Here is a 57204-nt window from a genome sequence, read left to right on the forward strand (position 1 = left end):
AGCAGCTGTTCGTGTTGCGCCTGCTGGTGGTGTAACTGCGCCAGCTGGTTATTCTGCCGGCGGATCTGTTGGGTCTGCGAGCTGATAAACCAGCTGACGATCAGCGCCGAAACGGTAAAACCCCACCACATCTGCTGTAAATGCTGGGCCATGGCTTCGCTCTGGTGGTGCATCGCGTGCGGGTTGCTGCTGAGCTGCCACTGGGTCAGCAGGCTGTAACAGCAAATAGCCAGCGCGGCAAACAACTGGCTGGACAGAGGCGGCAATAACATAGCGCTGACCGCCACCGGCAGCAGTAACACTGCTGTCAGGCCATTGCTGGCACCACCGCTTTGTGCCAGCTGCAAGGTCATCACGGCAATATCCAGCAGCAGCGCTAAAGCCGCCAGTCGCAGCGGGTAGCTGGCGTGTCGGCTCAGCCGGTCAAGCACAGGGTTGGAGAGCAGATGCAAGACTGCCAGGCTCAGCAATAAGGGCCAGGACCAGACGGGCTGGTCAATCAGCCAGGCAAACAGCAAGGCTGCTGCTTCCAGTGCCAGCAGGCCCCAACGAAAACGGATGAGTTGCATCAGCGGATGATCAGGGGTTGGCATGCCAAAAGCCGGGCTCCGGGAAAGCAGGTCAGAACTGACAGCAGTCTAACGGATACGGCGCTGTTGGGGAATGCGGCAAAAAGTCGCAGAGGCAACCGAAACCTTGCTGGTCATACGGCTGTCATTTAGCTTGGTTAGAGTGCCGCGCAACAAAACTGGAGGCGAAAGCGCGATGAAATCTGTGTTGTATCTGATGCGGCATGCAACGGCCGATGTACGTTCGGGCCTGGTGGATGATATGGATAGGTGCCTGAATGAAAAAGGCCGGTTGCAGGCGCGGCGTGTGGCGGCCTTTATGCAAAAACACCAGCTGATCCCGGATAAAATTTTGTGCAGCCCTTATGCCAGAGCGGTGCAGACCGCGGCGCTGATGCGCAAAGATTTAGAGCTGACCGAAGCCGTCGCTGAGCAGGACTGGTTAGCGCCCGGTACTGCTGCAGAGCTGATGGCACAACAGATTAAAGCCCAGTTGACCGATGGGCAGGCGCTGCTGGTGGTGGGGCATGAGCCCGAGCTAGCTATGCTGATCCAGCAGTTGCTGGGGTTGTCGGCGGCTTTTGTTGAACTGAAAAAGGCCTCGTTAAGCTGCCTGGAGTTTGACCACGACCCCGGCCTGCCGGTGCGTCTCGCCTGGAGTATTCCAGCGCGTTTAATGGGTTAAACCACCAAAATGAATGGGGTCAGAGTACTACTCTGACCCCATTCATTTTTAGCTGTATTCCGGTGCGCTTCATGGGCTGATTGGCTGTCGCTGTGACGGAGTCTTGTGCTAAGTTACGCGCTGTTAACATTTTACCTCTGATAAGGATATCCAGATGCAAAAGCTGTATGCGTTTTGTCTTGTATTGTTTCTGCTGGCGGGCTGTAGCAGTACGCCGCAATCCAACCCACACTTTAGCCAGTTACACAGAGCCCGCATGGGCCACGCCGCTGTGCCCATTGGCGACCAGATTTATGTGCTGGGTGGCAGCAACGACAGTGGTTTTCTTGGCGATGTGGAAGTAATAGACACCCAGAGCGGCCAGGTGCGCCAGCTCAGCAGTAAACTATTGCCCCGGCGTTATTTCTCAGCGGTGTGGGATGGCAAAGAATCCATTTATATTCTGGGCGGCGAGGTTGCACTGAAGAACGTGGTGTCGTTGGAGCGGCGGGTGGAAGTGCTGAATATCCGCAGTGGTGAAGTGAGCTTTGCGCCGAATTTGCCGGAACCCACCCGGATGAATGCCGCAGTGCGGCTGAACCATGAAATTTGGGTGTTGGGCGGTTCTGATGCACACAAAGGCACCCTGACAGCCCGCGATTTAGTGGCGGTTTACAATTTAAAGCGCGGCAGCTGGCGGCGCGGCCCAGTGATGGCAACTGGCAAAGATGTGGAACTGGCCGAACTCAATGGTCAGCTCTATCTGGTGGGCGGTTATAACGGTAAGACTGGGTTAAATACGGTGGAACGGCTGGACAGCTCCAACCATAGCTGGCACGCCGAGCCTGACCTGCCGCAGGCTACCAGTGCCAATGCGGTGGCGAGTTGTGACAACACCTTGGTGAGTTTTGGTGATTACCAGCAAATGGACAGAGTGATGCTGTGGCAGCCGGGCCGTGCCGGCTGGCAGCAACTGCAGCTTCCGATGGTACCGGCGCGTCATGCTTCAGCGGTGCGGGTCAACAACAGCCTGTATCTGATTGGTGGCAATACAGGTAGCAGTGGGCCTTATGTGGGCGCAGTGCAGCGGTTTGACTGTGCTGAGTTACTGGCCGCCGCCGGGCTGTGATATCGGTCTGAGCGCCAATAAAAAAGGGCAGAGTTTAACTCTGCCCTTCGTTTTTACGTCAGGATTAGTGACGGAAGTGGCGCACGCCGGTAAATACCATCGCCATGCCGTGTTCGTCGGCAGCGGCAATGACTTCAGCGTCGCGCATGGAACCACCTGGCTGGATCACGGCGGTGATGCCAGCGGCGGCTGCGGCGTCGATACCATCGCGGAACGGGAAGAAAGCGTCAGACGCCATCACAGAACCTTTCACTTCCAGGTTTTCGTCAGCCGCTTTAATACCGGCAATTTTCGCACTGTAAACGCGGCTCATCTGGCCGGCACCGACGCCAATGGTCATGCTGTCTTTCACGTAGACAATGGCGTTGGATTTGACGTACTTGGCCACTTTCCAGCAGAACATTAAATCACGCAGCTCGTCCGCCGTTGGCTGACGTTTGGTCACAACTGTTAAATCGCTTGCGCTGACCATCTTCTGGTCACGGTCTTGCACCAGTACACCACCGTTCACGCGTTTGATATCAAAACCCGTGGTTTTGCTATTCCACTCGCCACAAACCAACAGGCGCACATTGGGTTTTTTCGCCACTACGGCGGCCGCTTCGGCAGTGGCTGTGGGGGCAATAATCACTTCAACAAACTGACGGCTGACAATGGCTTCGGCAGTGGTCGCGTCCAGCTCACGGTTAAAGGCAATAATGCCGCCGAAAGCGGAAGTCGGGTCGGTTTTGTAAGCGCGCTCATAGGCCGCCAGAATGCTGTCGCCAATGGCCACACCACAAGGGTTGGCGTGTTTGACAATCACGCAGGCCGGTTCGGCGAATTCTTTGACACATTCCAGCGCTGCGTCGGTGTCGGCAATGTTGTTGTACGACAGCTCTTTGCCTTGCAACTGAGTGGCGCTGGCTACTGACGCTTCCTGAATGTTGCTTTCTACATAAAAGGCTGCGGCCTGGTGGCTGTTTTCGCCGTAACGCAGGTCTTGTTTTTTCACAAACTGCGCGTTAAAGGTGCGTGGGAACTGGCTTGGCTGGGCGTCGGCCACATTATAGGCTGGCAGCATGGTGCCGAAGTAATTGGCAATCATGCCGTCGTACTGGGCTGTGTGTTCAAAAGCGCTGATGGCCAGGCTGAAGCGCAGGGCGTGCGTGGTGGCGCCGTTGTTGGCTTCCAGCTCGGCCAGTACTTTGGCGTAGTCGCTGGCGTTCACCACAATGGTCACGTCTTTGTGGTTTTTCGCGGCAGCGCGCACCATGGTCGGGCCGCCGATGTCGATATTCTCTACCGCGTCTTCCAGGGTGCAGCCTGGTTTAGCCACAGTCTGAGCAAAGGGATACAGGTTCACCACCACCAGGTCGATAGGCGCGATCTGGTGTTGTGCCATCACGGCTTCGTCGGTACCACGACGGCCTAAAATGCCGCCATGCACTTTCGGATGCAGGGTTTTCACCCGGCCATCCATAATTTCCGGGTGGCCTGTGTAGTCAGATACTTCAATCACTGGAATGCCCTGGTCGGCCAGCAGTTTGGCGGTGCCGCCGGTGGACAGTAATTCCACGCCGCGCTGGTGCAGCGCTTTGGCAAACTCAACAATACCGGTTTTGTCAGACACACTTAATAAAGCGCGACGGATTGGACGAGCTGCGTTCATTGGATCATTCTCCGCTGTAATGGTTAATTCGGACCAGCGCTACTGTGTTTCACAGCTTTGGGACAACAAAACAGCCTGGACATAAGCATAGAGAAAAAGGCTTTGCTGTGTCGCTGGGATCGCTGGTGACATCCCTTATTTATTCAACGTATTCTTTAAAGTGATTCCGCTAAGTATTTGGCGTTGCAGCAAGGCGGCAAGGATTCGAGTCCTCCACTATGTGACTGGGCGAGAATCCGCAGCCAACGACGCTGCAGCGTCAAGTACAACGGGAAAAAACAAAAAAGCACCCGAAGGTGCTTTTTGGCGGGACTTCTCCCGCAGGGGCATTAACTCATGCCGTACTGTTTCAGCTTCTTACGCAGCGTACCGCGGTTGATGCCCATCAGGTTGGCGGCGCGGGTCTGGTTGCCGCGGGTGTACTTCATCACTTCTTCTAACAATGGCTTTTCTAATTCAGATAACACCAGCTCATACAGGTCATTGACGTCCTGACCATTTAATTGCTGTAAGTAGTTCGCCACTGCCTTCTGAACCGCGTTGCTCAGAGGCTGCGGTTTTTCCTGAGTCTGTACATGGGCATTGGTGATAAATGGCGAAGTCACGTTTTGATTAAACATTGCCTATTCTCTTTTACGTTAGGTTGCTGCTAGTTGTTCGAAATACACATTAAGTGCATCCAGCTGGACATGGCCCAGCTCGATGCCATTAAACTCACTGCGGAACACGCCTTCGCTGTCATGTTCTGCCAGGTACCAACCCACATGCTTGCGGGCTATACGCGGGCCTAACACCTCTCCATACAACTGGTGTAAACCGCGGACATGCTCCAGCATGATATCCCGCACTTCGCTGATGGCCGGAGCCGCCAACGTCTGGCCTGTGGCCAGATAGTGCACCACTTCACGGAAAATCCAGGGACGCCCCTGAGCCGCACGACCAATCATGATGGCGTCGGCTCCAGTGTAATCCAGCACAAACCTGGCTTTTTCCGCTGTGGTGATGTCGCCATTGGCGATCACCGGAATGGACACATTTTGTTTGATCGTGCGGATCGTGTCGTACTCCGCCTCTCCTTTATACATACAGGCTTTGGTGCGGCCATGCACAGCCAGCGCCTGTATGCCATTGTCTTGGGCAATCCGGGCTATGTGCACCCCGTTGCGGTGCTCCGGATCCCAGCCGGTACGGATCTTTAAGGTGACTGGTACTTTGACCGCATTCACCACAGCGCGGACGATTTGTTCAACCAGCTCCGGGTATTGCAGCAGGGCAGAGCCCGCCAGTTTTTTATTCACCTTTTTGGCCGGACATCCCATATTGATGTCGATGATCTGGGCGCCGTGTTCCACATTAAACACGGCCGCTTCGGCCATCTGCTCCGGGTCCGCACCTGCGATCTGAATCGAGCGAATGCCACTTTCATCCTGATGTGTCATCCGATTTAGCGATTTTTCGCTTTGCCAGACCAAAGGATTGCTCGACATCATTTCTGACACAGCTAAAGCTGCGCCAAAACGTCGGCAAAGCTCGCGAAAAGTGTAATCTGTCACTCCGGCCATCGGAGCACAAATCACATTGTTCTCAAGTTGGTATGGACCTATGCGCACCGCTAAAACCAAGGCTCGACCCTGAAGGGGCGCCAAGTTTACGGATTTTTGCCAACAATGCAAAGGTTATTATTTAAACAAAATTTCAAATTTATAGCGGTTTGCCGGGTTGACAATCGCTAAAGGGCTGAAATTTCGACTTTCAAAAAGCAAGACCTCAGGAAAATCAGCCAGTGCTTTGACAGATAATTGTGTGGTTGTTGTTTTTTGCAGCAGGGGCCTGCTGGAAAAAGGCGTTGACGGCGCCGCTGCGGCTTCCGTTAGAATGTTCTGCATCCCCACTGATGGAGTCTGTGATGAACAAATTAAGCCTGATGGCGCTGCTTTCGTTGTTTTCTGCCGCTGCGTTCTCAGCCAGTGTTCAGCTGAGCGAGGTCAAAGTACGCGAGCTGTTGCCTGGCCGCAGTATGACGGCCGGTTATCTGACGTTGGAAAACACCGGAAAAACAGCGGTAGTGCTGACCGGTGTGACCAGCCCGGCTTTTGCCGAGATTGAGCTGCACGAGCATGTGCACCAGGACGGCATGATGAAAATGCAGCAACTGCAGCAGGTGGAGGTGCCAGCGGGCGGGACTGTAACCTTTCAGCCCGGCGGCCTGCATTTAATGCTGTTTAACGCCAAAACTGCACTGAAGGCCGGTGACAAAGTGGCACTGAGTTTTCAGTTCAGTGATGGCAGCAGCACGGAACACCAGGCGGATGTGGTTGCGCTGGCGCAATAACTCCCTGACGAATTGAATAAAAGAACAAGGATCTCACAATGAAATTTCCAATAAAGGCCTGGCTTTGCACTGCGGCGCTGATGTCTCCGTTGGTTTGGGCCGATACGGTGGCAGGTGTCTATTTGGGTGCAGATTATATGCAGGCGGATGTCAAAGGTGGCTTTGGTCAGCCAGGCGCTCAGCAGGATTTCAATTTTGCTGACAAGGATCTGGGCAGTTTTATGCTGAAAATTGAGCACCCGGTGCCACTGATGCCCAATATCCGTTTGCAATACAACAACCTGAAGTCGGGCGGCAGCACAGTGCTGAACCGCACTTTTGTGTTTGACGGCCAGCAGTTTGATGTGGCCAGCACTGTGATGCAGGACGCCGACCTGAGCAATATAGACGCCACCTTTTATTACGAGTTGCTCGACAACGAGCTGTTTGCTTTTGATCTGGGTGTGACCGCCAAGTACATCGACGGCGAACTGAGTGTGGTCAGCCTTCAAAATGGTCAGAGTGCCCGTCAGACTGTGTCGGCTGTAGTGCCTATGCTATACAGCTACGGCAGCTTTGGTTTGCTCGGCACAGGCGTGACTTTGTTTGCCGAAGCCAATTACGCCAGCTATGACGGCAGCTCGCTGTCGGATATCAAATACGGTTTGTCCTATGAGCTGGTGGATGTGCCGGCGTTCGATCTGCAGTTTCAGGCAGGCTTTAAACGCAGCAAGTTGCAGTTGGATGATGTGGATGACCTGGACGCCGACCTGACGTTTGACGGGGCTTTTGCCGGCGTTCAGCTGCATTTTTAAGCCTGGCTCTGGCTGAATGCAGAATTCCTGTTGTTCTGCATTCAGGTCCGCCCTATAGTGGCTGCTGAATTGATTCGGGCAGAATTTATTGATGAAACTCCGTGCTTTACTGCTGACCCTTTTATTTGCGCTGTTGCTGATTGGCCTGGCTGGGTTATTGAGCTGGCATAGCCAATGGCAGCAGCAGGAACGCAGCCGCAGTGAAGCCGAACAGCAATTGCTGACCAGCCTGGCCCTGATGGTGGAGCCTTTGCTGGTGAAAGGCGCGGCCGAACAAATCAAAGCCAACCTGCTGGCGTCCAGCTTTGCCAGTACCTTACCACTTAAATCCATTCTGGTGTTTGATGCCTCCGGCCAGTTGTTTGCTGCCAGTCAGGGCTACAGTGCGACTGTAGACTGGGCGATTTCAAAGAATATGACAGGGCGCCAGGCGCTGCCGGATGGCTCTGATTTGTTGTGGTCTGCAGTGCTGGTCAGTCCGGCCAGCATGGTGTTTTTTGCGCCTGATACCGCCAAAGCCGAAGGGGACGTTTTAGGGTATGTAGCACTGCAGATTGCACCTTTGCAGCTGCATGCCAGTTGGTATCATCAAAGCGCCTACTGGCTGGTGGCATTATTGCTGACTGCTGCCGCACTGGCGTTATGGGTTCGCAAATACCGGGTTGAACAGCACCGTATGATGATGGATCTGAACAGAGAACTGCACCTGTTGCTGCAGCGCCCTGCTCCGGCTGTGTCAGGGGACGCGCTGTGGACTGAACTGCAGAATGCGCTGACTGAACTGAACTGGACCCATCACAGCCTGAAAGGTCAGGTGGCTGAACGCCTGCTGCTGGCCGAACCGAGCAAAGAACAATTTGACCAACTGCAACAGCGCTGTGCCGCATTGTCGGCGCAGCTGACCCAATGTCAGCAGCAACAATTGCAGGCGCAGACTGTGCAGCAGCAATGGCAGCAGCAGCTGCGTCTGCTGTGGCCGCTGACGGAAACAGAGTTAAAAAAACAACTGGAATTCTGGCAAATGCAGTGGCAGCTGCGTTGCACCGACGCCGCGCCTGAACACTGGCAACCCGGGGTCTGGCTGCAGCAGGAAAACACTGAATGGCAGCAGTACCTTGGCCCGGCCGGTGTTGAGCTGGTGCTGGTGGAAGACCCGGCTTTGCATCAGAACGGATTTGAACTGGACCTGCAGGCGCTGACCTGGACCTGCCGCGCCATTATTCAACTGATTTGCAGCGGTATGCGTGACCAACCCCTGACCTGGCACTGTTATCTGCAGAATTTCCAGGACAGCAGTCTGTTGTTGCAATGGGACTTTGCCGGACGCAGCACAGCGTTGCAGTTTCTGTCGGCGCCGGACAATCAACAGGATTTGTTGCCAGCACAGTATCTGGTGCAGCAGCTGATCCGACAGGCTGGCTATAAGGTGCGTTTATCGTGCCTGGAGGAATTGGGCTGTTCGCTGGTGTTGGAAATTCCACTGCATAAAGTGTGGAGTCAGCCGTCTGCGGTGAAACAGGCGCTCGCTTATCTGGATGCACAACCTGCCCGCAGCGCCTTAATCAAACCTGCCTTGTCTGCGGTGGCTGAACAGGTGTTTCAGGTGCAGGGGCCGGCAGAATTGCTGCTGGAACGTAAGCTGCGTTTGCTGGACCTGGTGGTGCTGCAATTGCCTGACCAGCTGCAGAGCGACGAGTATCAGCAACTGTTGCAACAGCTGGATTGCCCTGTCATTGCTTTTGCCTCGCCGGAACAGCACAGCTGGTGGCGCTCGCAGTTAAGTTGCCCCGTGCTGAGCCGGCCTTTGCAGATCCTGCCAGTACTGCAGTTACCCAAACAACCCCAGCAACAACCCCGTATTTTGCTGGTGGATGATAATGAGACCAATCTGGCTTTTGTACAGGCCTTGCTGGCGCGCCAGGCGCTGAAGCTGGATACCGCGACTACAGGGCAACAAGCAGTGCAGCTGGCAAAAACCAATCATTATCAGATGATCCTGCTGGATATTCAGTTACCGGATATGCAGGGCACTGCCGTCGCCCAACAAATCCGGCAGCTCCCTCATCACCAGCACAGCCTGATCCTGGCGTTTACCGCCCATGCGCTGCCAGCGGAACGCGAAAGTTTTCTGGCCGCTGGCATGGACGATGTGGTGATAAAACCCCTGGACCTGCCGAAAATTGTTGACTTGCTGCAGCGCTGCAAAGCCGCAGCTCAGCTGGCCTGACTCAACCGCACTTTCATTCAATCAGCAGGACAGGGCTCAGCAGTTGTTTGAGTGTCTGCAGGTAAGCGCTGTTAGGCTGACTGCTCAGCAAGGGCAGCAGTTCAGTCCCCATCGGCGTAAACTTGTAGTACTGCAGCACCAGACCCGGCACTTTGGCTTTGACCTGCAGCTGTTGCTGGTGATACCAGAGGTTCAGTGGGGTGGCCGGGTCCAGAGCGCCACTTTCAATTTCACTGGGGTGTAATAAATTCAGTTCGGTCAGGCTCAGAATTTGCGGGTAGGTCAGGCCAAACTGGCTCAGGTTCAGCACAGCTTTGCTACGCCCTGTTAAAAATTGCCAGACCGAGGGGCTGCGCAGATAACCAAAATAAATATGGCCGCTGTCCTGCTGCCGCACCCTGCAGGTCAGGCTGGCGGCTCTTTGTAAGGCCAGTGCTTCTTTGTAACTCATCTGATGCAATAAAAATAAGGTGCGCAGCGAAAAACTGCCGGGCTGGGCTATTTCACCGGCCAGGATTTTGGCCCACAGCTGCTGCATCGTGGGGTTCGATATATTCAGCACCAGTTCGCAGTATTGCTGAAACCAGTCCGGGTCTACCTCTAAGCTGGCCACATGCTCAGGGCAATAATCCTGCGTCAGTCGCATCACCTGTTCCAGATTGGCCTGTTGCCGCTCTTTGTGCATACGTTCCCGCCGCTGTGCCCGTTGCAGCAGACTTAACTGCTGGTACCCGGTCTGGATGTCCAGTTCAGCGCCGGAGCGGCTGGCCAGCTGCTGGTGGCGCTGGCTGAATTCTGCAGGAGTGTTGGCGGCTGTTACCTGGCTCTGAGGTTTGCTCTGATCGGTCGCCAGCTCATGCCCCAGTTGCTGGCGGACCAGCCGTTGCAAACGCTCAAAACCCCGACCTGACTGAATGCGCTGCATCCGGTTTGACTCCACTGCGTTGCCGCTTGTTAGGGACCTTATCCGCGTTACCATAACACGCTCTTTTTGTCGTCATGATATTGAAATGTTAACTGCATGATTTAAGTGAACTTTAACAAAATGAATTGCTTTTTTTGCCTGAGGGTATAGTGTAAGCTGATTGGGTAAAAAAACTGCAAAGGATGCTGGGCGGGGCGGAATAAGCTAAGGTTTATCAGAGAAACCAACGCGTTTTCATAGCAGACCGGATTTCCCCCTGGACAGAGTAGTAAAAGGTCGGAACATGGTGTCAAAAGCGTCAGAGGAAGAGTTCCTGTTTCTGGCAGAAGAAGAGCAGGAAGCAGCGCCAGAGTCATTACACAGCGGAGAGTGGCACCTGCTGATTGTCGATGATGATGAAGAAATTCATACCGTTACCAAACTGGCTTTATCTGATTTGCTGGTTTTGGACCGCAAGCTGGTTTTTCATCACGTGTATTCCGGCAAAGAAGCGCTGGCCTTTCTTAAAAGCAATCCCAATATTGCCGTGATTCTGCTGGACGTTGTGATGGAGTCCGACAACGCCGGCCTGCAGGTGGTCCAGCAAATCCGTGAACAGTTGAAGCTGGATGAAGTGCGTATTGTGCTGCGCACCGGGCAGCCTGGTTATGCACCTGAAGAAAGTGTGATCAAAGAATACGATATCAATGATTACAAAACCAAAACTGAGCTGACCCGCAACAAGCTGGTGACCACCATCATTGCTTCTATCCGTTCTTACCAGCAAATCCGCACCATCAACCAAAACCGGCTTGGGTTACAGAAAATTATCAATGCCGGTGCCAACCTGTTGGAGCAACATTCGCTGCACGAGTTTTCCGAAGGGGTGGTCACCCAGATTTCATCGCTGATTGGCCTGCATGCGGAAGGTGTACTTTGCGCGCAGATTGAAGACGACGGCAGCGCCAGCGACACTATTTATGTGCTGGGTGCAGCAGGCAACTACGCGCCTTTTATCAAATGCCGGCTGGAGCGGCTGAATAACGAACGTATTATTCAGCAAATCACCCAGTGTCTGGAGCAGCGCCGGCATATTTTCACCGACAGGGACACAGTGCTGTATCTGGGAAATTCTGAACATGCGGCCGCTGTGTATCTGGAAACCAACAGACCGGTCGAGGATTTTGACCGTCAGCTGATTGAAGTGTTTTTAAGTAATATTTCCATTGGCTATGAAAATGTCACCCTGTTTCAACAGCTCAAGCACGCGGCTTATATCGACCCTCTGACGAAAACACCGAATCGCAATGAGTTTACTGTGTTGTTGCAGGACACCCGGCGGCTGGATCCTGAGCAGACAGTGGCGGTGCTGGTGGATATTGATCACTTCTCCGACGTCAACGATGGGCTGGGCCAGGAAATTGGCAATGAGCTGCTGGTGGCCGTGACTCACCGTCTGGTGGCGCAATTTGGCGAAATCGCCCAGATAGGCCGTATTGGTGCGGATGTGTTTGGTTTAATTGGTCCGCAGTCGGCACTGAATCCGGAAAGCCTGAACGGTATTTTTGAAATGCCGTTTCAGTGCTCTGAACATGCGTTGCAGGTGAATGCGACTTTTGGTTTTTGCCGTCTGAAAGACAGCGCCAAACAAGGCATCAGTATTCTGAAGCAGGTGTATATAGCGCTGAACAGAGCGAAGAAACATCTGGCGCAGAATTTCGAGTATTACGACGCGCAGATGGAAACCATGATGATGGAGCGGCTGGTGATGCTGCGCAGCCTGCGTTCTGATTTTCAGCGCAACAAACTGCAGCTGTGGTATCAGCCGCAGGTCTGTCTGAAAAGCAATGAAGTGATAGGTCTGGAAGCCCTGCTGCGCTGGCCTCAGGCTGAAGGTGGTTTTGTTTCTCCGGCCACTTTTATTCCATTGGCTGAGTACTCGGGCCTGATTATCGAAATCGGCGACTGGGTGCTGCAGCAAGCCTGTCAGATGTTGCAACAACTGACCCATGCCGGTCATACCGGGGTTCGTATTGCGGTCAATGTGTCGATGCCACAGTTCCGCCATCACCGTTTTGTGCAGTCGGTGATTGACTGCATTGAGCACTATCAGGTGGACCCGGCCCGGCTGGAACTGGAAATTACGGAGTCTGTGGTAATGGACGATCCGAAAGCTGTGATAGCGGCGCTGGAGCAGTTGAAAGCCTTTGGCGTGAAAGTGGCGATTGATGATTTTGGTATCGGCTTTTCGTCACTGAGTTACCTGCAGCAACTGCCGCTGGATCGGATTAAAATTGACCGGGCTTTTATTAAAGACTTTAAAGGCACCAATGGGTCTCTGATTGCCGAAACCATAGTGCATCTGGGACAAAAGCTGGGGCTGGCCACTATTGCTGAAGGCATTGAAACGGCAGAGCAACAGCAACTGATGGCTGCTATGGGTTGTGAAGAAGGGCAGGGCTTTTTGTATGCCCAGGCCATGCCCGCGACAGAATTGTTTCAATACCTGAAAACCACCCGCCACTAAAGCATTGCCGCAGACAGTCGGTTTCATCGGCTATCTGCGGCAGATCGTGGAACTCTGCTGTGCTTTTGCTCTCTTATCCGGCATGGTGCCCTATCAGAACGAACCTGTTTCTGCCCTTGCCGGTTCGACGCAGTGAAGAGGATTCTCTATGACAACATCAAGTGCCGTCAGTCTGCTGCGCAGTCTGGCCGGACAAACGGACGGCCAGTTGGTGGCAGGCCAGCTGGTGCATTGGCTGAGCGCACAGCATTTTGGTTTTGAACAGAAAAGCCGGGCCCACAAGTTCGCTGAGGCGATGACCGCTAACCCCAAACATGCGGCTTCCTTGGCTGCATTATTGTTTCAATGGATAGGCCAGATGCACCTGTACCCGGCGCTGGTCAGTCTGGGGATCTTTTCCCGTCGGGGGTTTTTCCGCGAAATGGCGGCGCGTTTCTATGAAAAAATCAACCCGGCACCGAAAGATTACGCCGATTTGAAAGATGTGCTGGTGCAGCTGTTTAAGTCGAGTGACCACGAAGACTGGCTGGAGCGGGGGGGAGCCGACGAGCTGATGCAGGTCCTGCTGGATCTCGCCTCCTATTGCCCGCCTGAGGTGATGCGCGCTCTGGAACTGCATTGCCGCGAAGAAACGCTGTACGCTCTGGAAATGCTGGGGATTTGGGTGGCGGCTGAAGAAATTGAACCGGATCTGATGCGGATGGACAAACGTCTGATCAGTATCGATTCTCCTTTTATTGCCTTGCACCGTGAAATGACACTGTTTGTCGAACAAGGCAAACGTCAGTTGGATGACCCGGAGCAGCCCTGTTATGACCTGGCGCATTTTGATGTGATGTTGCGCCAATGCCGCGATCAGGTGGAGCGGTTGCGCCGGCGGGGTGCTGGTGTCGGCAGTTCCGTGTCTGTGGCACATTTGTTGGAGCGGCTGGAACAGACCCTGGACCGGATTGAACTGCTGGTGGCGGTCTGGCGGGAGCCCGAGCCTGAACTTTGGCAGCAAAAGCTGTTTCTGGTCCTGCGAACTTTGGTGACAGCCGGCATTGAAAAAAACTCGGTGTCGGCCTTGTGGCGCAGCAGCAGTCAGATGTTATCCAAAAGCATCACGGTCAATAAAAGTAGCCATGGCGAGCATTACATTGCCCGCAGCAAGGCGCAGTTTTTTCATCTTGTCCGATCGGCTGCCGGGGCTGGTGTCATTATCGCGTTGATGGCGCTGCATAAGATCCTTATTGAAAGCCAGGGGTTGGCTCCTTTTGCCAATGCGCTGCTGGTCAGCCTGAATTACGCTTTGGGGTTTGTGCTTATTCATATGCTGGGTTTTACCGTGGCCACCAAACAACCGGCCATGACGGCGGCCAGTTTTGCCTCGCAGGTGGAACGGGGTGAAAACGGCCGGGCAGCACACAAGAAACTGGCAGGCTTGCTGATTGATGTGAACCGCTCACAGTGGGCGGCAGTCTGGGGCAATGTCACCATAGCTGTGTTGACGGCCAGCAGCATAGCAGCGCTGGTCTGGTGGTGGCAGGATGCTCCGTTACTGAGCGCCGGGCAGGTTGCTTATCAGCTCAAGGCGCTGTCCCCTTTGGCGGGGTCGTTGTTTTTTGCGGCCATTGCCGGGGTCTGGTTGTTTTGTTCGGGCCTGATTGCCGGTTTTTTTGAAAACAGGGCCAATTACCTGGATTTACGGGTCCGTTTGTATCAGCATCCGGGCCTGAAACAAATTTTGCCTGAGCGCTCACGTAAACGATTTGCTGCTTATATGCACCAGCATTATGGCGCTTTGGCGGGTAATTTCTTTTTCGGTATTTTGTTGGGTATGACAGGGTACCTGGGGTATCTGACCGGTTTGCCGCTGGATATCCGTCATGTGGCTTTTGCGTCGGCGAATCTGGGATACAGTGCCGTCAGTGGCGATTTATCGGTGCTGAGTTTTGTGTTTCATCTGTTGCTGGTATTGTTGATTGGTTTTGTCAATTTATGGGTCAGCTTTACGCTGGCGCTGGCGGTGGCGCTGCGGGCACGCGGCAGCCGTCTGAGCCGCATTCCCGCCTTGCTGAAGTCCGTGCTGGAACAGGCCAGGCAAAACCCACTGCAGCTGTTTTTCCCTGTGGTGCTGGCACAAAAAGCTGCACAGGACGCGGTGAAACCCCCTGCGGCAAACGCTGTGCAGCCGACAGCCGGCAGCACAGAAAATACCACAGAGTCAGGTCAGGTTCAGTAACAGGGGCTTATGCTCTCCTCTGAATCTGCACAGACGAGAAACTGCATGAATCACAGAATCAAACTCTGGACTCTGCTGATAGTCCCGATGCTGGGCGGTACTGCCGTCGCGGATCCGGCGTTGCCCGCTGGCCAGAGTAAAACCAAGGGACCAGCAGGTTCGCCGCATCAGGGGTACAGCCCGACTCTGGTTGGGGCAGGAATATCCGTCAATGAAGCCCGCCAGCTGGCGCTTGAATACCAGTTAACGGGTGAAAAACCTTTAGCTCCGGGGAGCCGCAACAAACTGCGTAAAGGCAAACCCTTACCGTCCGGCCTGCAACAGCGGGCGGCCCCAGTGGGGTTTCTGGACCGGTTGCCTGTTCACCCTGGCTATGAATGGCAATTGCTGGGCACGGATCTGGTGTTGGTTTCGGTGGCAACCCTGATTGTCGCTGACGTACTGACGGATGTATTCCGTTAGCTCAGACTGCCGATGCAGAGGTATTTGAGTTCGCAATAATCGTCAAGCCCATAGACGGAACCCTCCCGGCCCAGGCCTGATTCTTTGACACCGCCAAAAGGAGCGGCGGCGTTGGAGATCAGGCCTTCATTCACGCCTACCATACCCAGCTGCAAGGCTTTGGCTACCCGAAACACCCGGGCGACGGACTGGCTGTAAAAGTATCCGGCTAATCCGGTCGGGCTGGCATTGGCCAGTTCTATCGCTTCCTCTTCCTTATCAAACACCGTCAGTGCCAGCACAGGGCCAAAAATTTCGCTGTGGCTGATCGCCATTTCTGGCGTGACATCCGTCAGGATAGTCGGCTGAAAAAACAAAGGCCCTAAATCGGCGTCTATGGTACCGCCCAATAACAGCTCGGCACCATGCTCCAGCGCATCGTCCAGCAGGCGGTGAATTTTATCGACAGCGGCCTGGTTGATCAGCGGGCCCAACTGGCAGTTGGGGTCCAGCCCTGGCGCCAGCACCAGAGCTGCCGTGGCTTTGACCAGTTTAGCCAGAAAGTTTTCGTACACAGCGCTGTGCACCAACACCCGGTTGACACAGACACAGGTCTGGCCGGCGTTGCGGAATTTAGCCGCCATCAGGCCTGTCACTGCTGCATCCAGATCGGCATCGTCAAACACGATAAAAGGGGCATTGCCGCCCAGTTCCATCGAGACTTTTTTGACGGTGCCGGCGCATTGCGCCAGCAGCAATTTGCCCACTGCGGTGGAACCGGTAAAGCTGAATTTGGCAATGCGGTGATCCTCTGTCAGGTGCTGTCCTATCATGGCGGCTTCTGTGCCAGTCAGCACCTGAAACACCCCTGGCGGCAACCCTGCCCGTTGCGCCAGTTCGGCCAGTGCCAATGCAGACAAAGGGGTCAGCTCAGAAGGTTTGACGATAAAACTGCAGCCCGCAGCTAAGGCCGCTGCGGCTTTGCGCAAAATCATGGCATTCGGGAAGTTCCAGGGGGTGATGGCACCGACGACGCCAACAGGCTCTTTTAAGACCAGAATTTGTTGGCCTGGCTGCAGGGCAGGCAAAACAGCACCATTCATCCGCAGGGCCTCGTCGGCAAACCAGCTGACATAGGAGGCCCCATAAGCAATTTCCGCTTTGGCTTCGGCCAGAGCCTTGCCTTGTTCCAACGTCAGCAGCAGGGCCAGGTCCTGTTGATGTTGCAGCATCAGTGCCTGCCAGCGGCGCAGTACACCGGCGCGTTGAATAGCCGGGCTTTGGCTCCAGAGCGCAAAGGCCTGGGTTGCTGCACCAATGGCCTGCTGCACCTGAATGCTGCTGACCTGGGCCACCAAAGCCACCAGGCTGCCGTCGGCCGGGTTATGCACGGCAAAGTGGCCCGAGCTGGCCTGGGCAAACTGGCCTTGAATAAAGCTACTGTGTTTCAGCAGTGTCGGATCCTGCAGTTCGTGGGTCATCAGTGTCTGCCTGTGTTCTCTTAGTATGCAGAGTGTACTGTGCCGCGACTGCTTTGTCAGTGCGGTGACATCTGCTGCAACTGGCGTTGCAACAGACGGCGTTCCGGTTCCAGCTGACAAAGTTGCAGCGCCTGCTGCAAGGCGTCAGTCGCCAAAGACCACTGCTGCTGCTTTTTGTAGCAGTCTGCCAACGCAACATAATACAAATGGTACGCCGCCAGTTCCTGCTGCAGAGGGAGCAACAGAGTCAGTGCGGCGGCAGCACCATGCAGTTGGCCGAATGCCACAGCCCGGTTTAACGCGACGACGGCGCTGGGTTGCAAACGCAACAGCAGATCATAGAGACCAATGATCTGAGCCCAGTCGGTGTCTGCCGCTGTCGGGCTTTCGGCATGCACAGCCGCTATGGCCGCCTGCAGCGCATAAGGACCAACTCGGCCGGACTGCAACGCCTGTTCGGTCAACCGGATGCCTTGGGTGATCAGCCGTTGGTCCCACAGAGCCCGGTCTTGTTCAGCCAGCAGCACCACCTCGCCCTCTGGGTCCAGCCTGGCTTTGCTACGGCTCTGCTGCAGCCACATCAGCGCCAGCAAACCTTTGACTTCCGCATCAGGAAACAGCGGCAGCAGTTGCTCCGCCAGCCGGATCGCCTGCACTGTCAGCTCGCACGACAGCAGCTGTTCACCGCTGCTTTGGTGATAACCTTCGTTAAACAGCAGGTAGATCACTTTGAGCACTGCGTCCAGCCGTTCCGGCAGTTGCTGATCCGATGGCACCTGATAAGGAATAGCGGCATTTCGGATCTTTTGTTTGGCGCGCACTATGCGCTGGGCAATGGTAACCGGGCTTTGCAAAAAAGCCCGTGCCACCTGTTCAGTGGTTAAACCACAGATCTCCCGCAGTGTCAGTGCCAGCCTGGCTTCAATGGCCAGCGCCGGGTGGCAGCAGGTAAACACCAGCCGAAGCTCGTCGTCGGTCAGCCACGAACTGTCCGTGTCCTGGGGCTCGCTGGCCAGCTGTGGTAATTCGGCCATGCTCTGTTCATGCTGCTGGTGCCGCCATTTGTCGATGGCTTTAAAACGTCCGGCACTGACCAGCCAGGCGCGTGGATTGGTGGGCAAGCCATGTTCCGGCCACTGAGCCAGTGCGGCGATAAAGGCTTCGTGGCAGGCGTCTTCAGCCTGATCAAAATCACCCAACAGACGGATCAGCGTGGCCAGCACGGCCCGCTGATGCTGTTGATACAGTCGGGCTATTTCAGCGTGGGCCGGGGTCATTGTGCCTGCAGATCCGGGAAGTCGGCGGCAATTTGCTGAATGTCAGGCGGAAAATCTTCCAGTTCCTGCACCTGACGGATCTCAATGATCTCATTGGCTGACGCCGGGCAGCGGCAGGCCCAGTCAATGGCTTCCTGCCGGCTCCTGACGTTCAGCATCCAGTAACCGCCCAGCACTTCTTTGGTTTCGGTAAATGGGCCGTCTGTAACCACAGGGGTGCCGCTGGCAAAGCTGACGCGGGCGCCAACAGCGGGCGGATGCAGGCCGTTTAAATCCAGCAGTACGCCGGCTTCAGACAGCTGGCGGTTAAAGGCCATCATGGCGTCCACCTGCGCTGCGGTGGGCATGGCACCGGCTTCGGCGCTTTCATAACCTTTGGGGATCATCAGTAACATAAAACGCATGTTAAACCTCCAGTTGCCGGACAGGCCGGACTTCGACTGACCCCACCCGGGCGGCAGGAATACCAGCAGCCAGTGTGATGGCTTCATTGAGATCCCGCGCTTCGACCAGATAAAAACCGGCCAGCTGCTCTTTGGTTTCGGCAAAAGGACCGTCGGTCAGCAGCAGCTGGCCTTGCCGTACCCGCACCGTGGTGGCTGTGGTCACGCTTTGCAGTGCTTCGGCTGCCAGCATACGGCCACTGTGCTGCACCGACTGGGCATACGCCATGCATTCACTGTCCTTCGGGCTTTCCGGCAGGCTGTGCAGCAACTCTTCATTGCTGTAGACCAGACAGAGGTATTTCATACAGGCTCTCCTTGTTCGGGGCTCAGTTGGAACAGCACCTGAGTGGTTACCATATCAAATGGCACTGAAAAATGGTCGTGAATAATACGCCAGTTGTTCTGCTGCAGTTGCCAGCCCTGGCTCAGTCGCATCCAGCAGCCCTGGCTGTTGCCCTGCTCGTCGCTGCCGGCGCAATACACCAGTGCTGTCACCAGAGCCAGTTCGCCGCTGCTGTGCAGTTGTACCTGATGCAGGTCAAAGTGGCTGTGGCCGGGGCAAAATTCCATGCATTGCTGCCAGTGCACAAAGTAGTCACTGGCATTGAATTGCAACTGCTTTATTGCGTCAAACGCGCGGAACTCTGCAGGGTAAAAACTCTGTATTTGTGGCAAGTCCTGGCGTTTGACCGCTAAAGCCCAGGCTTGTTGTAACGCATAAACCGGATGGGTGGCCGACATCTTGGTGCTCCTGTTTCAGTGATGATTCAGAGCTTAGTCGGTTGGGGCTGATGAAAATCGACAGCAGAACGAAAATTTTTTTACAGGAAAAAGAGCCAGCCACTGAAAGCTGGCTCAGGGACCCGTGCTTAGGACTGAGGTAACGAAAAATCCCAGCTGGCAATATGCTGCTGGCCTTGCCAGTCTTCTATCAGCAACCACAGCTTTTGATTGCTGGCGGTGGGGGACTGCACTAAAGCATGCACATGCTGCATATGGTTATCGCCATGCAAAATGCCAAGGTGCGCGTCGGCAAACTGGTCCAGGCTTGGCTGCTCTGTGGCAATGGTCATATAGGCCTGACGGATCTTCGGCACACAACCGTCACAAAACTGCAGCATAAAATCTTTCACCCAGTCGCCGTCGTGCTGATACGGCGCGTCATTGCTCAGAGGTGACGGGGTGACGGTAAAAGGGCCCACCTGCTGCTGGGGCAAAGCCGCCGGAAAGGTCATGTTCATGGATTCATACAAAAACCAGAATGGCAGAATAAGCACCAGACCATTGAGTTTAAACTTATGGCGTTGCCACCAGCTGTTGTCACGTTGAGCCATCAGGACAATACCTCTTCAGTTGTGGCTTGTGCTTCGTTGCTACGGCGGGCGGCCCGCACGGTACGGCTGCCCCAAATCATAAAACCGGTGATCGACATGCCGGATAAAATCAGCCCAAACAGAAACCAAATGGCTTTGGTCCAGATGCCGCCCAGGGTGCCATAGTGCAGCGGGTCGGCGATATGCATCACTGTCTGCAAGCCGGTCATCTGCTCCGGACTGTATTTGTCCAGCACTTCACCTGTCCAGGGGCTGACATACACGGACCAGGAATACTGATCAAAAAACACAGAATCCCCGGAGCCGGAGATTTTATAGACGTCCCGATGATGTTCCGGCATGCCAATATAAGCCGGTTTCAGTTGCGGAAATTCTTTCTGCGCGCTTTGTAAGGCGTCTTCCAGGCTGATGCGTGACTGTTGTTGTCCGGCAGCAGGCAGCTGCTGCTGTGTCAGCATGGGGGCTTCTTTGTAAAAGGCGACGCCGTTGTGCCACAAAATGGCCTGCACCAGGTACCACAAACCGGTCAGGCTCATCAGCAGTAAAAACCAGACAGACCAGACACCGGCCAGCCGGTGCAAATCAGTCAGCAGGGTTTTGCGGCCCTGATCAAGGCGGATTTTTGGTGCAGTAAAAGCGCGCCAGAAATTTTTATAAATCACCAGACCAGTGATTAAAGCACCCAACATCACCACTGCCATAGCACAGACCAGGTAATAACCCACACTGTAACTGGCCTGCCAGGGAAACAATAACCAGCCGTGCAGGGCGCGCATAAAGCTGATGAAGTTCAGACCATAGTTCAGCTCCTGCACTTCACCGCTGTATTGGTTTACATAAGCCACTCCAGGCGGCATGCCTTTGCTGGAAAACAGCACGGCGTTGACCAGGTAAGGCTCCATCACCATCACGGTGCTGACTTCGGCGTCCGGCACTTTCTGTTGGACGGCGCTGATCAGTTCAGGCGCCGCTTTGGCTGGCAAGTGCTGCGGGTTTTCCGCTCTGGCGTTTGGGTTGGTCAGCCAGGTCAGTTCATGGCTGAACACAGCAATGGTTCCGGTCAGACACACAGCACAGAAGATCAGCCAGACAGGCAATGACAACCAGCCATGTAATAAAAACCAGAAACGTTGCTTCAGCTTGAACATCACCACAGACCATATGCAGAAAAAAGGCGTTAGATAGTAGTGCGGATACGAATAGTTATCAATGGTTTCTCTGGGTTTTTGCGACCAGAGACCTATGGTTGCTGACAGTTTTTTTGTTGCTACAGTTAAGTCTGGGATCAAGTGGATACCTAAGAGTGATGAACTGGAGGGAGTTTTGAGTCGTCAGGTTCATGGGTTTAGTTTGCTTGAACTGATGGTGGCAGTGACAGTGGCATTGGTGTTGCTGGCTCTGGTGGTGCCGGCTTTTAATGATTTGCTGGCGCGTAATCGTGTCAGCAGTGATACCAATTTGTTGCTTTCTGCGGTGCAGCTTGGACGCTCAGAAGCCATTAAACAGAATCAGACACTGGTGTTGTGCAATGCCAACGCCGAGCTGACCGCCTGCTCAGGCCAGGCCGGGCAATGGCAAGGCTTTGTGGTGGTTGATTTGGCCGACCCGCCTGCTGTGCTGAGGGCTGGGCACTTCAGTGACAACGCAACCGTTTCTTTTGCCCAGCCGCAGTTGAGGTTTAACCCGCAGGGGTTTTTTCGCACTTCGGCCAATCAGCCATTAAATGACCAGTTTGAATTGTGTCCTGAGCAGGACGGCCCGGGCCGTTTGTTACGTCTGTGGTCGGCTGGCCGGACCGAAATCAGCCTGACCCAGTGCGGAGGCTCCTGATGCAGAACCGGAGCTGTGCAGGGGTGGCCCTGGTGGAGGTGTTGGTGGCGATGCTGGTGCTGGCGGCTGGGGTACTTGGGGTGGTGGCGCTGCAAAGCAGCTCAGTGCGACTGAACCAGAGTGCGCAGCAGAAAACCCATGTGCTGCTTGCGGTCAATTCGTTGGCTGAACTGCTCCGGGCCGACGCAACACGGGCCAGAACCGGCGCTTATGCCGGTGATTGCGAGCAGGACTTGTTGGCGGATTGGACAGCGCAGCTGCAACAGGCGTCGGCTTCTGCCTTATGCCCTGAGTTGAGTTGGGATGCGGCAACGGGCTTTTATACCATTGCGTTGGCCTGGTCCGATGAACGGCTGACTGCGGAGCAGGCCGTCGTTGTGCAGGTGCGGCCATGAACAGAAAAGCTTCAGGTTTTACCCTGACTGAACTGATGGTCGCCCTGGTGCTGGGGTTGTTTGTCACCGGAGTCACCCTCAATGTCTATTTGTCAGCCGATAAAACCGCCAGGTTAAATCAGCAACTGACAGTGCTGAATGAAGCGACCCGTTCTGGCTACAGTTTGTTGGCGCAGGACATCCGGCGTGCGGGGTATTCGGGGTGTGGCAATTCAGTAAGGCTAGTGAATGTGGCACAGGACGCTGTTGCCGGGCAGAACTGGGCCGTCTGGAATGACGGTATTGAAGGCTTTGAACAGCCGGCTCCGGCTTTTAACGGTGTAACGCCAAACGAAGCCATGGATGCCATCCGGCTGATGTTTGCAGCGGGTCGCAGTTATGCCGTGTTAAACCACGACACCGCAGCAACTTCGGTGCAGCTCAATACCAGCGTTGGTTTTGCAGCGGGCGATTTGCTGCTGCTCTGTGACGAGACCCTGAGCAGTATTTTTGTCGCCAGCGCTGTGGCCGACGACACAGTACTGCATCAGCTGGGCGCGGCCAATTGCACTTCGGGTTTGGGGTTTCCCCTGCTTTGTGACGGTGCAACCGGCACTGTGCGGCAGTTCTCCACCAATGCAGTGCTGATGCGGCTGGATTCGGTCAGCTGGTATGTCGCCGACAGCGCCGACGGCCAGGCCTTGTCTTTGTACCGGGTGCTGAACAACGCGGAGGCAGAAGAGGTGGTGTATGGCGTTGAGGATTTTCAACTGGCGTTTATCAGCGGGCCGAATCAGATCTGGCAGGATGCTGATTCGGTAGCAGACTGGGCCGACGTGCTGGCGGTGCGGGTCAGTCTGGTGTTGCAGTCTCCGCCGGGCATGGAAAGCGAGCTGGCAGCGGCCAGCCGGACCTTGTCTTACAGCGTTCATTTGCGCAACAGAGGCTAAACCGATGAACAGGAGCATTCAGCAGCGGGGAGTGGCATTGGTGGTGGTGTTGTTACTGCTGCTGGCGATCACTCTGGTGGCGACCTCCAGCATGCAAAGTGGCATCATTCAGGAAAAAATTACGGCCAACCTGTACGACCAGATCAGTACCAGCCAGCAGGTGGAAGCGGCTTTGCTGGAAGCTGAACAACGTCTTACAGTGCCTGACCCTGTGGCCTTGATTGATAACGCCGGTATTTATGATTTGGCGGTGCCCGGGGCCACAGAGCGCTGGCTGGATGCGGAATCGGTGTGGATAGATGCCACGCTGCCAGCTGCCGGGGTTGGTGAGCCGGCACAGTACCTGATTGAGTATCTGGGTGACTGGCCGCATCCTCCGGATTGCGCCAATGTGGCCAGCAAAGACCGGATTTCGGTTGGCTGTCTGTCGCCAACCTTTCGCATCACGGCGCGTTCCGTCAGCAGTGCAGGGCGTTCGGCCGTCACCTTGCAAAGTCTGTTCAGGCGCTAAGAGGGGGAACCATGTCTGCAGGCTCAAACCGGGGTTCAAAGCTAAACATGGCGCTGCTGAGCCTGTGCGCTCAGGTGTTGCCGGTCTGGGCGGCGCTGGATTTAACCTCGCCACCCTTGCAGACCGGCAGTTCAGTGGAACCCAATATTCTGTTTCTGATCGATGATTCGGGTTCGATGCACTGGGAAATCACACCAGATTTGTATACAGATAACCCTTATTACCTGTATCCCAGAGCGGACGGTATCTATGGGGCGGACGACACCAGCAATGTGGTGGTGTCGTTCCGGGATGAAAGTGACAATGGGACTTACAATGCCGCCAATAATAACGAAGCCTTATACGCGCGGGCGATGCGCTCGTTCAGCCTGAACAAGTCCTACTACAATCCGGCCATCACCTACAGACCATGGATTAAAGCCGATGGCAGCTCTTACCCTCAGTCCAGCCCGACGGCGGCTTATCATCACCCGGTGCGCACCTCGTTGGGCAGTCGCAATTTAACGGTAACCCAAAGTCAAAATGTGACCTGGCGTTACTGCACTATCAGTGCAACCAGTAAAACCAATTGCCAGAATAGCAGTGGCAGCCGCAGCTTTTATCCTGCGGTTTATTACCGCCATACCGGAGGCAGTTTATTCACTTACACCAACTATACGCGGGTGGATATCACAGCTGGCACCGCCAGTTATTCCGGCGAAGGGCGGGAAAACCGCACAGATTGCAGTGCAGGTGTGTGTTCTTATGCGGAAGAAATTCAGAACTTTGCCAACTGGTACACCTACTACCGCTCTCGTTTGCTGGCGGCTCAGGCCGGCATAGGCCGGGCTTTTTCTACCCAGACGGCCGCTTTGCGGGTTGGCTTTGGCGCCATCAACAAAGGCAGTTCCACTGTGGATGGGGTCAGTATGGGCACGCTGGTCTCCGGGGTCCGTAACTTTACCGGTGCAGATCGCAGCGCTTTTTATCAGCAATTGTACGAGCGGGTTTATGATTATCAGGGCACGCCGCTGCGTAAAGCGCTGAACAATGCCGGTCAGTATTTTTCCCGCACTGACAATGCCGGGCCCTGGGGCAAAACGCCGGGCAGTAATGACAGTGCCGACCATATTATGTGCCGGCAAAGCTACAGCATTCTGATGACAGATGGTTATTGGAGTGAAGACTCGGCCTCACAGGCGGAGACCTCGGCGGCGCGCAGCAACAATGACGGCAGTACCAGCAATAACCAGACCATCACCAAGCCAGGAGGTCAGTCTTATACCTACAGCGTGGCCGGGCCTTTTTCCGACAGTTACAGCAATACGCTGGCGGATGTGGCGATGTATTACTGGAAACGGGATTTGCGTACCGATCTGGATAACCTGGTGCCAACCAGCCCGGTAAATCCGGCCTTTTGGCAGCATATGGTGACATTCGGCGTTGGGTTGGGCGTCGAAGGCACCATCAGCAGTGCCACTGCCTTTAATGCGATAGGGGCTGCCAGCAGCATTGCCTGGCCAAACCCGCTGAATTCTCAGCCAGCCAAAATTGATGACTTACTGCATGCGGCTGTGAACAGCAGGGGTGGTTTTTTCAGTGCGGCCGACCCGGACACTTTTGCCGCCGGTTTGTCCAACACCTTGTCAGCCATTATCGCCAGAGTGGCGTCCGGCTCCAACCTGGCGGGCACCACCACCTCGTTGCAGGCCGAACAGCATGTCTATCAGGGCCGCTTTAACAGCGGTGACTGGAGTGGTGATTTAGTCAACTTTAATATCGACGACACCACCTCTTATGTCTGGAGCGCGGCTGAGCAACTGCCGGACTGGACAGAACGGCACATTTATTTCGGGCAGACCGAAACCACAGCGGCTGAATTTACCTGGGGCAATCTGAGCTCAGGTGCCGGCGGTCAGCAAACGGCACTTGGCAGCAGTCTGGTGCTGGATTATCTGAAAGGTGACCGCAGCAATGAGCAACAAAACGGCGGCAACTTCCGCAACCGCAGTACGCCCCTGGGTGACATCGCCAACTCGTCCCCCGTGTATGTCGGGGCTGCCGTCAACTACAACTACCATCAGTACAGCTGGCCCGAAGCCAGCAGTTACCGGGCCTTTGTGACAGCACAGCGCAACCGCAGCCCGGTGATTTATGTTGGCGCTAACGATGGTATGTTGCATGCCTTTTCGGCCGACAGCGGTACTGAACTTTTTGCCTATGTACCACGTGCAATGCTGACAGCTGACGCCAGCCTGAAGCAGCTGAGTGAACCCAATGTCAGCGGTGTGGTACGCAAAGATTATTATGTCGATGGCACATCGGTCACCGCGGATGTCTATATCAACGGCCAGTGGCGCACCCTACTGATTGGGTCTACCGGCCGCGGTGGGGCGCATTTGTTTGCTCTGGATGTGACAGATCCGGACGATTTTGACGGTTCAAAATTGCTTTGGGATAAGAGCTTTCCTCAGTTGGGTATCAGTACCAGCAAGGCGGTGATCACCCGGTTAAACAACGGCAGCTGGGCTTTGGTGGCGGGCTATGGCTACAACAGCAGCAGCGGTAAAGTCGGGCTGCTGGTACTGGACCTTGCAACAGGCGAGCCCCTGGTGAATGCGCTGGAAGCCAACACCACGGGAGATAACGGCTTAGGGGCAGTGGAAGGCTGGGACTATGATCGCAATGGCAATACCGACTGGTTTTTTGCCGGTGATTTGCAGGGGAATCTGTGGAAATTTGATTTGTCAGCCGCGAACCCGGCGCAGTGGTCAGTGGCCTACAGTGGCCAGCCGCTGTTCAGAGCACGCGACAGTCAGAACAATGCCCAGCCAATTACTGGTGGGGTGGTGCTGGCGACAGAACCTGAAACCGGCCAGCTGTGGGCTTTTTTTGGCACGGGACGTTATCTGGAAGAACAGGACCCGCAACTGGACAGCGAACAAAGCTGGTACGGCATTATGGACGCTGTGGTCGTGTCGGGCCGCAATCAGCTGAAAGAGCGCAGCCTGACGAATGTGATGCATTCGTCCGGTGCTGCCGCCCGGCTGGTGTCCGCGGCCGGAGCCAATGACATGGCCGGGTTGCGTGGCTGGTATATGGATTTACCTGAGGACAGGGAACGTATTGTGGCGTCGCCCAGGCTGATTGGGGATGCGTTGGTGGTTACCAGCATTATTCCGGACAACAATTTGTGCAATCCACAAGGTGATGGGTATGTCATGACCGTGGACCCTTTCAGTGGCAGCCGGCTGAAGATTCATTTTTTTGATTTTACCGACGACGCTGAATTTACCGATGAGGACGGTGTGGAGCAGGGGGAAGAGGTCTGGGTGCTGTCTGGTTTACGTTTTGACAGCATGCCAACCGAGCCGTTATTTTTTGAAAACCAGATGGCAGTTGGGTTGGCCGACACCAATGTGGTGAATCTGGACGTCAATACACAACTGCGAAGGGGCCGCATGTCATGGCGCGAAGTAGAACAATAACGGGGTTTTCCCTGATCGAACTGCTGGTGGCTATCACTATAGTGGGCATGCTGGCCGCCATTGCTTACCCCAGCTACACCGACTATGTGTTACGGGGCGGGCGGGCGGCGGTGACGGCCTGCCTGCTGGAACAGGCGCAGTTTATGGAGCAGGTGTACAGCGCCAACCTGACCTATGCCAGCAATAATGGCGAAGACACCACCTTGCCAGACTTGCAGTGCAGCCGCGACCTTGCAGCCAAATTCAGCTTTGAACTGAGCAACCTGGACAGCCGCACCTTTACCCTCACCGCCTCTGCCCAGGGCCAGCAGGCCAATGACAGCTGCACCTCTTTTAGTTACAACCAGGCCGGCGTAAAAACCGCCAATGGATCTGGCAGTGCCGATGCCGTGAATGCCTGCTGGTAAGATCCGAGGTGTGACCATCGGATCCGGCGTTGATCTTTCACTGTACCGAATTAGTCTTAACAGAGTGGATCTTGAACAGGGGCAAAGGATATGCCGTACAGTTCTGGTTTTACTCTGATTGAACTTCTGATCAGCCTGATGCTGGCCGCCGTGCTGGCTTTGGGCTCCTTACTCGCCTTGTTATCTGCCCGCCAGCAGGTGTTGCTGGCGGCACAATACACTCAGGCCAGTGCCGCTTTGGCCGATTTCGCCACTGTGTATGCAGACAGCGTCGGGCCCAGCCGTGACTGGTTGCCGCTGTCTGCCGGGCCAGCCAGCTGCGCCGACGCGGATTGCAACACGCCTGTTCCGGTGCAGCAGGCCGTGCAGCAGCGTTTTAACCGCACTGCTTTGCCTTTATTACCAGAGCCCCAGCTCTGTATCCGCACTGGTGGTCTGCAACTCAGCTGGCGCAGTCGTTTGCCACTGCTGCGGCAACGCAGCTTGTGTCCCTTGGCACCTATGCGGCTCAGCACCAGCCTGCACAGCACATCATGAACGACCGGCAACGCGGGTATAGCCTGGTGGAGCTGTGCATTAGCATGGGGTTGGCGCTGGTGCTGCTGAGTTTTTTAATTGGAGCCGTGGTGACGGGGCGTAAATCGGCCTTGCAAACAGAGCAACTGGTGCAGTTACAACATCAGGCTCAGCTGGCCCATCGTCTGTTGCAGACCGAGCTGCAAAATCTCTGGTTTGTGGCAGGAAAAAGCTGGGCTGAATTGCAGGGAGCCCAGTCCCCGCCTGAACAACCGGCCGCTGATTGTGCTTTTGCCGGACAAGCGGGCAGTTTTCCGCAGGCCACACTGGGGTTTTCACCTTTGTATACGGCCTTGATTGGTCAGGTCGCACCAGCCTGTTTATCCGGGGCCAGTCCAGGCTCAGAGCTGCTCCAAATCCGCCGTTTGTTGGGTGGACCGCAAGGGCCTGCTGAATTGCTGGCAAATAAAGTGTATTTCGATCCGGCTGGCGTGGGGCGTTTTGTGGCGGGCACTGGCGGTGGCAGTGCCCTGCAGCTGTGGCCTTACCATCATGTGGTGTATTACATCCAGCAACAAAGTTGGGATGGCGGCAAGATCCCAGTGCTGATGCGCAAGCGCCTGCTGCGCAGCAGCTCTGGTCAGTTGGTGATGTCTGCCGAATCTGTGCTGGATGGGGTTGAACGGTTGCATCTGGAGATGGGGCTGGATTTGAACGCGGATGGCCAGGCCGACCAATGGTTCAGTACTTCTCAAATGACCACAGAGCTGTGGCAGCAGCCAGTCATTAGTGTGCGCTATTACCTGTTGCTGCGAAGCCTGCAAGCCGATCCGGGTTATCGCAACACAGTGTCGTACCAGTTAGGGGCGGTGCGTTTTCAGGCACCGGGCGATCCATATCGACGGCTGCAGCTGAGCAGCGCGGTATTGATTCACAACAGCAGGTTATGACAGGACTAGTGTGATGAAACAACAGGGTTTTGTATTGATTTGTACTTTGATATTGGGTGCAGTGCTGATCATGATGGCTGGGGCCGTGTTGTATCAGTCAAGATTAAGTCTGGCAATGGCCAGCGCAGGCATCAGTGCTCAGCAGCAGCTATTCCGTCTGCATCAGCAGCGTGGCGACATGGCAGCAGCGCCACAGGCACTGGTGTTCGGCGATTGTCCGGCCGATTATGCCGCGTGGTCGGAACCGCTGTTGCGTTGTGCCACTACCAGTCTGGTGCAACAACAACAGCAGTTTGCTGTGGTCAGTCTGGTTCAGGTGCAGCAACTGGCGGAGGCTGGTGATGAACGCCTTTAGTTTGGCACTGTTGCTGCTGAGCTGGCCGCTGTGGAGTCTGTCGCTGTATACCCACTGGCCGGATACTGGCTGGCAGGATCTGTTTCTGCTGTCTGAACCCCAGCATCAGCAACTGGCTGAGAAGTTACAGCTGACTCCGGGTGAAACACAACTGTGGCTGCAGGAATTGCAGCAGGCATTGGCCTCCGTGCCTTGTGAGCACAAAGCGGAGGCCATTGAGGTGACGTTCAATGCCGAATCTGTTCTGGTCAGCAACCGACAAGGTTTGTTGCATGTTGCCCCCGCTTCGGGACATGGCTGGTGGTATCTGCCCTGGCCTTTGTTTGACCGGTTGCCCAACCCGCATCAGGCAACAGCTTCGACCTTGATGCATACAGGGCAGACGCTGTTTGCTGAACATGCTGCCGGGCTTTATGCGGTGAACCTCAGTCAGCCGCAGCAGGGGCCGGCTTGGCACTATGACCTGACTGAGCTGCGGTTGCTGATGGTGTCGCCTGAGGCCGTGCTGGTGGCACGGCAGCAGCAATTGCAGTGGCTGGACCCAGTGACCGGGGGGCTGATGGCTCAGTGGCAGTTTCAGCAGCAGGTACAATGGGCAGGTATGGCCGGGCAATCGGTGCTGTTGTCCACGGCCGACCAGCAGATCTGGCGGTTGAATGCGTTGACGGAAAAGGCTACCCCGGCCGAGCTGGTTGTTAACCTGAGTCAACTGGGACCTTTTGTGGTGCGGCAGCTGCAGCTGATTGACGCCATGGTGCCACTGCAACCTGCTGCAGGCATGCATTGGCGACGACCGGCACAAGTGTTATTGCTTAGTGCGGAGAAAGAAGGTGGGGCTATGTTGCTGATGTTGCGGTTAAATCATGGCCGCAGACACCAGCCCAAACTGATTGGACAGCAGCAGGACAGCCTGATGACTGAGGCTGAATTTCAGCAATTGTTGGATGCCGATGGCTGGTACAGCGAATTTGCCGCGCCGCTGTACGCAGATTTTACACTGGCGGCCGGGGTCTGGTATCAACAGCTGGGATTGCAGCAGTCCGGGCCCTGTGCAGCACAACCTGCAGCCGTGTCCCTGCTGGCATTGCATCTGCATTATGGCACTGCCGTCTACAGCAGCAGGCAATTGAGCAGCGACCACGTCGCCCGACAGCTGAAGGCCAGTGTGTCTGGTCGTGGTTTTGTGCTGCAGGACGCCGGAACAGGGGAGGTCGTACTGCCTGAATTGCTGGAAATCAAGGCGCATTGTGCACAATGCAGCAGCCCTTTATTGGTTGAACATTTTCCAAGACAGAAGTTACTGGCGGTGTACCAGACTGAACATGGAGGTCAGGAATGAAAACTCAGGGTGCAGGTTTGATTGAATTACTGGTGGCTTTGGCTGTGCTGGGAATTCTTGCCTCTGTGTTGCTGCCTTCTTACCAGCAGGATTTGCTGCGTAGTTACCGGCTGGAAGCGCAGCAGGAGTTATTAAAAGTGGCGGGTTTGCAGGAAGTACTGCAAGCAGACCAGCAGCGTTATACCCGCGATCTGACCGAGCTCGGGTTAGCTGGCAAGGTCATTACTACCCCATCTGGCCGGTATCGCATCAGTGCTGAGCTGACGGAGCAGGGATACCGGCTGGATGCGCAGGCTGTCGCGATGCAGCAGAAAGATGCGGACTGTCTGAGTTTTTCCCTGACCAGCCTGGGACAAAAACAGAGCGCGCCTAAAACCAATTGCTGGATGCATTAAAAGGGGAACCCGATGAACTACAAAGGGCACAGGCCTGGCACCAGGCTGGAACGGTAACGTCCGGCCTGCGATAAGCTCAGACGAAAATGCCAGGGCATCACCTGACGACTGCATAAAATAAAACTGCCTGAGCCCAATAAATCCAGGCTGCCATCGGGGCGAAAAATAAGCTGCTCTCTGCTGTAACTGAAACGGAACTGCGTTGGATCCGGTTCCAGCTGCTGCAGGGCAAACTCCGCCATGCCGGGCATGGCCAGCACTGTGCTGGTTAAAGGTGCGGAATCCCAGTTATTCAGACAGACGGTTCCGAGTTGTGGACAAACCCGTACCAGGCGTTGTTGGCTGATCGCATAGACTCTGCTGTAGCGAAGTTGTTGCTCCAGCTGATGCATAAAGTGTCCGGCTTTGTACCTCAACCAGACCTCGCGCAGATTGGGGCCGGCTGACAGCGCCAACACCATCAGCAGCACCATCACAATTAAGAGCTCCATCAGGGTAAAGCCGTTATGGCTTTGCTGGTCACTTTGCATGGCTTCACATTCCTTGTGAATCAGTTGGGATTTAAGTCTAGCTGTCTTCATTGAGCCAGCCTGCAAAACTCGTTACCATAAGCGCAATTTTAGCCATCCAGGCAGGTTCAGATGTCCTCCGCTGTTACAGTCACGCTGGTGCAGCAGCCCTTTACTGTGGGTGCTGTGTGCCAAAACACCGAAAAAGTACTGAGTATTGCCAAAACCAGCAGTGCCGATGTGCTGCTGTTTCCTGAATTAACCCTCACCGGTTATCCGCCGGAAGATCTGCTGTTACGTGATGAGTTTCAGCAGTTGGTTGAACAGGGGCTGCAACAGCTGCTGGATGCCCGGCTGGCGGTCACTTTGGTGGTGGGCCACCCCTGGCGCGACGGTGACGCTTTGTATAATGCCGCGTCGGTAATTCAGAATGGTCAGTTGCTGGCGCGCTACTACAAGCAGGAATTGCCGAATCACGGCGTGTTTGACGAACTGCGGTATTTCACGCCCGGTGACAAGGCCTGTACTTTTGAGCTGAAAGGCCAGACCTTTGCAGTGCTGATTTGTGAAGATATCTGGCACGGTGGCCCGGCGGCGCTGGCAAAAAGCGAAGGGGCACAATGGGCGCTGGTGCTGAATGCATCCCCTTATTGTGTCGGCAAACCGGCGCAGCGTGAGCAAATCCTGACCACTTTGGCCAGACGGTTAAAACTGGGTTTTGTTTATGTAAACCATGTGATAGGCCAGGATGAACTGGTGTTTGACGGCCAGTCGCTGGTGGTGAGCCCAGACGCCGAAGTGCTGTTCCGTGGCGCCAACGCCACTGCAGAGTTGCATACGCAGGACCTGTTGCCGCGCGATACACCGTACCCGCAGCCACAGCCTCGTGCTGCCCTGAGTCTGGAAGCCGAAGTGTACCAGTTGCTGGTGATGGCCACCCGTGACTATGTGCAGCAAAACGGTTTCCCCGGTGCTGTGCTCGGTCTGTCCGGCGGTATCGATTCCGCCTTAACCCTGGCCATTGCAGTGGATGCTTTGGGGGCAGACAAAGTGCAGGCGCTGATGTTGCCTTTTACCTACACCTCGGGCATGAGTGTGGAAGATGCCGAAGCGCAGGCTCAAGCCATGGGCATTGAGTTTGGTTCTGTGTCCATTGAGCCTATGTACAACAGCTTTATGCAGCAGCTGTCGCCCTTGTTTGCCGGCCGTGGCAAAGACACCACCGAAGAAAACCTGCAGGCACGTTTACGTGGGGTGCTGTTGATGGCGTTGTCGAATAAAACCGGCCGCATTTTGCTGACCACAGGCAACAAAAGCGAAAATGCCGTCGGTTACTGCACCTTGTATGGCGATATGTGTGGTGGTTTTGCTGTGATTAAAGACGTGCCGAAAACCCTGGTGTACCGGCTGGCGGCCTACCGCAACAGCCTGTCGCCGGTGATCCCGCAGCGGGTTATAGACCGGCCGCCATCGGCAGAGCTGGCGCCGGACCAGACCGACCAGGACAACCTGCCACCTTATGACGATCTGGATGCGATGATTGAAGCTTATGTGGAGCAGGACAAATCTCTGCCGGAGATTGTCGCTTTGGGTTATGATGAAGCAACGGTGCGGCGTGTGCTGCATCTGATTGATATTAATGAATATAAAAGACGCCAGTCGGCGGTTGGCCCCAAAGTGACCCGTCGTAATTTTGGCAAGGACAGACGATATCCCATCACATCCTGGATGCGGAAACAGCGGTGAGGACCTTATGAAAAAAGTGGAAGCCATTATCAAACCCTTTAAGCTGGACGATGTACGCGAAGCCTTAGCGGAAATTAATATCACCGGCATGACAGTGACTGAAGTGAAAGGCTTTGGCCGTCAGAAAGGCCACACTGAACTGTACCGCGGTGCCGAATACATGGTGGATTTTCTGCCCAAGGTGAAGCTGGAGCTGGTGCTGTCAGACGATCAGGTTGAACGCTGCATTGACGTCATTATGAAAACCGCTCAGACCGGCCGTATTGGCGATGGCAAAATTTTTGTGTTCGACGTGGAGCGGGTGATCCGCATCCGTACCGGTGAAGAAGACGAAGAAGCAGTGTAAGCCTTGTGTGGATACTCTTGCAGAGGCGCACCCCGGTGCGCCTTTTTTACAGGGCAAATTCATAAAAAAAACCAGTCAGCAGAGCTGACTGGTGGTACAACCGCAGGCCTGATGAGCCTGAAGTTAATCTTTCACCATGGCGACCTGCTGGCTGTCGGCCAAAGGCAAAGCGCCGGCAAAGGCCTGGTACAGGCCGACCAGTTGCTGGTAATGCGTCAGCGCTTGCTGGGCCTGCGCATCCCGGCTTTGCAGCCAGTCACGTTCGGCATCCAGTAACTGCAGAAACTCCACAGTACCGGCGTCGTATTGCGCCCGGATCAGCTCGACCGCCTGCTGTGTTGCAGCCACTTGCTGGCTGAGCCAAAGCTCACGTTCGCGGCTGCTTTTATAGCCATGAATCGCCGTTTGCATCTGCGCTAAGGCGTCAAACACCGCTTTCTGGAAGTTGGCCACGGCCATCTGCTGTGACGCTTCGGCACCGCGGATGCGGGCCTGAATGGAGCTGAGCTCAGTGGCTTGCCAGCGTAACGTTGGGGCAATGCTCCAGCTTTCATTGGCACTGCCCAGGCTCAGGCCAGGTGAGGCTAAAAAGCCCAAAAAGCCGGTCAATGACAACTGCGGGTAAAGGTCTGCGGTCGCCACTCCTATATCGGCATGGCTGGCGGCCAACTCGCGTTCGGCTTGCGCCACTTCAGGCCGGAATTGCAGGTAATTCAGCTGGCTGTCGAGTTGCAGCGGGTTGTCAAAAGCCGGTAAGGCCGGGGTCGCCTGACGGGCCACCTCCAGCTGCTGTGGGCTTTGTGCCAAAAGTGCCGCCAGAGTGGCGTGCGCCGCTGTTTTTAACTGGCGCAGCGCCGGTAAAAACGCTTGCTGCTGGTAAATCTGCGCATCAATACGGCTCAGTTCCAGGTCCGACGCAACCCCGGCGTCGCGGCGGGCCTGAATAATCTGTTTGGTGCGTTTGAGGTTTTGCAGGTCCTGCTCGGCGACCGACAGGCGCAGCTCAGCACCGCGGTAATCGCCATAGCTGCTGGCCACCTGAGACAGCAGCGCAATACGGGCCTGCTGCCAGGCTAAGCCTGCAGCTTCGGCTCTGGCATTGGCCGCCACGGCAGCCTGCTCCAGTTTACCGAACAAATCCAGATCCCAGCTTAACTGGCCACCTAAGCTGGCCTGACGCTGGATCTGGCCGGCGTTTTGCGCCGCGCTGTCCGGGATTTGTTGATTCTGCTGGCTGGCCGCGAGATCCATCCGGGCCCAGTCGTCATTGTCGGCGTCCTGAAACACCGCATAAGCCCGGTCGGCATTGGCTTTGGCCGCGGCCAGCGTCGGGTTGGCCTTCAGCGCCTGTTCAATCAGCCGGTTCAGTTCAGCGTCGCCCAGTTGGGCAAACCAGTCGCCGGCCTGCTCCGCCACCTGATAACGCTGCGGCAGATGCTGCTCAGCAAAAGCTGTGGGGGCCTGATAAGGCTGGCCCACTGAGGCACAGCCAAACAGGGTGGAGGCCAGCGCCAGACTCAGGCTGGTCAGTCGGATGCTGTTACGCATGAGCAGACTCCTCAGAAGTTTCCGCCTGAGCCAGTTGACGGTCACGACGACGGGCCAGAGCGTAATAAAACAGCGGGGTTAAAATCAGACCAAACACAGTGACCCCAATCATGCCGGCAAAGACTGCCACCCCCATGGCCTGACGCATTTCTGCACCAGCGCCAGTGGAGAACACCATTGGCACCACACCCATGATAAAGGCGATGGATGTCATCAAAATGGGGCGTAACCGCAGCCGTGCTGCTTCCAGAATGGCCTCCATGGTTTTCATGCCATGGTCTTGCAGTTCTTTGGCAAACTCGACAATCAGGATGGCGTTTTTGGTCGCCAGGCCCACCAGGACTATCAGGCCTATCTGGGTGAAGATGTTGTTATCACCACCGTAGATCCAGACGCCGGTCATCGCCGACAGCAGGGTCATAGGCACAATCAGAATAATGGCCAGCGGCAACGTCAGGCTTTCGTACTGCGCGGCCAGCACCATAAACACCAGCAGGATCACCAGAGGGAAAATCAGCAGCTCAGTGTTACCGGCCAGAATTTGCTGGTAGCTCAGCTCAGTCCACTCATAGGTCATGCCCGGTGGCAGCGTCTCGGCCAGAATTTTCTCAATAGCGGCCTGGGCTTCACCTGTACTGAAACCAGGCGCCGGGCCCCCGTTAATTTCAGCTGTGGTGTAACCGTTGTAGTGCATCACCCGGTCCGGACCTGCCACATGCTTAACCGTGACAAAAGAACCCAACGGGATCATCTCACCCTGGTTATTGCGTACTTTCAGCTGACGGATTTGCTCAGGGTTTTGCCGGAACTGTTCATCCGCCTGGATATTGACCTGATAGGTACGGCCAAACTGGTTAAAGTCGTTCACATAGGTGGAACCTAAGTACACCTGCAACGTCTGGAACACTTCATCCAGGTTCACGCCTTGCTGTTTGGCTTTGGTCCGGTCCACGTCCAGATCCAGTTGCGGCACATTCACCTGATAGCTGGAGAACACACCGGCCAGTTCCGGGGTGGCCCAGGCCTTTTGCATCACCTGCATGGTGACCCCAAACAGGGCTTCGTACCCCAGGTTGGCTCTGTCTTGAATTTGCAGACGGAAGCCGCCGATGGTGCCCAAGCCTTGCACTGGTGGTGGCGGGAAAATCGCAATAAAGGCGTCCTGGATCCCGGCAAACTTCTGGTTCAGTTGCATCGCAATGGCATTGCCCGACAGCTCGGGGCTGCTGCGGCTGTCAAAGCTGTCGAGGCCAACAAACACAATGCCTGCGCTCGGGCTGTTGGTAAAACCATTGATCGACAGACCTGGGAAGGCAATGGAGTTGGCCACACCCGGATGGTCCAAAGCAATTTGCGACATTTCTTTGATGACCGCTTCGGTGCGCTCTAACGAGGACGCATCCGGCAACTGGGCAAAAGCCACCAGGTACTGTTTGTCCTGACCTGGCACATAACCTGTTGGGGTTTGCTGGAACTGCACAGCCGTCAACCCCACCAGGCCCACATAGAGCACCGCAATCAACGCACCCATACGGATCACTTTGCGCACCATCCACTGGTAGCCATTGGACGCTTTGGCAAAGAGGCGGTTAAAGGGACCGAATAACCAGCCACCGAACAGCTTGTTCAGCGCACGGGTCAACGCATCCGGTTTGGCACCATGGGGTTTGAGCAGCAGGGCCGATAAAGCCGGGCTCAGGGTTAAGGAGTTCAGCGCCGAAATAAAAGTCGAGATAGTAATGGTCAGCGCAAACTGCATATAAAACTGACCGGTCAGGCCCGACATAAAGGCGGTTGGCACAAACACAGCTGCCAGTACCAGGGTGGTGGCTACGATGGGGCCTGTGACTTCTTTCATCGCTTTTTGCGTGGCCGCCATGGGCGACAGACCGTCGGCAATATTACGCTCAACGTTTTCAACCACCACTATGGCGTCGTCTACCACTATGCCGATGGCCAGCACCAGACCAAAGAGCGACAGTGCGTTTAGCGAGAAACCCAATAAATGCATGATCGCAAAGGTACCGACCAGAGAGACTGGCACCGCCACCAATGGAATAATGGAGGCCCGCCAGGTTTGCAGGAACAGCACTACCACCAGCACCACCAGCAAGACAGCTTCCAGCAGGGTTTTCACCACAGCTTTAATCGAGCCACGCACAAACACTGTTGGGTCGTACACAATGTCGTAACTCAGGCCTTCAGGGAAACCTTTGGCCAGCTCTGCCATAGTGGCCCGTACATCTTCAGAAATCTGAATGGCATTGGAGCCTGAAGCCTGGAAAATAGGAATGGCCACGGCGTCTTTGTTGTTCAGCAAGGAGCGCAGTGCGTAGGTCTGAGCGCCCAGCTCGACCCGGCCAATGTCTTTCAGACGGCTCACTTCGCCGTTGTCACCTACTTTGACAATGATGTCGGCAAATTCCTGCTCTGTGGTCAGACGGCCTTTCACATTAATCAGCAACTGGAATTCGCTGTCGCCGCTGGGTTGTGCCCCCAGGCTACCGGCAGCGGCCTGCTGGTTTTGCTCGCGAATCGCCGTCACCACCTGAGCGGGCGATAAACCCAAAGCGGCCACTTTATCCGGATCCAGCCAGACCCGCAGGCTGTATTCACCGGCACCAAATAAACGCACAGCACCCACACCTTCAATACGGGCCAGCTCGTCTTTGATATTCAGCGCGGCATAGTTCGACAGATACAGCATGTCGTACCGCTCATCCGGCGACGTTAAGTGCACCACCATGGTCAGATCCGGTGAGGATTTTTCTGTCACCACACCTAAACGCTGCACTTCCTGCGGCAAACGTGGTTTGGCGCGGTCAACCCGGCTTTGCACCTGGGTTTGGGCGCGGTCCACGTCGGTACCAATGGCAAAGGTGATGGTCAGCGTCATGCGGCCATCCGACGTTGCCTGAGAGGACATGTACAGCATGTTTTCCACGCCGTTTATTTCCTGCTCCAGAGGGGAGGCGACTGTGTCCGCTATGACTTTCGGGTTGGCTCCAGGGTAGTTAGCGGTCACCACCACAGTAGGTGGCACCACTTCAGGGTACTCGGTGATTGGCAATTGCCAGACGCTGATGGCGCCGCTGATAAAAATCAGCAGCGACAGCACGGCGGCAAAAATGGGTCTTTTGATAAAAAATTGCGAAAACATGCTGGTGCTTACCCGTGTTCAGGTTGATTGGCGGCGGCAGCGGTCAGTTGTTTCTGATGCTGTTCCAGTTGTTGCTGTTCGGTACGCAATTGGCCTATCTGTTCATCGCTGGCCATAGGCACAGTCTCCGGGCTGATGGTCATGCTGGGGCGAACCCGTTGCAAACCGTTGACCACAATGCGGTCTTTCGCATTCAGGCCGTCTTTGATCAGACGCAGGCCATTGATTTTTTCCCCCAAGGTGACAGCGCGGTACTGCAGCTGATTGTTGCCATCGACCACCAGCACAAATTTGTTCGACAGGTCGGTGCCAATGGCTTTGTCGTCAATCAGTACGCCCTGACTGCTGGCCTGACCGGCCAGTTTGATGCGGGCGAATAAACCAGGGATCAGCTGCTGATCTTTATTATCAAAGCTGGCGCGGGCACGGATAGTTCCGGTTTGTGGGTTCACCGCATTGTCGATAAAGTCGATACGGCCCACATGGCTGAAATTGCTGTCTCCGGCTAAGGCCATATAGACAGTGCCGGATCCGGCTGCGTTTTTACCCTGTTGCGCCTGACGCTGATAACTTAAGAAGGTTTGTTCGTCGGCATCAAAATACGCATACATAGTGCTGGTGCTGACTAAGCGGGTCAGCTCGCTGCTGCCTGCTGTAACAAAGTTACCGGCGGTGATCTGGGCATAAGACACTTTGCCGCTGATAGGCGCTTTCACTGCAGTGAAGGATAAATCCAGTTCCGCTTTGTCCAGCGCTGCTTTGACAGAAGCGACAGTGGCCATGGCTTGTTGCTTGCGGGCCAGCCGGGTGTCCAGCACCTCTTCCGAGACGGCGCTTTTACGCTCCAGCTTGGCGGCACGCTGGTAGTCATTGCTGGCTAAGCGCTCTGCGGTTTGCGCACTTTGCAGTTCGGCTTTTAAGCGGCTGACTTCGGCCTGAAACGGGCGAGGGTCTATCTGGAACAGCAGGTCACCCTGTTGCACCAGAGCGCCTTCTTCGAAATAGACTTTTTCGATATAACCGGACACGCGTGGCATCAGCGTGACTGTCTGTGGTGCCTGCAGGCGGCCGGTAAATTCATCCCAATGTGTGATGGTTTCATACACCACTTCAGCCACCTGCACTGCAGGGGCCTGCATGGCGCCAGGATTTTGCTCAGATGGTTGACCACAGGCGCTTAACACGGCAGCGGCAAGGGCTCCTAATAACAAGGGTCGAATGCGGTGTTTCTGGCTCATGGCCTGCTCCTTAAACTATTTACCTAGAGGTGATGTGGCACAATACAACTTAATTTTGTACTGGTCGGTAAATATATAGGAGTCGAAAAGGAAGTCAATTAATTTTTGTACTGATTGGTAAAAAATTAATAGACCATTTTTTTAACTGAGCGCGGCTTTTGGTTATATCTCAGGACTGTGACAGCCTGCAGTGGTTGTTATTCTATACAATAATGTACCGTGTAGTAAATATCCCTTGCTGGACAAGTGCTGTAAAGCTGTTTATCCTGTAGCCACTTTAATAGTCCGGAGTATGAGATGTCAGCTACTGCCTCTACTGCAGCGCCATCTGTAGGACGCCCGCGCGCTTTTGATATGGACACCGCCTTGCAAAAGGCCCTGGAAGTTTTCTGGCTGAAAGGCTACGAAGGGGCTTCTTTACCCGATTTATGTGAAGCCATGGGCATCAATAAACCCAGTTTGTATGCCGCTTTTGGCAATAAAGAGCAGCTGTTTTTAAAAGCCATTGAGCTGTATGAAAACCGGCCTTGTGCCTTTTACTACCCTGCACTGGAGCAGCCGACCTCCTACCAGGTGGTGCAGCATATGCTGTGTGGCGCGGCGAAGGCCAATGCTGATCCGGCCAACCCGCCGGGTTGTGTGATAGTGCAGGGGGCTTTGGCCTGCAGCGAGTCTGGTGCTTCGGTGAAACAGGCGTTGATTGAAAAACGCCAGAAAGGCGAAGTGGCGTTGCGCGAACGGCTGGAACGGGCCCAGGCCGAAGGTGATTTACCTGCGGATGCTGACCCGGCGGCACTCGCCCGTTATATTGGCGCTGTGCTGCAAGGTATGGCTATTCAGGCCACCAGTGGTGCCAGTTGTGATGATCTTCGTATGGTGGCCGAAACCGTACTGCAGGCCTGGCCAGGGAAAAAGTAAGCTGCTGATCTGGCAGCTGTAACGGCATTTATACCTGCAGCTGCCAGCCTGGGCCGACAAAGTTCTGCCTGACGGCTGGCAGTGCCTTAAGTCTCTGCTAGTGTTAACAAAACGTCTGCTTTGAGCCTGTTGTTCATGACTTTTGTTGACCAGAAATTCCAACTGAAACTGATCGAATTTATTCAAGTCTGCAAAGACGGTTACGCCATTCTGGATGCGGATGATCGGCTGATGGGCTGTAATCAGGCCTTTTGTGACATCTTCTATCAGGATATGGCCGCCATGCAGGGCATTCGCTTTGATGATCTGATGCGATTATCCTACGGCGCGCGCAAAGGCATCCGTTTTGACACCGATAATATTGAGCAATGGTTACAGGAAGCGCACCAGAAACGCCGGCAAAACCCATTTCGTTTGTTTGAGGTGGATTTACTGGATGGCCGCTGGTTTCTGTTTTCCGAGCAGGTGCTGGAATCCGGTGAAATGCTGATCCAGGCCAAAGAAATTACCAAGCAGAAGGTACTTGAGCATCAGCTCAGTTCCAAAGTGGCCAGTTTAAGTGAGCTGGCACTGACCGATGAACTGACTAAAGTGGCGAACAGGCGCAGCTTTGTGGAGTCGGTCGACACCGAACTGGCGCGTTGTCAGCGGCAGATGAAACCCTCAGCATTGTTATTGCTCGATCTGGATTTTTTTAAATCCGTCAACGACACCTATGGCCATCAGGCCGGTGATGAAATTCTCAAAGCCACCGCATTACGTTTTAAAAAAGCCTTACGGGAGTACGATATTGTCGGCCGGATTGGCGGTGAAGAGTTTGCAGTGTTTTTGTCCGAAACCTCACCAAAAACAGCCTTGCAGGTGGCCGAACGTATGCGATCCTTGCTGGCCGATTACCCGCTGAAAGCCGGTAGCGTTGAGCTCTGTATGACCACCTCCATCGGCGTGGCATTCTGTCAGGGACAAAGCAGTTTTGAAGCGCTGTATATCGAAGCGGATTCGGCCTTGTACCAGGCCAAACGCAACGGCCGCAACCGGGTAGAACTGTACAAAATGCCTGAATACTAGTCTGGCAATTGATTGGAGAAATCTTCAGAATACGCGCCATTAACCCCAGGTTGTTGACGGGAAAATGAAATGAATCACCCGCTGTTTTTAGTCTGTTGCCGTGCTGTGGCTGCGTTGCTGTTGTTACTGGTGCTGATGTCACCGGTGCTGGTGCAGTGGCCTGCGAGCTGGCATTGGGACTATCTGCACTGGAAGCTGTTGCCCGCCGCAGGCTTTTATTTGTTGTTATTCAGTCTGTTCAGCAAAATCCGCTGGGGTTTGGTGTTGCTGCTGCCTTTTGTGTTGTTGGTACCGCAAGAAGTCTTTTATCTGCACACCTATCAAAAATCAACCGACGCCCATGCGCTGGCTATCGTAGCAGAGACGGATCTGGCGGAAGCTGCAGGTTATCTGACGGGGATAGGTGTTGTGCTGGCGCTGGCTGTGCTGGTGCTGGGACTGCTGTGGTTTTATGCAGTACGCACGGCCTGGCTGCTGAAGTGGCAGTGGGGTCAGGGCTGGCGACCTTTTTTGTGGTTGGTGTTTATAGGGCTGGGGGCCTCACTGGCCTGGCACGAATGGCAGTATCAGCAATTGAATAAAGCGGCTGAGCGCAAAAATCCGCAGGAAACCGTATTTGCCAGCAGGCCTTTGCCTTACAGCCACGAAAAGTTTCACGCCACCTACCCGCTGAATTTACTCTTGGCGCTGAATGAGTTCAGAGTGCAACGGGAAGCAACGGCACAAGTGGCATCGCAGGTGGAGCAATTTCGTTTTGGTGTCAGGCAGGAACCTGAAATCAGTGGGCGCCAGATCTACCTGCTGGTGATAGGTGAAACCTTAAGGCCCGACCGGTTGCAGCTGAATGGGTATCCGCGCTCCACGACGCCGCGACTGGCAGGTACAGCTAATTTGGTTAGCTACCCGGATATGATCAGCCCCTGGGCCTGGACCCGCATGTCGGTACCCGTGATGCTGTCGCGCAAAGCGGGTACGGATCAGCGGTATTTCCCCACCGAGGCCTCTGTGGTTTCGGCGTTTAAGGAAGCTGGCTTCAGCACCTACTGGCTGTCCACTCAAAGCCCCTTAGGTGTGCATGACTCTTCCATCGCCTTACATGCCAGCGAAGCCGATCAGGTGCAGTACCTGAACCCTGTAGGTTACCGACAGGAAGGGTTTTACGATGAAATTCTGCTGCCAGCGGTGGAACGGGTGCTGGCGCAGAATGAATCTAAACAGCTGATTGTGTTGCATACCCTCGGCAGTCATTTCAGCTATGCCGACCGCTACCCGAAACACTTTGACCTGTTTACGCCGTCCGGCAAGGGGGAGCGCATCAGCATGCATGACAGGTCCGCCCGGCAGAAGCTGAACAATGCCTATGACAATACGGTGGCCTACACCGACTTTGTGCTGTTTAACCTGATCAATCAGCTGAAACAGACCAACGCCAGTGCAGCACTGTTGTTTGCCTCGGATCACGGTGAAAACATTTTTGATGGTCAGTGTGGCAAAAGTGGCCACGGCCACAATACAGAGTTTGATTACAGAGTGGCTGCCCTGCTGTGGTTTTCGGACGCGCTGAAAATGCAACAGCCGCAAAAAACGCAATTGGCGCAAAGCCGGCGCGAGCAGCCGTTAAGTACCACTCAGCTGTTTGATACCTTGCTGGACTTAGCCAACCTGAGCTACCCGGAGCAGCAATTGCAGCAGAGCTGGGTGAGTGCACAGTGGCAGCCAGCTCCACGTATTCTCCAGCACGGGCTGGATTTTGACAAAGCCAGCAGGGATCCAGTCTGCAAAGAGCTGTCTGAGCCACATTAGCTTGTCATATTATTGAAATATTTAAGTCATAAAATAGACTTCAAATGGTCATCTGAGTGACATGAAACTGTCATTCTGTCACGCGCTTAGCGCCCGCCATTGAACGACGCCAAAGCCGGGTTGAGCCCGCTTTGGCGATATCCAGAACAACATTTAATGCATTCTGTTGGTTTTGGCCCGGATCAGGAAATTAACTATGTTTGCAAAAACTCTCGTTGCTATGGCGTTGACTGTGGCTGCCGTGTCGGCTGCTGAAGCAAAGGACTGGGAAATTTACGGCAAAATTAATGTGTCGGCTCAGCAGTCTGATGAGGGGGAAGGATCCTTTGGTGAATTAAAAAGCAATGCGTCACGCTTTGGTATTAAAGGGGATTATGCACTGGAACATAACCTGACGCTGGTTTATCAGCTGGAATGGGAAGTGGACCCGTCTGACGAAGCCAACGAAAAAAATATCAAGTCACGGAACCAGTTTATTGGTCTGCAGGGGGCTTTTGGTACTGTGCTGGCAGGCCGTCATGATACGGCGCTGAAATTAGCTCAGGGCAAAATTGACCAGTTCAACGACTACGAAGCCGACATCAAAACGCTGTGGAAAGGTGAAAACCGGGTCAGCGATACGGTCATGTACCAAAGCCCGTCTGTACTGGGTTTTAAATTCACGGCGCAGCAAATTATGGCCGATGAACCGGAGGCAGACAGCGCCCAGTCCTATGCCATTGGCTATGGTGACGAAGAATTAAAAGAATCCGCCTGGTATGCTGCCGTGGCGCTGGATAATGGTGTCAATGGTTACGATGCGACCCGTCTGGCGCTGCACACCAGGCTGGCAGGTTTTAAGCTGGGCGCCATGCTGCAGCAGCAGGAAAATGTGGAAACCGGTGATGAAAAAGACGGTTATCTGGCCAGCCTGGCGTACCCGCTGGGCAAATTCGAACTGAAAACCCAGTACCAGGTGCAGGAAGACGACAACGGAGTCTCTGCGGGAGCCGATTACAAGCTGGGTAAAAATACCAAGCTTTATGGCTGGTACAGCAGCTTCGATTTCGATTCAGCCATCGACAGTGACTATCTGGCTATCGGGTTGGAACATAAGTTCTGATCCACAGTGAACAGGCCGCGTCAGCGGCCTGTTTGCTTTTGAATGCCTGAATTAAAGACTGTTACATCCGACAATACGGGCATGGTCTCCGTGCAGACGTACCACGAATAAAGGACAGCTGCTGACCCCTTCAGGTTGTTTCCGCTCTGCTCTGAGCCATAACTGCTGCACATTGAGCAAATACAACACCGGACTCAGAGGTTGGCTCGACAGCAGACGGTAGTGCACCTGACGCTGTGGGTAGAATTCCGCCAGGCCTTGTTGATACTGCACTATGGCCCTGTCTCCGGCGACCCGTTGTCCAAGCAAATTAACCAACAACGCATCAGGTTCAAACAAGCCGGCCAGGCTCAGCCAGTGTTGCTGATTAATGGCGTCAGCCAGTTGGTTCAGCAGTTGATGAATAGCGTCTGGAACCGGGTTCTGTGCGACGGGTGGGGCTGCGACAGCCTGTACAAGTGCGGACATATTTTGATTGCTCCCTGTGTTGGACTGCCGCTATGCTAAAACCTCAGGTTAACTTGAGGTCAAGTGATGAATTCATCTTGTGCAGAAAAAATCTGGCTTTCGGTGGGCGAAGTCGCGTCGCGATGCGGCGTGACCGTGTCTGCATTACATTTCTACGAGCAAAAAGGTTTAATCCAGAGCGTGCGTAATCAGGGAAATCAGCGGCGTTATGCGCGCGATGTGTTGCGCCGTGTCGCCATTATTAAAGTGGCGCAGCGCACTGGCATCAGCCTGGAGCAGATCAAACAGGCCTTTGATGTTTTGCCTAAGGGGGAACCCCCGTTGCAACGGCACTGGCAACAAATGTCGGAACTGTGGCATCAGGACCTGACAACCCGGATTGAGCAATTAACACAAATGCGCGACCAACTCAGTTTATGTATTGGCTGTGGTTGTTTGTCGTTGGCGCATTGCCCGTTGCGCAACCCTGCCGATCAGCTGGCGACACAGGGGCCTGGTGCCCATTTTGTTCCGGCTGACGACAAGGTCTGAGCGACCAGCCCCGGACTCGCCTGGACCCCGGGTTATTCCACACCCAACAGCGGATGAGCTGCCTTAAAAACAGCGCCAAAGTCTAGGCGGCGCTGAAGCGACGTTATGGCCATTTGCGGCAAACGGCACCCGACAGTGAAGGGGCTGCAGACTTGGTGTGGGCAGCGCCGTCTCCCCTTTATTCTGGGCTGAAAGCGGTTAATACTGCAGTCATGCAACACATTCAGTTGCAGTCTGTACGGATGAAACAACAAGGTGAGCTGGAACCTCTGTTCGTCTGTTACCGGCCGGATTTGTGAACAACGTGGCTGAGGCCGCCAAAACTGATATCTGGCACGCAGGCATCTGTGGCCAGGGCCGGAAATAACAAAGGGGCCTGGCAGCCCCTTTGGTTTTGAATCAGCCAGCAGTTTAGTACTTGTAGCTGAAACTCAGGCCAAAGCTCTGGCCTTCGACACGGCGTTGCAGCAATTCACCTTGTTGCGTAATTTCCACGTCTTCATCCAGCAGGTTCTTCACACTGAACTTGACGGACGTCGCTTCCCACGGGGTGTAGGAATAGACAAAGTCCAGTGAGTTAAACGGCTGCTCGTAGGCATCGTCTTTTGAGTTCACGCCGGCAAACGCAATACGCTTACCAAAGACGTTGTAGGTCAGGGTCGCGTTGTGTTTGTCGTCGTCTGAGTCAAAACCTAACTGGAAGTTGACCACGTTCTTGGAGTGACCGTTCAACGGACGCACCAGGTTGGTCAGGTCAGCACCGGTAATAGGCTGGATGTTAATTTCGGATTCTGACCAGGTGAAGTTACCGGCCACAAAGAAGTTGCTGAGCCAGCTTGCTGTGTCACCGTCAAAGATGTTCAGCTGTTGCAGGAATTCTGCTTCAGCGCCATAGACTTCACCGCTTTGCGCATTACGGAAGGACATCAGCAGGTTACCGTCCGAGCCGCTCAGCTCAATGGATTCAATCGGGTTCTCCAGGTCTTTGTAGAATACGCCGATGCTGTAGTTGCTGTCGTCGTAGTACCATTCCAGACGGGCGTCATAGGCGGTCACGTCTGTGCTCTTCAGGCCAGAATAACCAGTCACTTTAAAGTCGGTCAGCGGGTCGACGAACAGCACTGGGGTGACTTCACGTAAGTCCGGACGAACCACGGTCTGGCTGTAACCAAAACGGGCCTGCAGGTCTTCGGTCACGAAGTAGGTGAACGACAGTGATGGGTAGTACCCATCTTCCATCAGCACTGAGTCTGCCGGATTGCCACTGATATCACCGTCAGCATTGAGTGGCAGCGATACCTGACGGAAGTCTTCATAGCGCACACCCAGATTCAGACGGAACAGGTAGTCGTAGTTCATCTCCATGCCGACATAACCTGCATCAATCATTTGTGCGGCCAGGTAATCGTCCGCCTGAGTGGTGACGTTGGACACCTGGAAGCCTTTGCTGGCGTCCAGAATATTGGCGTCAGAGAAAATTTGCGAGAAGCTGCCACCCAGTTCTTCCAGGCTGTAACCCACAGTGCTGAAGTTAAAGAAGTCCGTACTGGAGTTACGTTCACGTTCGAAGTACGAATAACCACCGTTCAGTACCACTTCGGCTTTGCCGAAGGTCAATGGCAGTTTGGCATTCCAGCTGCCGTTTTCGGTTTCGTCATCCATACGGGCGAAGCTGTAGTTCACCGCGTTCTGGTTACGGCGCATAAAGCGGGTAACAGAGCCATCATCGCCAATTTCGTTCAGATAACGGTATTCCACTTCGCCTGGCGCGTAACGTTCAGCTTTGGCGTCTGTGTACTGCCAGTCGACGCTGATGTCGTATAACCAGGGCAGGTCATGGCGGCCACGGATCTGGTTCGACAGCATAGAACGTTCTTCGTAGCGGATAGAGGTGTCTGTATTGAAACGGTTTTCTTCGTTGACTGTTTCGATACTTTCACCGTTTTTGACTTTGATTTCGTCTTTGGTGTCACGCAGGTAAATGGTCGAGGTTTCAAACCTGTGGTCTTCGTTCAGTTCCAGACCAAAGTTCAGCATACCGGACAGTTTGACCTGGTGTTCCGTGCCTTTGATATCGTCCCAGATATTCAGTGGCACCAGGCTGTCGCCTGACACTGAGAAGTAACGTTCCTGTTCCTCAATGTTCTGAGTTGAGCGGTCATAGCTGACGCCCGCCATCACACCAAAGACTGAGCTGCCGATATCGAACTTATTGCCATAAGACAGGCTGCCGTCGAAATCTGGTTTGATGCTTTCGCGTGTGACATCAATATCTCGGTTAAAGGCTAAACCCAGTTCACGCACTATGGTGCTGGCCTGGGCCAGGTTGCCGGCATTGATACCACCTAAAGCCTCGGCAATATTGATTTGGCTGATGGTGCCGTACTGGTCCAACGCGGCGCGCAATTCGGGGGTCATGCCACGTTTACCGTCGTCACTACCACGCCAGTCGTCACCACCACCGTTGTAAGTGTAAGCGTCGTCACTGTTCAGGCTGTTGTAACCAGTGCCAAGGCTCAGGTTAAAACTTTCTTGCAGCGGAATGGACGCAGTGCGGATATTCACGCTACCACCGCCGAAAGCGGCTGGCAGTTCTGGTGAATAGGCCTTTTGTACCACTAAACTTTCAATAATGCCGGCCGGAAACATATCCAGCGGGATCACGTTACGGGTTGGATCCGGGCTTGGCACCATGGCGCCATTGAGCAGGGTGCTGGAGTAACGTTCACCCAGACCACGCACATAAATAAACTTGTCTTTGACCAGTGTCAGACCTGTGACACGGCGCAGCGCCGAGGCGGCGTTGCTGTCACCGGCGCGGGAAATCTGTTCCATACCCAATAATTCAGCCACATAAGGCTGTTCACGACGTTCGGCCGCAGCAGACGCCGCAGAGCTCATCAGACGACCTGAGACGGAAATACGTTCAACGTCCTGCTCTTTGGTCTGGGCAGCTTCCTGATTGGCTTCCTGAGCAGTCGCCAGGAAAGGAGTTGAAGCACAGGTCAACGCCAGCATCACCTGGAGACCTAACTGACTGATACGAAATTTTTGTTTAGTGTTCATCTGAACTGGGTCCTATCAGCGGAATCTTTTTTGCTACATCAAAGGCCGGTCAATTCCGGCCCATAAAAAAAGCTGCCGGACTGGTGTCCGACAGCTTGCTGCTGATTAATCGTCTAAACCTACAGCCCAGCCAGCTGTCCAGTTATTGCTTGGTGATACCGCACCAACAAAGTTCACAGTGTCAAAGAATGAATCCACAGTTTTCATATCTTTGGCTGCTGTGGTGTCGTTAGTGAAGATGCCGTTCAGCACAGCAGTACCGTCTTTCAGCACTTTATTGCCTGTCTGATTCAGGAACCATGCTTCTGTGGTCACGTCAGTGGCTACAGTGCCTTTGACCGCTTCGGTCTGGCAGGAAATCACCGAGTTGGTCATGGTCAGTTGGCCAGCGGCAGCAAAGGCGCGTGATTCGTTGGATTCAATCTCCAGACATTCACCCATACCGGCTGGGCCAGTGATGACAAAGTTGGCCAGTTGAGCATTGGTACCGGCACGCAGCAACACGCCTTCAGAGTCGTCGTCACCATCGAAGGCATTACCAATAATGGTCATGTTGGCCACAGTCGGGTTCGACACTGGTGTTGCCGTCAGGTTACCGGCCTGATTGTCTGCTTCAATACCGCGGTTGGCCTTGGCATTGTTCGGATCCATTTTCACCAGCACGAATTGCAGCTTACCGTTGTAGCCGTCAGCCCAGTCGACGTTGTCGTCACCGTTTGAGGTCAGCACCACGTTTTTACAGTTCACGCTGCCACCGAAGAATTCCACACCGTCATCCACGTTTTGGTGAACCTGAATGTTGGAACACTGAGTGCCAGAACCTACACCGAAGAAACCGATACCGTTTAATTCGTTATCCGGAATTACTTCGTAACCTGCGTGTTTCACCACCACATAGTTCAGCGTACCGCTGCTGTCTGCTGCGTTGGCACCACCGTATGGACCGGCTTCACCTTCAGCCTGTACTGAGCAGTTATTGACGTCCGGACATTTGTTGGTGATGGCGTTGCCCAGTAACACCAGACCACCCCATTGACCAGCCGCAGTTGGTGAACCAATCACGTCCTGAACTGATGTGAACACGATTGGGTTGGCGGCAGTACCGCTGGCGTTGATTTTTGAACCACGGCTAATCGCCAGGAAATCAGCACCTGATTTACCATACACAGTGACACCTGGCTGAATGGTCAGGGTGGCACTGTTGGTGTTGTCGCCACCGATACGGACACGGCCGTTTAATACATAGTCAGCACCGGTCTGTAAGGTGACGTTGCTGGTGATATCGCCGGTCAGTTGACAGTTCAGACGGCCAGTTAAGCTGGAGGTTTCTGTGGTACCAGCAGGGCACTGCGTCAGACCTGAATCGCCTGTGGCATGCAGACCATAAGTCCAGCCTTTGGTCCAGTCGGTTGTGCCATCAAAAGCACCGATATAGGTGACGTCGTCGAACCAGCCGTTGACGTTGTTGGCCACGTTGTAGCCGTTGTTCAGCGCCACAGAGTTAGCTGCCGGGATATAACCACCCAATAAGGCATCACCGACGATGTTGCCTGGCTGAGCACGGAACCAGTCTCCGGCGTTAAACGTGACGTTGCCGGCAGCATCTTTGATATTGGCAAAAGGCTCAGCACAATCAATGATGGAGTTACGGAAAATCAGCTGACCGCTGTTGGCAAAAGCTGCAGTTTCTGAGGTGTTGATTTCAAAACATTCGCCCATTTTTTCCGGGCCAGTCACGATAATGTTGTACAGCTCAGCGTTGGTGCCGGCACGCAGCAGGATACCTTCAGAGTCTTCGTCACCGTCAAAGTTGTTGCCGATAATGGTCAGGTTAGAGATTTGTGGTTTCGACACCGGAGTGGCCGTGAAGTTACTGGATTGGTTGTCCGCTTCGATACCACGGTTGGCTTTGCTGTCATTCGGGTTGTGGCGGATCAGTACGTGTTGCATACGGCCAGTCCAGCCATCGGCCCAGTCCAGCGAGTCATCACGGTTTCCTGTCAGTACCACATGTTTCAGATCGACGGTGCCGCCGAAGAACTCGATGCCGTCATCCACGTTGTTGTGAACCTGGATGTACTCGACTGTTGTGCCGCGACCGATACCGAAAAAGCCGATACCGTTTAATTCGTTGTCAGGGATCACTTCATAACCGGCGTATTTCACCTGCACATATTTCAGAGCACCGCTGTTATCTTCCGGATTGTTACCACCGTATTTGCCTGATTCACCTTCACTTTCAACCGCACAGTTGGTTAAGTCAGGACACTTGTTGGTGGGTGCATTACCCAGCAATACCAGACCGCCCCATTGACCGGCAGATTCTTCGTCGGACAGGCCCAGCATATCGTTCACTGAGGTGAAGACGATTGGTGCAGACGCTGTACCTACCGCCTGAATTTTCGAACCGCGGGAAATGACCAGGTAATCCGCACCGCTCTTACCGAATACTTTAACGCCAGGTTGAATGGTCAGGGTCGCGCTGTTGGCATTATCACCACCGACAACCACTTTGCCAGACAGCGCCCATACGGCGTCTGTGGTCAGCGTGACGTTGGACGTAATGGTGCCGGTGATTTCACAGACAGGTAAAGTCACGCCGGCCAGGCTGCTGCCCTGAGTCGCGAATGTAGGACACACGCTGGTTGGAGGAGGAGTGGTGCCACCGCCGTCATCACCACCGCTACCAGTGTTGATGTTGATATCGCCGCCACCGCAGCCAGCCAGAACCAGGGCTGTTGCTACTGCACTCAGTTGTAAAAACTTGCGTAAAGCCATCACTCAGTCTCCGTAAGCAGAAAAATGCTGTTGTTATAAGAAGCTGGGCGGATACCTTAAGTGGGAATAATGACTGTTTTATTACAGTGAGCATGCTGTTGAGGGAACTTATTGGATGGGGGCAGCACTGGCGCGGTCTGTAGCCACTGCTGTCAATAAAGATTCATTAAACTGTCATGTAGATGTCTTTTTAGAGGTTGCTAAATTGTTACTTTGGTGCGACAAAGCTGAATAAAGTGCGGTCTGCTCATCGCTTTTTACGCGGTTTGTTTCATAAAATTGTCATAAACTTCACCCATACTGGCTCGCATAAAATATTCACTAATTTGGGTAGAAGGTATGTCAAGAAAGATCCTGGTGGTCGAGGACGAAGCGCCAATCCGCGACATGTTGTGTTTTGTGCTGGAGCAAAACGGTTATCAGGCCAGTACAGCAGAAGATTTTGATTCTGCTGTAAATATGCTGGTCGAGCCTTACCCGGATTTGGTCTTGTTAGACTGGATGTTGCCTGGAGGCAGTGGTATTCAGTTTGCCAAGAAAATGAAAAGTCATGATCTGACCAAAAGTATCCCTATTATTATGATTACCGCCCGGGGCGAAGAAGAAGACAAGGTCCGTGGTCTGGAAGTGGGCGCAGACGATTACGTCACCAAGCCTTTTTCACCTAAAGAGTTAATGGCCAGGATCAAAGCGGTGATCCGCCGCGTTGCACCGACGTCACTGGACGAAGTGATTGAAGTGCAGGGCCTGAAACTGGATCCGGTCTCACACCGGGTCACGGCGTCAGAGCAGCCTGTCGATATGGGGCCAACCGAATTTCGTTTATTGCATTTTTTTATGACGCACCCGGAACGGGTTTACAGTCGTGAACAACTGTTGGATCATGTCTGGGGCACCAATGTTTATGTCGAAGACCGTACTGTTGACGTGCATATCCGCCGCTTGCGCAAAGCCATTTCGGTGGAAGGGCATGATCGTCTGGTGCAGACAGTCCGGGGTTCAGGTTATCGCTTTTCAGCCAAGTAGGTGCTATGCGACTGTTATTATCCAAAAGGAAGATCTTCAGCAAAATCTTCCTTTTGTTTTTTTTGGTGACCCTGCTGGGCTGGTTGACTGGCCTGCTGTTTCCGCTGTTATTTGTCACCTGTTTTATTCTCTTGCTGTGGCACTACAAACATCTGCTGATGCTGGACAAATGGCTGTGGCGCGATAAAAAACTGTCCCCTCCGTCCGGCGATGGCAGCTGGCGGCAGATTTACGATGGTATCTATTACCGCCAGCGCAAAGCCCGCAAAAAGAATAAAGAATTACGTGCGCTGATCCGCCGTTTCCGCGATGGTGCAGAGGCCTTACCTGATGCCATTGTGGTGCTGAATGACGACTGGACCATTGTCTGGTGCAATAAACTGGCGCAGCAACTGGTGGGGTTGCGCTGGCCGCTGGATGAACATCAGCGTATTGATAACCTGATCCGCAACCCGGAGTTTCAGGCTTATGTGCAACAAAAGCAGTTCAGCCAGGCGCTGGAGCTGATGTCACCGGTCAACGATGAACTGACGCTGGAGTACCGGGTACTGGCGTATGGCCATAACCAGTTTCTGATGATAGTGCGCGATATTACCCAACTGAAACAGCTGGAACAAATCCGTAAGGACTTTGTCGCCAATGTGTCGCACGAATTGCGCACGCCGCTGACAGTGTTGCAGGGCTATCTGGAAGTGATGGAACCGCAGCAGTTGCCACAGGCCGCTATCTGGCAAAAAGCCCATACCGTGATGCTGGAACAGACCAAACGTATGGATGCGTTGGTGCAACAGCTGTTGACCCTGTCGCGCATTGAAGCGGCCACCAAAGTCCAGTTTGACGAGCAGGTGGATGTGCCGGCTATGTTGGCGATGCTGGAGCAGGAAGCGCAAAGCCTGAACCGGGAAAAGCAGCATCAGATTGAGTTTCTCATCGAGGCTGGCCTTTGTGTCAATGGCATCACCGAAGAGCTGCGCAGCGCCTTTTCCAACCTGATCACCAATGCCATTAAGTACACACCACCAGGCGGGCAAATTAAAGTCAGCTGGCAGCGTCAGCACCAGAAAGCGGTATTTTCAGTGCAGGACAATGGGGATGGTATAGCCCCGCAGCATGTCAAACGGCTGACCGAACGTTTTTACCGGGTCGATCAGGCCCGCACCCGCGCTACTGGCGGCACAGGGCTGGGACTGGCCATTGTAAAACATGTATTGCAGCGCCATAACAGCAAGCTGATGATTTTCAGTGAACCCAAACACGGCAGCACGTTTTCGTTCAGTCTGCCGCTGGAACCGGTGCGTGCTGCCAAGGCGACTAAGCTGAAAATAAAAACTCAATAAAGGCAGTCAGCACGGGGCTCTGGTAGCCCTTGTGCTGCACAATCCGAAAATGCCGCTGCAGCCGCAGCGGGCTGTTCAGCCGGATCAACTGGCCGGAGCGAAGTTCCTCTTCAATTGCCAGTAACGGCAGGCACCCAATGCCCAGGCCATGCCGCACCGCCTGTTTTATCGCCTCAGGGCGTTGCAGTTCCAGTACTTTGGCAGGAGACCAGCCTAAACGTGCCAGTTCATGCTCCAGCACGGCCCGTGTGCCTGAGCCGCGTTCCCGAACTATCCAGCGTTGTTGCTGCAGTTGGCTGGCATTCAGCTGATGGTGTAAATCCGGCTGACCAAACAACACAGTCAGGTCGTCACGCCATAAGCGGATATCAAAGGTGTCGGTCAGCACCGGCCCTTCAATAAAACCCAGCTGTGCCTGTTGCTCAGACATGTACTGCAGCACTTCAGCGCTGTTGCACAGCTGCAGCTGAAACTCAAAGCCCGGCCGCAACCGACTGAAACGGGCCAGCAGCTCTGGCAACAAATAACAACCTGTGGTTTCGCTGGCCACCAGCCGCAACGCATTGCTGGAATGGCTGTTGTGAACCAGTTCAGACTGCAGGTCGAGAAGTTGTTGTAGCTTTGGCCGTAAATCAAGCGTGTGTTGAGTGGGGACTAACTGACGGCCCTGGCGCAAAAACAATGGGGTGCCAAGCCGTTGCTCCAGCTCTTTTAATGCCTGACTGGCCGCTGGCTGGCTCAGGTTCTGCTCGTCGGCAGCTTTCGTCAGGCTGCGCAACCGGCAGATGGCATCCAACAGCAGCCAGTGGCGTGGGCTCGGGTAATTCATAATTTATTTGAATTTTTAGTATTTAATAAATCCATTATTCTTATATTTTAATGACAGTACAATCACCTTGTTGAATTGACGGAGTCACAACAATGCGTTTTGTGCTGGGTACTGTGCTTTGGCTTGGCTGGCTTGCCTTCTGGCTCGCGCCAACACTAGGGCTCAGCCCTGTGTTACTGGCTCTGGTCAGTGGTATGGTCTGGAGTTTGTGGCAACAGAGGCAGGCGCCGGGCAACAGCTGTCCTGGTTGGCTGAGCAGTTATCAGCCCTGGGCGCTGCGGGCCGGGCTGGTGCTGTTTGGCCTGCAGCTGCCCACTGGAGTGCTGGATTTATCACTGCTGCAGCGCTTGTGGCCTTTAGTCTTGGGTGTGCCGCTGGTGCTGGTGACAGGGCTGTGCCTGGGGCGAAAGCTGGGGCTCAGTGCCAATACCAGCTGGCTGGTCAGCGCCGGTTTGGCCTTTTGTGGTACCTCTGCACTTTTTGCTACTCAAACCGTACGCAAAGCATCGCCCGCTGAGCTGAGCCAGAGTCTGGCCGCAGTGCTGTTGATGGGATTAGTGTCCTTGTTGTGCTATGGCCTGCTGCCGCTGACGTCCGAAGCAACGGCTTTGCTGATCGGGGCGACGGCGCCAGAGGTTTCGCAAGTGGTAGCAGCCAGTAGTCTGTTACCTGCCAGTGTTGCGGTGCTTGCGATACTGCTTAAACTCAGCCGGGTGTTGTTATTGGTGCCTTTCCTATTGTGGTTGCCTCTGTTCCAGGCCAAAGGGCAAGTCAAGGCCTCAGCGCCCTGGTTTGTGCTGGCGGTACTGCTGGCTGCCTGGGCGTCTCAGGCCGGTTGGGTGCCTGCGATGATGGTGCCACTGAGCAGGGGGGCTGCCGAATTTCTGTTGGTTTCGGCAATCTGGCTGGCTGGTGTGCACACCGACTGGCGGGCCATGCGCCAGGGCAGTGGCAAGGTACTGCTGCTGGCGCTGCTGTTACTGGTATTGCTGTTCAGTTGGTTTTTTCTCTGGCTGGCTGTTGCAGGTAGTCCAGCGCCAGCGCCGTCAGGGCTCTGACACCGTTTTGCAAGGCGGCTTCATTCACCGCGAAATAAGGCGAGTGATTGGGTGCCACCTGATCGAGTGCTGTATTTTCCGGCGCTATACCTAAAAAGAAGTAGACCCCAGGCACCTGCTGCTGAAAAAACGAAAAATCTTCCGAAGCCGTAATGGGTTTGGTGCTGCTGACACCGGCATCCCGTGCCGCCCAGCGCAGGCTCGGCATGGCCCATTCCGTCAGCGCCGGGTCATTCCAGGTGACGGCGGCAAACCCATGCTGATGAAACTCGGCGCTGGCGCCGCTGGCCGCGGCAATATGCTGCGCTGTATGCTGCATTTTTTGCAGCAGCTGCTCGCGCATTTGTGGGTCAAAGGTACGCACTGTGCCTTCCAGTTTGACTTCATCCGGAATAATGTTCCAGCGCACTCCGCCATGCACCTGACCCACAGACAACACGGCCGGGGCCTGCGTCACATCCAGCTGACGGGCCGGGATTTGGTGCAGCGCCGTAATCAGCTGGCCTGTAACAGCGATAGGGTCTATGCCGCGCCAGGGGCTGGAGCCATGCACCTGTTTGCCTTTGACTGTGATACTGAAGCTGTCGGCGGCCGCCATAATGCCTTCGCTTTTCACCTGCAGCTGACCTGCAGGGCCTGGCCAGACATGCAAACCAAAAATGGCGTCTGGTTTATGCTCAGCAAAGACCCCTTCTTTGAGCATCAGTTTGGCTCCGCCTTCTTCGCCGGCGGGCGGGCCTTCTTCGGCGGGCTGAAACACAAATAAAATGGTGCCCGGGAGTTCATCCTGCAGTGGCGCCAGCACGGATGCGACCGCCATCAGGATGGCGGTGTGGGCATCGTGACCGCAGGCGTGCATCACACCAACCTCCTGACCATTAAACTGACTGCGCACTTTGGAGGCAAAAGGCAGGTTGACCATTTCGGTGACGGGCAAGGCGTCCATATCAGCACGCAGAGCCACCACAGGGCCCGGCTTTTTTCCTTTCAAAACGCCCAGTACACCGTGATGGGCGATGCCAGTGCGCACTTCCAGCCCCAGAGAGTTTAAATGGGTGGCCACGGTTTTCGCGGTATTGACTTCCCGGTTGGACAGTTCGGGGTATTGATGAAAATGCCGCCGCCATTCAATTAGCTGTGGCTGAATGGCGGCTATGGCGGTTTCAGTCTGAGGTTTTAAATCAGCCGCCACAGCGGGCAGGGCCAGCATAGTCAAAGCGAAAACAGCACAACGCATCACAGACTCCTTGGGATCCTTTTCTTTACCTTAGAGTCTGTGATTTGAAATGCAAAGCTTTTTTTGGCTCAGCCAGGGGGCGTGTCAGTCATCCAGATCGGTCAGGTCAAAAGCGCCGGCCAAGGCGGCACATTCAGTCAACACAGGGCAATCCAGATGAAAAGTGATTTTTTTCAGCAATTGCTGTTCCTGTTGTAAATCGGCCAGCAGCAAAGGTTGTTGCAATAACCAGTCTTTTGGCAGCTCCAGCGTGAGCTGATGCGAGCGGGCACTGACCAGTAAAGGCGGTAAAAAGTCGTCCTGACGTTTTTGGTTTAACAGCACGGCCAGGCGCAATAACAC

The 57204-nt window shown here is 54.6% G+C and carries 52 protein-coding genes (2 of these 52 running past the window's edge); 29 read left to right on the forward strand and 23 right to left on the reverse strand.

The genetic code is table 11. The annotated features are described in order from the left end of the window. A protein-coding gene (locus WKJ04_RS11345) for a HAMP domain-containing sensor histidine kinase (RefSeq protein WP_337880523.1) crosses the window boundary here: on the reverse strand, positions 1-593 show its beginning. 640 nt of this gene lie to the left of the window's left edge; the window shows 593 of its 1233 coding nt (coding positions 1-593); it begins with the start codon at positions 591-593; the stop codon falls past the left edge of the window. Positions 594-765: 172 nt separating this feature from the next. Between WKJ04_RS11345 and sixA the strand changes: the two genes are divergently transcribed. Beyond that, positions 766-1254, forward strand: a complete 489-nt coding sequence (gene sixA, locus WKJ04_RS11350; RefSeq protein WP_337880524.1) for a phosphohistidine phosphatase SixA — start codon at positions 766-768, stop codon at positions 1252-1254. 154 nt (positions 1255-1408) lie between these two features. Then, a complete protein-coding gene (locus WKJ04_RS11355; protein ID WP_337880525.1) occupies positions 1409-2362 on the forward strand; it encodes a kelch repeat-containing protein in 954 nt (317 codons plus the stop codon). Between the two features lie 64 nt (positions 2363-2426). Here WKJ04_RS11355 and purH read toward each other — a convergent pair whose 3' ends face one another. The 4 genes from purH to WKJ04_RS11375 form a co-directional block, all read right to left on the reverse strand. Next, positions 2427-4013: a bifunctional phosphoribosylaminoimidazolecarboxamide formyltransferase/IMP cyclohydrolase gene (gene purH / locus WKJ04_RS11360; protein WP_337880526.1), complete on the reverse strand. Its 1587-nt coding sequence runs from the start codon at positions 4011-4013 to the stop codon at positions 2427-2429. 329 nt (positions 4014-4342) lie between these two features. After that, positions 4343-4633 (reverse strand): DNA-binding transcriptional regulator Fis, encoded by a 291-nt coding sequence (gene fis / locus WKJ04_RS11365; RefSeq protein WP_008897208.1) that lies wholly within the window; start codon positions 4631-4633, stop codon positions 4343-4345. 18 nt (positions 4634-4651) lie between these two features. Beyond that, on the reverse strand, positions 4652-5623 hold the full coding sequence (gene dusB / locus WKJ04_RS11370) for a tRNA dihydrouridine synthase DusB (protein ID WP_337880571.1): 972 nt from the start codon (positions 5621-5623) through the stop codon (positions 4652-4654). 69 nt (positions 5624-5692) lie between these two features. Further along, positions 5693-5899, reverse strand: a complete 207-nt coding sequence (locus WKJ04_RS11375) for a hypothetical protein (protein WP_337880527.1) — start codon at positions 5897-5899, stop codon at positions 5693-5695. Positions 5900-5919: 20 nt separating this feature from the next. Between WKJ04_RS11375 and WKJ04_RS11380 the strand changes: the two genes are divergently transcribed. From WKJ04_RS11380 to WKJ04_RS11390, 3 genes are all read left to right on the forward strand, one after another. Next, entirely contained in the window at positions 5920-6345 is a 426-nt protein-coding gene (locus tag WKJ04_RS11380) for a copper chaperone PCu(A)C (RefSeq protein ID WP_337880528.1), read from the forward strand. A gap of 38 nt (positions 6346-6383) precedes the next feature. Next, positions 6384-7139, forward strand: coding sequence for a TIGR04219 family outer membrane beta-barrel protein (locus WKJ04_RS11385; protein WP_337880529.1), 756 nt, complete (start codon positions 6384-6386; stop codon positions 7137-7139). Between the two features lie 91 nt (positions 7140-7230). After that, entirely contained in the window at positions 7231-9366 is a 2136-nt protein-coding gene (locus WKJ04_RS11390; protein ID WP_337880530.1) for a response regulator, read from the forward strand. A gap of 13 nt (positions 9367-9379) precedes the next feature. On the opposite strand, the gene WKJ04_RS11395 is transcribed toward WKJ04_RS11390, so the two are convergent. Beyond that, entirely contained in the window at positions 9380-10291 is a 912-nt protein-coding gene (locus WKJ04_RS11395) for a TIGR03899 family protein (RefSeq protein WP_337880531.1), read from the reverse strand. A gap of 283 nt (positions 10292-10574) precedes the next feature. Here WKJ04_RS11395 and WKJ04_RS11400 point away from each other — a divergent pair, with 283 nt between their 5' ends. From WKJ04_RS11400 to WKJ04_RS11410, 3 genes are all read left to right on the forward strand, one after another. After that, positions 10575-12797 (forward strand): EAL domain-containing protein, encoded by a 2223-nt coding sequence (locus WKJ04_RS11400; protein ID WP_337880532.1) that lies wholly within the window; start codon positions 10575-10577, stop codon positions 12795-12797. A 148-nt stretch (positions 12798-12945) separates the two neighbouring features. Next, positions 12946-15021: a site-specific recombinase gene (locus tag WKJ04_RS11405; RefSeq protein WP_337880533.1), complete on the forward strand. Its 2076-nt coding sequence runs from the start codon at positions 12946-12948 to the stop codon at positions 15019-15021. Positions 15022-15066: 45 nt separating this feature from the next. Further along, positions 15067-15483, forward strand: a complete 417-nt coding sequence (locus tag WKJ04_RS11410) for an anti-virulence regulator CigR family protein (protein ID WP_337880534.1) — start codon at positions 15067-15069, stop codon at positions 15481-15483. Here WKJ04_RS11410 and WKJ04_RS11415 read toward each other — a convergent pair. From WKJ04_RS11415 to WKJ04_RS11445, 7 genes are all read right to left on the reverse strand, one after another. After that, positions 15480-16943 (reverse strand): NAD-dependent succinate-semialdehyde dehydrogenase, encoded by a 1464-nt coding sequence (locus WKJ04_RS11415; protein ID WP_337880535.1) that lies wholly within the window; start codon positions 16941-16943, stop codon positions 15480-15482. The genes WKJ04_RS11410 and WKJ04_RS11415 overlap by 4 nt on opposite strands. A gap of 56 nt (positions 16944-16999) precedes the next feature. Next, entirely contained in the window at positions 17000-18220 is a 1221-nt protein-coding gene (locus WKJ04_RS11420; RefSeq protein WP_337880536.1) for a sigma-70 family RNA polymerase sigma factor, read from the reverse strand. Continuing rightward, the gene (locus tag WKJ04_RS11425) at positions 18217-18624 is read right to left on the reverse strand and encodes a YciI family protein (RefSeq protein ID WP_337880537.1); all 408 of its coding nucleotides are present in this window, start codon (positions 18622-18624) and stop codon (positions 18217-18219) included. Before WKJ04_RS11425 ends, WKJ04_RS11420 begins: the two co-directional genes overlap by 4 nt. Position 18625: 1 nt before the next feature. After that, positions 18626-18970: a YciI family protein gene (locus tag WKJ04_RS11430; RefSeq protein WP_337880538.1), complete on the reverse strand. Its 345-nt coding sequence runs from the start codon at positions 18968-18970 to the stop codon at positions 18626-18628. Then, positions 18967-19407: a nuclear transport factor 2 family protein gene (locus WKJ04_RS11435; RefSeq protein ID WP_337880539.1), complete on the reverse strand. Its 441-nt coding sequence runs from the start codon at positions 19405-19407 to the stop codon at positions 18967-18969. Before WKJ04_RS11435 ends, WKJ04_RS11430 begins: the two co-directional genes overlap by 4 nt. Before the next feature lie 128 nt (positions 19408-19535). Beyond that, on the reverse strand, positions 19536-20000 hold the full coding sequence (locus tag WKJ04_RS11440; RefSeq protein WP_337880540.1) for a hypothetical protein: 465 nt from the start codon (positions 19998-20000) through the stop codon (positions 19536-19538). After that, positions 20000-21148, reverse strand: coding sequence for a PepSY-associated TM helix domain-containing protein (locus tag WKJ04_RS11445; RefSeq protein WP_337880541.1), 1149 nt, complete (start codon positions 21146-21148; stop codon positions 20000-20002). Before WKJ04_RS11445 ends, WKJ04_RS11440 begins: the two co-directional genes overlap by 1 nt. Before the next feature lie 175 nt (positions 21149-21323). On the opposite strand from WKJ04_RS11445, the gene WKJ04_RS11450 reads away from it, so the two are divergent. The 11 genes from WKJ04_RS11450 to WKJ04_RS11500 all read left to right on the forward strand — a co-directional run bounded on the left by WKJ04_RS11450 (position 21324) and on the right by WKJ04_RS11500 (position 31094). Then, positions 21324-21830 (forward strand): GspH/FimT family pseudopilin, encoded by a 507-nt coding sequence (locus tag WKJ04_RS11450; RefSeq protein WP_337842232.1) that lies wholly within the window; start codon positions 21324-21326, stop codon positions 21828-21830. Beyond that, a complete protein-coding gene (pilV, locus tag WKJ04_RS11455; RefSeq protein WP_337842231.1) occupies positions 21830-22225 on the forward strand; it encodes a type IV pilus modification protein PilV in 396 nt (131 codons plus the stop codon). Before WKJ04_RS11450 ends, pilV begins: the two co-directional genes overlap by 1 nt. Continuing rightward, the gene (locus WKJ04_RS11460) at positions 22222-23154 is read left to right on the forward strand and encodes a prepilin-type N-terminal cleavage/methylation domain-containing protein (protein ID WP_337880542.1); all 933 of its coding nucleotides are present in this window, start codon (positions 22222-22224) and stop codon (positions 23152-23154) included. Before pilV ends, WKJ04_RS11460 begins: the two co-directional genes overlap by 4 nt. Positions 23155-23158: 4 nt before the next feature. Then, positions 23159-23665 (forward strand): pilus assembly protein, encoded by a 507-nt coding sequence (locus WKJ04_RS11465; RefSeq protein ID WP_337880543.1) that lies wholly within the window; start codon positions 23159-23161, stop codon positions 23663-23665. Positions 23666-23676: 11 nt separating this feature from the next. Further along, entirely contained in the window at positions 23677-27132 is a 3456-nt protein-coding gene (locus tag WKJ04_RS11470; RefSeq protein WP_337880544.1) for a PilC/PilY family type IV pilus protein, read from the forward strand. Beyond that, positions 27111-27539, forward strand: coding sequence for a type IV pilin protein (locus WKJ04_RS11475; RefSeq protein WP_337880545.1), 429 nt, complete (start codon positions 27111-27113; stop codon positions 27537-27539). The genes WKJ04_RS11470 and WKJ04_RS11475 overlap by 22 nt, the downstream gene beginning before the upstream one ends. A 90-nt stretch (positions 27540-27629) precedes the next feature. After that, on the forward strand, positions 27630-28076 hold the full coding sequence (locus tag WKJ04_RS11480; protein WP_337880546.1) for a prepilin-type N-terminal cleavage/methylation domain-containing protein: 447 nt from the start codon (positions 27630-27632) through the stop codon (positions 28074-28076). Then, the gene (locus tag WKJ04_RS11485) at positions 28073-29005 is read left to right on the forward strand and encodes a PilW family protein (protein WP_337880547.1); all 933 of its coding nucleotides are present in this window, start codon (positions 28073-28075) and stop codon (positions 29003-29005) included. The genes WKJ04_RS11480 and WKJ04_RS11485 overlap by 4 nt, the downstream gene beginning before the upstream one ends. A 13-nt stretch (positions 29006-29018) precedes the next feature. After that, the gene (locus tag WKJ04_RS11490) at positions 29019-29360 is read left to right on the forward strand and encodes a hypothetical protein (protein ID WP_337880548.1); all 342 of its coding nucleotides are present in this window, start codon (positions 29019-29021) and stop codon (positions 29358-29360) included. Continuing rightward, positions 29347-30699, forward strand: a complete 1353-nt coding sequence (locus tag WKJ04_RS11495; RefSeq protein ID WP_337880549.1) for a hypothetical protein — start codon at positions 29347-29349, stop codon at positions 30697-30699. The genes WKJ04_RS11490 and WKJ04_RS11495 overlap by 14 nt, the downstream gene beginning before the upstream one ends. Next, positions 30696-31094, forward strand: coding sequence for a type IV pilin protein (locus tag WKJ04_RS11500; protein WP_337880550.1), 399 nt, complete (start codon positions 30696-30698; stop codon positions 31092-31094). The genes WKJ04_RS11495 and WKJ04_RS11500 overlap by 4 nt, the downstream gene beginning before the upstream one ends. 17 nt (positions 31095-31111) lie before the next feature. On the opposite strand, the gene WKJ04_RS11505 is transcribed toward WKJ04_RS11500, so the two are convergent. Then, a complete protein-coding gene (locus WKJ04_RS11505) occupies positions 31112-31624 on the reverse strand; it encodes a GspH/FimT family pseudopilin (RefSeq protein WP_337880551.1) in 513 nt (170 codons plus the stop codon). Positions 31625-31735: 111 nt separating this feature from the next. Here WKJ04_RS11505 and WKJ04_RS11510 point away from each other — a divergent pair, with 111 nt between their 5' ends. Beyond that, positions 31736-33349, forward strand: a complete 1614-nt coding sequence (locus WKJ04_RS11510; protein ID WP_337880552.1) for an NAD+ synthase — start codon at positions 31736-31738, stop codon at positions 33347-33349. Between the two features lie 7 nt (positions 33350-33356). Continuing rightward, on the forward strand, positions 33357-33695 hold the full coding sequence (glnB, locus tag WKJ04_RS11515; protein ID WP_337842219.1) for a nitrogen regulatory protein P-II: 339 nt from the start codon (positions 33357-33359) through the stop codon (positions 33693-33695). A 123-nt stretch (positions 33696-33818) separates the two neighbouring features. Here the strand turns inward: glnB and WKJ04_RS11520 are convergent, their stop codons facing one another. From WKJ04_RS11520 to WKJ04_RS11530, 3 genes are read right to left on the reverse strand one after another with little or no spacing between them, the layout of a single operon-like run. Beyond that, the gene (locus WKJ04_RS11520) at positions 33819-35243 is read right to left on the reverse strand and encodes an efflux transporter outer membrane subunit (RefSeq protein WP_337880553.1); all 1425 of its coding nucleotides are present in this window, start codon (positions 35241-35243) and stop codon (positions 33819-33821) included. Then, the gene (locus tag WKJ04_RS11525; protein ID WP_337880554.1) at positions 35236-38403 is read right to left on the reverse strand and encodes a multidrug efflux RND transporter permease subunit; all 3168 of its coding nucleotides are present in this window, start codon (positions 38401-38403) and stop codon (positions 35236-35238) included. Before WKJ04_RS11525 ends, WKJ04_RS11520 begins: the two co-directional genes overlap by 8 nt. Positions 38404-38411: 8 nt before the next feature. Beyond that, the gene (locus WKJ04_RS11530; RefSeq protein WP_337880555.1) at positions 38412-39641 is read right to left on the reverse strand and encodes an efflux RND transporter periplasmic adaptor subunit; all 1230 of its coding nucleotides are present in this window, start codon (positions 39639-39641) and stop codon (positions 38412-38414) included. 297 nt (positions 39642-39938) lie between these two features. Between WKJ04_RS11530 and WKJ04_RS11535 the strand changes: the two genes are divergently transcribed. The 4 genes from WKJ04_RS11535 (at position 39939) to WKJ04_RS11550 (ending at position 44532) form a co-directional block, all read left to right on the forward strand. Beyond that, a complete protein-coding gene (locus WKJ04_RS11535) occupies positions 39939-40559 on the forward strand; it encodes a TetR/AcrR family transcriptional regulator (RefSeq protein WP_337880556.1) in 621 nt (206 codons plus the stop codon). A gap of 135 nt (positions 40560-40694) precedes the next feature. Beyond that, positions 40695-41627: a diguanylate cyclase gene (locus tag WKJ04_RS11540; protein ID WP_337880557.1), complete on the forward strand. Its 933-nt coding sequence runs from the start codon at positions 40695-40697 to the stop codon at positions 41625-41627. 69 nt (positions 41628-41696) lie between these two features. Next, positions 41697-43430: a phosphoethanolamine transferase gene (locus WKJ04_RS11545; protein ID WP_337880558.1), complete on the forward strand. Its 1734-nt coding sequence runs from the start codon at positions 41697-41699 to the stop codon at positions 43428-43430. Between the two features lie 196 nt (positions 43431-43626). Further along, a complete protein-coding gene (locus WKJ04_RS11550) occupies positions 43627-44532 on the forward strand; it encodes a porin (protein WP_337880559.1) in 906 nt (301 codons plus the stop codon). A gap of 51 nt (positions 44533-44583) precedes the next feature. On the opposite strand, the gene WKJ04_RS11555 is transcribed toward WKJ04_RS11550, so the two are convergent. After that, entirely contained in the window at positions 44584-45000 is a 417-nt protein-coding gene (locus tag WKJ04_RS11555; protein WP_337880560.1) for a hypothetical protein, read from the reverse strand. A gap of 66 nt (positions 45001-45066) precedes the next feature. Between WKJ04_RS11555 and soxR the strand changes: the two genes are divergently transcribed. Then, positions 45067-45531: a redox-sensitive transcriptional activator SoxR gene (gene soxR / locus WKJ04_RS11560; protein WP_337880561.1), complete on the forward strand. Its 465-nt coding sequence runs from the start codon at positions 45067-45069 to the stop codon at positions 45529-45531. Between the two features lie 411 nt (positions 45532-45942). On the opposite strand, the gene WKJ04_RS11565 is transcribed toward soxR, so the two are convergent. Next, positions 45943-48597 (reverse strand): TonB-dependent receptor, encoded by a 2655-nt coding sequence (locus WKJ04_RS11565; RefSeq protein WP_337880562.1) that lies wholly within the window; start codon positions 48595-48597, stop codon positions 45943-45945. 105 nt (positions 48598-48702) lie between these two features. After that, on the reverse strand, positions 48703-51375 hold the full coding sequence (locus WKJ04_RS11570; protein WP_337880563.1) for a hypothetical protein: 2673 nt from the start codon (positions 51373-51375) through the stop codon (positions 48703-48705). A gap of 339 nt (positions 51376-51714) precedes the next feature. Here WKJ04_RS11570 and phoB point away from each other — a divergent pair, with 339 nt between their 5' ends. Then, on the forward strand, positions 51715-52401 hold the full coding sequence (phoB, locus tag WKJ04_RS11575) for a phosphate regulon transcriptional regulator PhoB (RefSeq protein ID WP_337880564.1): 687 nt from the start codon (positions 51715-51717) through the stop codon (positions 52399-52401). A 5-nt stretch (positions 52402-52406) separates the two neighbouring features. Next, entirely contained in the window at positions 52407-53738 is a 1332-nt protein-coding gene (gene phoR, locus WKJ04_RS11580) for a phosphate regulon sensor histidine kinase PhoR (RefSeq protein ID WP_337880565.1), read from the forward strand. Here phoR and WKJ04_RS11585 read toward each other — a convergent pair. Next, a complete protein-coding gene (locus WKJ04_RS11585) occupies positions 53713-54567 on the reverse strand; it encodes a LysR family transcriptional regulator (RefSeq protein WP_337880566.1) in 855 nt (284 codons plus the stop codon). The two genes, phoR and WKJ04_RS11585, sit on opposite strands and share 26 nt — an antisense overlap. Positions 54568-54659: 92 nt before the next feature. On the opposite strand from WKJ04_RS11585, the gene WKJ04_RS11590 reads away from it, so the two are divergent. Continuing rightward, on the forward strand, positions 54660-55625 hold the full coding sequence (locus WKJ04_RS11590; RefSeq protein WP_337880567.1) for a putative sulfate exporter family transporter: 966 nt from the start codon (positions 54660-54662) through the stop codon (positions 55623-55625). Here WKJ04_RS11590 and WKJ04_RS11595 read toward each other — a convergent pair. Together WKJ04_RS11595 and WKJ04_RS11600 are read right to left on the reverse strand one after the other, a co-directional pair. Further along, on the reverse strand, positions 55561-56862 hold the full coding sequence (locus tag WKJ04_RS11595) for an amidohydrolase (RefSeq protein ID WP_337880568.1): 1302 nt from the start codon (positions 56860-56862) through the stop codon (positions 55561-55563). The two genes, WKJ04_RS11590 and WKJ04_RS11595, sit on opposite strands and share 65 nt — an antisense overlap. 84 nt (positions 56863-56946) lie before the next feature. Continuing rightward, positions 56947-57204: the final stretch of an exopolyphosphatase gene (locus WKJ04_RS11600; RefSeq protein ID WP_337880569.1), read on the reverse strand. The gene runs 1308 nt beyond the window's last position; the window shows 258 of its 1566 coding nt (coding positions 1309-1566); the start codon falls outside the window, past its right edge; the stop codon is at positions 56947-56949.

It is taken from the genome of Rheinheimera sp. (genome assembly GCF_037442345.1).
Lineage (GTDB): Bacteria > Pseudomonadota > Gammaproteobacteria > Enterobacterales > Alteromonadaceae > Pararheinheimera.

Excerpts from the sequence above, each read along its gene's own strand:
- sixA (WP_337880524.1), top strand. The coding sequence starts at position 766 with ATGAAATCTGTGTTGTATCTGATGCGGCATGCAACGGCCGATGTACGT.
- WKJ04_RS11355 (WP_337880525.1), top strand. The coding sequence starts at position 1,409 with ATGCAAAAGCTGTATGCGTTTTGTCTTGTATTGTTTCTGCTGGCGGGC.
- purH (WP_337880526.1), bottom strand. The coding sequence starts at position 4,013 with ATGAACGCAGCTCGTCCAATCCGTCGCGCTTTATTAAGTGTGTCTGAC.
- fis (WP_008897208.1), bottom strand. The coding sequence starts at position 4,633 with ATGTTTAATCAAAACGTGACTTCGCCATTTATCACCAATGCCCATGTA.
- WKJ04_RS11375 (WP_337880527.1), bottom strand. The coding sequence starts at position 5,899 with ATGCAGAACATTCTAACGGAAGCCGCAGCGGCGCCGTCAACGCCTTTT.
- WKJ04_RS11380 (WP_337880528.1), top strand. The coding sequence starts at position 5,920 with ATGAACAAATTAAGCCTGATGGCGCTGCTTTCGTTGTTTTCTGCCGCT.
- WKJ04_RS11385 (WP_337880529.1), top strand. The coding sequence starts at position 6,384 with ATGAAATTTCCAATAAAGGCCTGGCTTTGCACTGCGGCGCTGATGTCT.
- WKJ04_RS11390 (WP_337880530.1), top strand. The coding sequence starts at position 7,231 with ATGAAACTCCGTGCTTTACTGCTGACCCTTTTATTTGCGCTGTTGCTG.
- WKJ04_RS11395 (WP_337880531.1), bottom strand. The coding sequence starts at position 10,291 with ATGCAGCGCATTCAGTCAGGTCGGGGTTTTGAGCGTTTGCAACGGCTG.
- WKJ04_RS11400 (WP_337880532.1), top strand. The coding sequence starts at position 10,575 with ATGGTGTCAAAAGCGTCAGAGGAAGAGTTCCTGTTTCTGGCAGAAGAA.
- WKJ04_RS11405 (WP_337880533.1), top strand. The coding sequence starts at position 12,946 with ATGACAACATCAAGTGCCGTCAGTCTGCTGCGCAGTCTGGCCGGACAA.
- WKJ04_RS11410 (WP_337880534.1), top strand. The coding sequence starts at position 15,067 with ATGAATCACAGAATCAAACTCTGGACTCTGCTGATAGTCCCGATGCTG.
- WKJ04_RS11415 (WP_337880535.1), bottom strand. The coding sequence starts at position 16,943 with ATGACCCACGAACTGCAGGATCCGACACTGCTGAAACACAGTAGCTTT.
- WKJ04_RS11420 (WP_337880536.1), bottom strand. The coding sequence starts at position 18,220 with ATGACCCCGGCCCACGCTGAAATAGCCCGACTGTATCAACAGCATCAG.
- WKJ04_RS11425 (WP_337880537.1), bottom strand. The coding sequence starts at position 18,624 with ATGCGTTTTATGTTACTGATGATCCCCAAAGGTTATGAAAGCGCCGAA.
- WKJ04_RS11430 (WP_337880538.1), bottom strand. The coding sequence starts at position 18,970 with ATGAAATACCTCTGTCTGGTCTACAGCAATGAAGAGTTGCTGCACAGC.
- WKJ04_RS11435 (WP_337880539.1), bottom strand. The coding sequence starts at position 19,407 with ATGTCGGCCACCCATCCGGTTTATGCGTTACAACAAGCCTGGGCTTTA.
- WKJ04_RS11440 (WP_337880540.1), bottom strand. The coding sequence starts at position 20,000 with ATGGCTCAACGTGACAACAGCTGGTGGCAACGCCATAAGTTTAAACTC.
- WKJ04_RS11445 (WP_337880541.1), bottom strand. The coding sequence starts at position 21,148 with ATGTTCAAGCTGAAGCAACGTTTCTGGTTTTTATTACATGGCTGGTTG.
- pilV (WP_337842231.1), top strand. The coding sequence starts at position 21,830 with ATGCAGAACCGGAGCTGTGCAGGGGTGGCCCTGGTGGAGGTGTTGGTG.
- WKJ04_RS11460 (WP_337880542.1), top strand. The coding sequence starts at position 22,222 with ATGAACAGAAAAGCTTCAGGTTTTACCCTGACTGAACTGATGGTCGCC.
- WKJ04_RS11465 (WP_337880543.1), top strand. The coding sequence starts at position 23,159 with ATGAACAGGAGCATTCAGCAGCGGGGAGTGGCATTGGTGGTGGTGTTG.
- WKJ04_RS11470 (WP_337880544.1), top strand. The coding sequence starts at position 23,677 with ATGTCTGCAGGCTCAAACCGGGGTTCAAAGCTAAACATGGCGCTGCTG.
- WKJ04_RS11475 (WP_337880545.1), top strand. The coding sequence starts at position 27,111 with ATGGCGCGAAGTAGAACAATAACGGGGTTTTCCCTGATCGAACTGCTG.
- WKJ04_RS11480 (WP_337880546.1), top strand. The coding sequence starts at position 27,630 with ATGCCGTACAGTTCTGGTTTTACTCTGATTGAACTTCTGATCAGCCTG.
- WKJ04_RS11485 (WP_337880547.1), top strand. The coding sequence starts at position 28,073 with ATGAACGACCGGCAACGCGGGTATAGCCTGGTGGAGCTGTGCATTAGC.
- WKJ04_RS11490 (WP_337880548.1), top strand. The coding sequence starts at position 29,019 with ATGAAACAACAGGGTTTTGTATTGATTTGTACTTTGATATTGGGTGCA.
- WKJ04_RS11495 (WP_337880549.1), top strand. The coding sequence starts at position 29,347 with ATGAACGCCTTTAGTTTGGCACTGTTGCTGCTGAGCTGGCCGCTGTGG.
- WKJ04_RS11500 (WP_337880550.1), top strand. The coding sequence starts at position 30,696 with ATGAAAACTCAGGGTGCAGGTTTGATTGAATTACTGGTGGCTTTGGCT.
- WKJ04_RS11505 (WP_337880551.1), bottom strand. The coding sequence starts at position 31,624 with ATGCAAAGTGACCAGCAAAGCCATAACGGCTTTACCCTGATGGAGCTC.
- WKJ04_RS11510 (WP_337880552.1), top strand. The coding sequence starts at position 31,736 with ATGTCCTCCGCTGTTACAGTCACGCTGGTGCAGCAGCCCTTTACTGTG.
- glnB (WP_337842219.1), top strand. The coding sequence starts at position 33,357 with ATGAAAAAAGTGGAAGCCATTATCAAACCCTTTAAGCTGGACGATGTA.
- WKJ04_RS11520 (WP_337880553.1), bottom strand. The coding sequence starts at position 35,243 with ATGCGTAACAGCATCCGACTGACCAGCCTGAGTCTGGCGCTGGCCTCC.
- WKJ04_RS11525 (WP_337880554.1), bottom strand. The coding sequence starts at position 38,403 with ATGTTTTCGCAATTTTTTATCAAAAGACCCATTTTTGCCGCCGTGCTG.
- WKJ04_RS11530 (WP_337880555.1), bottom strand. The coding sequence starts at position 39,641 with ATGAGCCAGAAACACCGCATTCGACCCTTGTTATTAGGAGCCCTTGCC.
- WKJ04_RS11535 (WP_337880556.1), top strand. The coding sequence starts at position 39,939 with ATGTCAGCTACTGCCTCTACTGCAGCGCCATCTGTAGGACGCCCGCGC.
- WKJ04_RS11540 (WP_337880557.1), top strand. The coding sequence starts at position 40,695 with ATGACTTTTGTTGACCAGAAATTCCAACTGAAACTGATCGAATTTATT.
- WKJ04_RS11545 (WP_337880558.1), top strand. The coding sequence starts at position 41,697 with ATGAATCACCCGCTGTTTTTAGTCTGTTGCCGTGCTGTGGCTGCGTTG.
- WKJ04_RS11550 (WP_337880559.1), top strand. The coding sequence starts at position 43,627 with ATGTTTGCAAAAACTCTCGTTGCTATGGCGTTGACTGTGGCTGCCGTG.
- WKJ04_RS11555 (WP_337880560.1), bottom strand. The coding sequence starts at position 45,000 with ATGTCCGCACTTGTACAGGCTGTCGCAGCCCCACCCGTCGCACAGAAC.
- soxR (WP_337880561.1), top strand. The coding sequence starts at position 45,067 with ATGAATTCATCTTGTGCAGAAAAAATCTGGCTTTCGGTGGGCGAAGTC.
- WKJ04_RS11565 (WP_337880562.1), bottom strand. The coding sequence starts at position 48,597 with ATGAACACTAAACAAAAATTTCGTATCAGTCAGTTAGGTCTCCAGGTG.
- WKJ04_RS11570 (WP_337880563.1), bottom strand. The coding sequence starts at position 51,375 with ATGGCTTTACGCAAGTTTTTACAACTGAGTGCAGTAGCAACAGCCCTG.
- phoB (WP_337880564.1), top strand. The coding sequence starts at position 51,715 with ATGTCAAGAAAGATCCTGGTGGTCGAGGACGAAGCGCCAATCCGCGAC.
- phoR (WP_337880565.1), top strand. The coding sequence starts at position 52,407 with ATGCGACTGTTATTATCCAAAAGGAAGATCTTCAGCAAAATCTTCCTT.
- WKJ04_RS11585 (WP_337880566.1), bottom strand. The coding sequence starts at position 54,567 with ATGAATTACCCGAGCCCACGCCACTGGCTGCTGTTGGATGCCATCTGC.
- WKJ04_RS11590 (WP_337880567.1), top strand. The coding sequence starts at position 54,660 with ATGCGTTTTGTGCTGGGTACTGTGCTTTGGCTTGGCTGGCTTGCCTTC.
- WKJ04_RS11595 (WP_337880568.1), bottom strand. The coding sequence starts at position 56,862 with ATGCGTTGTGCTGTTTTCGCTTTGACTATGCTGGCCCTGCCCGCTGTG.